The organism is Gordonia terrae (assembly GCF_001698225.1).
GTDB classification, from domain to species: Bacteria; Actinomycetota; Actinomycetes; order Mycobacteriales; family Mycobacteriaceae; genus Gordonia; species Gordonia terrae.
Map to the genome: position 1 here is coordinate 974,453 of NZ_CP016594.1, position 57,671 is coordinate 1,032,123.

At 64.0% G+C, this 57,671-nt stretch carries 49 protein-coding genes (2 of these 49 running past the window's edge); 37 read left to right on the forward strand and 12 right to left on the reverse strand.

The window, feature by feature from the left end:
- From BCM27_RS04510 to BCM27_RS04545, 8 genes are all read left to right on the forward strand, one after another.
- A protein-coding gene (locus BCM27_RS04510; protein ID WP_051987163.1) for a TetR/AcrR family transcriptional regulator crosses the window boundary here: on the forward strand, window positions 1-235 show its final stretch. The gene continues 428 nt to the left of window position 1, outside the view; only the last 235 of its 663 coding nucleotides appear in the window; its start codon lies beyond the left edge, outside the window; the stop codon is at window positions 233-235.
- Window positions 236-1,333: 1,098 nt separating this feature from the next.
- On the forward strand, window positions 1,334-2,785 hold the full coding sequence (locus BCM27_RS04515; protein ID WP_004023267.1) for an aldehyde dehydrogenase: 1,452 nt from the start codon (window positions 1,334-1,336) through the stop codon (window positions 2,783-2,785).
- Between the two features lie 19 nt (window positions 2,786-2,804).
- Window positions 2,805-3,902: an NAD(P)-dependent alcohol dehydrogenase gene (locus tag BCM27_RS04520; RefSeq protein WP_004023266.1), complete on the forward strand. Its 1,098-nt coding sequence runs from the start codon at window positions 2,805-2,807 to the stop codon at window positions 3,900-3,902.
- A gap of 137 nt (window positions 3,903-4,039) precedes the next feature.
- Entirely contained in the window at window positions 4,040-5,053 is a 1,014-nt protein-coding gene (locus BCM27_RS04525) for a zinc-binding dehydrogenase (protein ID WP_004023265.1), read from the forward strand.
- A gap of 124 nt (window positions 5,054-5,177) precedes the next feature.
- Complete coding sequence (locus BCM27_RS04530; protein ID WP_004023264.1) at window positions 5,178-7,019, forward strand: flavin-containing monooxygenase; 1,842 nt, start codon at window positions 5,178-5,180, stop codon at window positions 7,017-7,019.
- A 7-nt stretch (window positions 7,020-7,026) separates the two neighbouring features.
- On the forward strand, window positions 7,027-7,977 hold the full coding sequence (locus BCM27_RS04535) for an alpha/beta hydrolase (protein WP_004023263.1): 951 nt from the start codon (window positions 7,027-7,029) through the stop codon (window positions 7,975-7,977).
- A 54-nt stretch (window positions 7,978-8,031) separates the two neighbouring features.
- Window positions 8,032-9,075: a zinc-binding dehydrogenase gene (locus BCM27_RS04540; protein ID WP_239450657.1), complete on the forward strand. Its 1,044-nt coding sequence runs from the start codon at window positions 8,032-8,034 to the stop codon at window positions 9,073-9,075.
- 65 nt (window positions 9,076-9,140) lie between these two features.
- Window positions 9,141-9,803, forward strand: a complete 663-nt coding sequence (locus tag BCM27_RS04545) for a TetR/AcrR family transcriptional regulator (protein WP_033204374.1) — start codon at window positions 9,141-9,143, stop codon at window positions 9,801-9,803.
- Window positions 9,804-10,150: 347 nt separating this feature from the next.
- Here BCM27_RS04545 and BCM27_RS04550 read toward each other — a convergent pair whose 3' ends face one another.
- The gene (locus BCM27_RS04550; protein ID WP_004023260.1) at window positions 10,151-11,128 is read right to left on the reverse strand and encodes a helix-turn-helix transcriptional regulator; all 978 of its coding nucleotides are present in this window, start codon (window positions 11,126-11,128) and stop codon (window positions 10,151-10,153) included.
- A gap of 150 nt (window positions 11,129-11,278) precedes the next feature.
- Here BCM27_RS04550 and BCM27_RS04555 point away from each other — a divergent pair, with 150 nt between their 5' ends.
- The 8 genes from BCM27_RS04555 (at window position 11,279) to BCM27_RS04590 (ending at window position 20,057) form a co-directional block, all read left to right on the forward strand.
- Complete coding sequence (locus BCM27_RS04555) at window positions 11,279-11,671, forward strand: YybH family protein (protein WP_004023259.1); 393 nt, start codon at window positions 11,279-11,281, stop codon at window positions 11,669-11,671.
- Window positions 11,672-11,674: 3 nt separating this feature from the next.
- Window positions 11,675-13,102 carry an amidase gene (locus BCM27_RS04560; RefSeq protein ID WP_004023258.1) on the forward strand — a complete coding sequence of 476 codons (1,428 nt, stop codon included), beginning with the start codon at window positions 11,675-11,677 and terminating at the stop codon, window positions 13,100-13,102.
- A 235-nt stretch (window positions 13,103-13,337) separates the two neighbouring features.
- Window positions 13,338-15,017, forward strand: coding sequence for a CocE/NonD family hydrolase (locus BCM27_RS04565; RefSeq protein ID WP_239450689.1), 1,680 nt, complete (start codon window positions 13,338-13,340; stop codon window positions 15,015-15,017).
- Window positions 15,018-15,069: 52 nt separating this feature from the next.
- The gene (locus tag BCM27_RS04570) at window positions 15,070-16,590 is read left to right on the forward strand and encodes a class I adenylate-forming enzyme family protein (RefSeq protein ID WP_004023256.1); all 1,521 of its coding nucleotides are present in this window, start codon (window positions 15,070-15,072) and stop codon (window positions 16,588-16,590) included.
- Window positions 16,591-16,594: 4 nt separating this feature from the next.
- Window positions 16,595-17,710, forward strand: a complete 1,116-nt coding sequence (locus BCM27_RS04575; RefSeq protein WP_004023255.1) for a GAF domain-containing sensor histidine kinase — start codon at window positions 16,595-16,597, stop codon at window positions 17,708-17,710.
- Window positions 17,704-18,312, forward strand: a complete 609-nt coding sequence (locus BCM27_RS04580) for a response regulator transcription factor (RefSeq protein ID WP_004023254.1) — start codon at window positions 17,704-17,706, stop codon at window positions 18,310-18,312. Before BCM27_RS04575 ends, BCM27_RS04580 begins: the two co-directional genes overlap by 7 nt.
- A 190-nt stretch (window positions 18,313-18,502) precedes the next feature.
- Window positions 18,503-19,558: an aldo/keto reductase gene (locus BCM27_RS04585; protein WP_033204432.1), complete on the forward strand. Its 1,056-nt coding sequence runs from the start codon at window positions 18,503-18,505 to the stop codon at window positions 19,556-19,558.
- A 76-nt stretch (window positions 19,559-19,634) separates the two neighbouring features.
- The gene (locus BCM27_RS04590; protein ID WP_239450658.1) at window positions 19,635-20,057 is read left to right on the forward strand and encodes a MaoC/PaaZ C-terminal domain-containing protein; all 423 of its coding nucleotides are present in this window, start codon (window positions 19,635-19,637) and stop codon (window positions 20,055-20,057) included.
- Window positions 20,058-20,074: 17 nt separating this feature from the next.
- Here BCM27_RS04590 and BCM27_RS04595 read toward each other — a convergent pair whose 3' ends face one another.
- Window positions 20,075-20,566, reverse strand: a complete 492-nt coding sequence (locus BCM27_RS04595; protein WP_204161406.1) for a winged helix-turn-helix transcriptional regulator — start codon at window positions 20,564-20,566, stop codon at window positions 20,075-20,077.
- Window positions 20,567-20,668: 102 nt separating this feature from the next.
- Between BCM27_RS04595 and BCM27_RS04600 the strand changes: the two genes are divergently transcribed.
- Complete coding sequence (locus tag BCM27_RS04600) at window positions 20,669-21,868, forward strand: acetyl-CoA C-acetyltransferase (RefSeq protein WP_004023250.1); 1,200 nt, start codon at window positions 20,669-20,671, stop codon at window positions 21,866-21,868.
- A 61-nt stretch (window positions 21,869-21,929) separates the two neighbouring features.
- On the opposite strand, the gene BCM27_RS04605 is transcribed toward BCM27_RS04600, so the two are convergent.
- From BCM27_RS04605 to BCM27_RS04630, 6 genes are all read right to left on the reverse strand, one after another.
- The gene (locus BCM27_RS04605) at window positions 21,930-23,168 is read right to left on the reverse strand and encodes an MFS transporter (protein WP_004023249.1); all 1,239 of its coding nucleotides are present in this window, start codon (window positions 23,166-23,168) and stop codon (window positions 21,930-21,932) included.
- A gap of 48 nt (window positions 23,169-23,216) precedes the next feature.
- On the reverse strand, window positions 23,217-23,735 hold the full coding sequence (locus BCM27_RS04610) for a VOC family protein (RefSeq protein ID WP_004023248.1): 519 nt from the start codon (window positions 23,733-23,735) through the stop codon (window positions 23,217-23,219).
- Window positions 23,736-23,858: 123 nt separating this feature from the next.
- Entirely contained in the window at window positions 23,859-24,563 is a 705-nt protein-coding gene (locus tag BCM27_RS04615; RefSeq protein WP_204161407.1) for a TetR/AcrR family transcriptional regulator, read from the reverse strand.
- 80 nt (window positions 24,564-24,643) lie between these two features.
- Window positions 24,644-26,173: an NAD-dependent succinate-semialdehyde dehydrogenase gene (locus tag BCM27_RS04620; protein WP_004023246.1), complete on the reverse strand. Its 1,530-nt coding sequence runs from the start codon at window positions 26,171-26,173 to the stop codon at window positions 24,644-24,646.
- Window positions 26,174-26,293: 120 nt separating this feature from the next.
- On the reverse strand, window positions 26,294-27,955 hold the full coding sequence (locus tag BCM27_RS04625; protein WP_004023245.1) for a cytochrome P450: 1,662 nt from the start codon (window positions 27,953-27,955) through the stop codon (window positions 26,294-26,296).
- Window positions 27,956-28,012: 57 nt separating this feature from the next.
- Window positions 28,013-29,281 (reverse strand): FAD-dependent oxidoreductase, encoded by a 1,269-nt coding sequence (locus BCM27_RS04630; protein WP_004023244.1) that lies wholly within the window; start codon window positions 29,279-29,281, stop codon window positions 28,013-28,015.
- A gap of 261 nt (window positions 29,282-29,542) precedes the next feature.
- Here BCM27_RS04630 and BCM27_RS04635 point away from each other — a divergent pair, with 261 nt between their 5' ends.
- From BCM27_RS04635 to pyk, 12 genes are all read left to right on the forward strand, one after another.
- The gene (locus BCM27_RS04635) at window positions 29,543-31,051 is read left to right on the forward strand and encodes an APC family permease (protein ID WP_004023243.1); all 1,509 of its coding nucleotides are present in this window, start codon (window positions 29,543-29,545) and stop codon (window positions 31,049-31,051) included.
- Window positions 31,052-31,083: 32 nt separating this feature from the next.
- Complete coding sequence (locus BCM27_RS04640) at window positions 31,084-31,983, forward strand: Gfo/Idh/MocA family protein (protein WP_051987159.1); 900 nt, start codon at window positions 31,084-31,086, stop codon at window positions 31,981-31,983.
- Window positions 31,984-32,088: 105 nt separating this feature from the next.
- The gene (locus tag BCM27_RS04645; RefSeq protein ID WP_004023241.1) at window positions 32,089-33,057 is read left to right on the forward strand and encodes a cyclase family protein; all 969 of its coding nucleotides are present in this window, start codon (window positions 32,089-32,091) and stop codon (window positions 33,055-33,057) included.
- Window positions 33,054-33,962, forward strand: a complete 909-nt coding sequence (locus BCM27_RS04650; RefSeq protein ID WP_004023240.1) for a putative aldolase — start codon at window positions 33,054-33,056, stop codon at window positions 33,960-33,962. Before BCM27_RS04645 ends, BCM27_RS04650 begins: the two co-directional genes overlap by 4 nt.
- The gene (iolC, locus tag BCM27_RS04655; protein ID WP_004023239.1) at window positions 33,959-34,939 is read left to right on the forward strand and encodes a 5-dehydro-2-deoxygluconokinase; all 981 of its coding nucleotides are present in this window, start codon (window positions 33,959-33,961) and stop codon (window positions 34,937-34,939) included. The genes BCM27_RS04650 and iolC overlap by 4 nt, the downstream gene beginning before the upstream one ends.
- 66 nt (window positions 34,940-35,005) lie before the next feature.
- Window positions 35,006-36,145 carry a Gfo/Idh/MocA family protein gene (locus BCM27_RS04660; protein WP_004023238.1) on the forward strand — a complete coding sequence of 380 codons (1,140 nt, stop codon included), beginning with the start codon at window positions 35,006-35,008 and terminating at the stop codon, window positions 36,143-36,145.
- The gene (locus BCM27_RS04665; RefSeq protein ID WP_004023237.1) at window positions 36,142-37,161 is read left to right on the forward strand and encodes a sugar phosphate isomerase/epimerase family protein; all 1,020 of its coding nucleotides are present in this window, start codon (window positions 36,142-36,144) and stop codon (window positions 37,159-37,161) included. The genes BCM27_RS04660 and BCM27_RS04665 overlap by 4 nt, the downstream gene beginning before the upstream one ends.
- A 29-nt stretch (window positions 37,162-37,190) precedes the next feature.
- On the forward strand, window positions 37,191-38,492 hold the full coding sequence (locus BCM27_RS04670) for an MFS transporter (RefSeq protein ID WP_004023236.1): 1,302 nt from the start codon (window positions 37,191-37,193) through the stop codon (window positions 38,490-38,492).
- Between the two features lie 302 nt (window positions 38,493-38,794).
- On the forward strand, window positions 38,795-39,934 hold the full coding sequence (locus BCM27_RS04675; RefSeq protein ID WP_051987157.1) for an NAD(P) transhydrogenase subunit alpha: 1,140 nt from the start codon (window positions 38,795-38,797) through the stop codon (window positions 39,932-39,934).
- 141 nt (window positions 39,935-40,075) lie between these two features.
- Entirely contained in the window at window positions 40,076-40,399 is a 324-nt protein-coding gene (locus tag BCM27_RS04680; RefSeq protein WP_004023234.1) for an NAD(P) transhydrogenase subunit alpha part 2, read from the forward strand.
- On the forward strand, window positions 40,396-41,841 hold the full coding sequence (locus BCM27_RS04685; protein WP_004023233.1) for an NAD(P)(+) transhydrogenase (Re/Si-specific) subunit beta: 1,446 nt from the start codon (window positions 40,396-40,398) through the stop codon (window positions 41,839-41,841). Before BCM27_RS04680 ends, BCM27_RS04685 begins: the two co-directional genes overlap by 4 nt.
- Before the next feature lie 136 nt (window positions 41,842-41,977).
- Window positions 41,978-43,435 carry a pyruvate kinase gene (gene pyk / locus BCM27_RS04690; RefSeq protein WP_239450691.1) on the forward strand — a complete coding sequence of 486 codons (1,458 nt, stop codon included), beginning with the start codon at window positions 41,978-41,980 and terminating at the stop codon, window positions 43,433-43,435.
- A gap of 34 nt (window positions 43,436-43,469) precedes the next feature.
- On the opposite strand, the gene BCM27_RS04695 is transcribed toward pyk, so the two are convergent.
- A complete protein-coding gene (locus BCM27_RS04695) occupies window positions 43,470-43,883 on the reverse strand; it encodes a pyridoxamine 5'-phosphate oxidase family protein (protein ID WP_004023231.1) in 414 nt (137 codons plus the stop codon).
- A gap of 299 nt (window positions 43,884-44,182) precedes the next feature.
- Here BCM27_RS04695 and BCM27_RS04700 point away from each other — a divergent pair, with 299 nt between their 5' ends.
- Window positions 44,183-45,292: an NDMA-dependent alcohol dehydrogenase gene (locus tag BCM27_RS04700; protein WP_004023230.1), complete on the forward strand. Its 1,110-nt coding sequence runs from the start codon at window positions 44,183-44,185 to the stop codon at window positions 45,290-45,292.
- 37 nt (window positions 45,293-45,329) lie between these two features.
- Window positions 45,330-46,160, forward strand: coding sequence for a mycofactocin-coupled SDR family oxidoreductase (locus BCM27_RS04705; RefSeq protein ID WP_004023229.1), 831 nt, complete (start codon window positions 45,330-45,332; stop codon window positions 46,158-46,160).
- 84 nt (window positions 46,161-46,244) lie between these two features.
- Here the strand turns inward: BCM27_RS04705 and BCM27_RS04710 are convergent, their stop codons facing one another.
- Complete coding sequence (locus BCM27_RS04710) at window positions 46,245-47,738, reverse strand: MFS transporter (protein WP_004023228.1); 1,494 nt, start codon at window positions 47,736-47,738, stop codon at window positions 46,245-46,247.
- 498 nt (window positions 47,739-48,236) lie between these two features.
- Window positions 48,237-49,292, reverse strand: coding sequence for a hypothetical protein (locus BCM27_RS04715; RefSeq protein ID WP_004023227.1), 1,056 nt, complete (start codon window positions 49,290-49,292; stop codon window positions 48,237-48,239).
- A gap of 367 nt (window positions 49,293-49,659) precedes the next feature.
- On the opposite strand from BCM27_RS04715, the gene BCM27_RS04720 reads away from it, so the two are divergent.
- The 4 genes from BCM27_RS04720 (at window position 49,660) to BCM27_RS04735 (ending at window position 54,241) form a co-directional block, all read left to right on the forward strand.
- Window positions 49,660-50,145: a hypothetical protein gene (locus tag BCM27_RS04720; protein ID WP_004023226.1), complete on the forward strand. Its 486-nt coding sequence runs from the start codon at window positions 49,660-49,662 to the stop codon at window positions 50,143-50,145.
- A gap of 52 nt (window positions 50,146-50,197) precedes the next feature.
- A complete protein-coding gene (locus BCM27_RS04725; RefSeq protein ID WP_004023225.1) occupies window positions 50,198-52,198 on the forward strand; it encodes a primary-amine oxidase in 2,001 nt (666 codons plus the stop codon).
- Between the two features lie 142 nt (window positions 52,199-52,340).
- Window positions 52,341-52,757: a hypothetical protein gene (locus tag BCM27_RS04730; protein ID WP_141638837.1), complete on the forward strand. Its 417-nt coding sequence runs from the start codon at window positions 52,341-52,343 to the stop codon at window positions 52,755-52,757.
- A gap of 38 nt (window positions 52,758-52,795) precedes the next feature.
- Complete coding sequence (locus BCM27_RS04735) at window positions 52,796-54,241, forward strand: MFS transporter (protein ID WP_004023223.1); 1,446 nt, start codon at window positions 52,796-52,798, stop codon at window positions 54,239-54,241.
- Between the two features lie 54 nt (window positions 54,242-54,295).
- Here the strand turns inward: BCM27_RS04735 and BCM27_RS04740 are convergent, their stop codons facing one another.
- On the reverse strand, window positions 54,296-55,108 hold the full coding sequence (locus BCM27_RS04740) for an SDR family NAD(P)-dependent oxidoreductase (RefSeq protein WP_004023222.1): 813 nt from the start codon (window positions 55,106-55,108) through the stop codon (window positions 54,296-54,298).
- Between the two features lie 310 nt (window positions 55,109-55,418).
- Here BCM27_RS04740 and BCM27_RS04745 point away from each other — a divergent pair, with 310 nt between their 5' ends.
- Window positions 55,419-56,663 (forward strand): ABC transporter substrate-binding protein, encoded by a 1,245-nt coding sequence (locus BCM27_RS04745; protein WP_004023220.1) that lies wholly within the window; start codon window positions 55,419-55,421, stop codon window positions 56,661-56,663.
- Window positions 56,664-56,698: 35 nt separating this feature from the next.
- Window positions 56,699-57,671, forward strand: partial view of a branched-chain amino acid ABC transporter permease/ATP-binding protein gene (locus BCM27_RS04750; RefSeq protein WP_004023219.1) — the 5' end (the start) only. The gene runs 1,829 nt beyond the window's last position; only the first 973 of its 2,802 coding nucleotides appear in the window; it begins with the start codon at window positions 56,699-56,701; its stop codon lies off the right edge, out of view.

The following is a 57,671-nucleotide window of genomic DNA, read 5'->3' on the forward strand; positions in this document are numbered from 1 at the left end:
GAACCGCCGCCTCACCGACGCACTCACCGAACAACTGCGCGACGACATACGTGCCGGGCTAGCGCATCCGGCGACAGACGATGTTGCCCGCCTCATCACCGACCTGAACTACATGATGCAACACGCCTTCTACCTCAACTGCGTCAGCGGCGCCGACCACGCCGAAACGCTACGAATGTTCAACAGCGTCACAGCAATATGGCTTGCCGCAGCCTGGGGCCGAGGCACTTCATAACAGACGTTGGTACGGGGGCGACCGCCGTTTCCGGCGTACGACAGGCACCCAGTGCGCCGTGTCAGATGCCGAGGAGGACGCCACTCTACGCTGATCAAGCGACGGCGAATCCCTCCGCCGATACCGCACCACGTGTTGAGGCCTCGGTCCCCAGGCCGGCACCCGACTGAGAATCGCCCAACCGGCAGCCGCGCGATCATCGTGCCGCGGGCCGTCTCCGCAGACAACTCGCGCTGCACCCCTGCCACTGCGCAGAGCGCCATTCAGGTGGATGTGTCCGACCACGTCGGCCTCGGCCACCAGACCGTCGAGATATGCCGGCAAGTCGAGCTGACGAGCATGCACGTGTGATCAACATGCTGCTGCACAGCGGACTATACGACTAAAACCGTGACGGGGCGTCGACCGCTCACCTGGGTCGCTGCCCGCGTGTGTCAGCACGGCCTGGCTCGTTCAAAGCCCACGAAGTCGCCGATCCAGCCAATCTCTGCGCCGGCGATGACACGCGTCCGCGCCGACAGGGCCAGAGCTTTTCCCGCGGGCGGTGGACGCTACGAACATTCGCGCGCACCACCCAGCGACGTTGTGTCACACGTAGTCGACCCGCGCCTAGCCCGACCCGCCTCGGACGACCGCAGATGTGGCGACAGCCCGAAGTCCACGAGGCAACCCTTGTGACCTGAGCAACATTGTGACATTGTGTTAATTCTAATCGACGATGTGTCAACTTTCGATGGGAGGCAACCGTGACGATGGCGCTGTGCCGGGCACTGGGTTGCGAACGGCATCGCAAGCGTCCGTACACGCCTCAGGTTGAGTCGAAAGTCGTTCGACTACTGCGTAATTCGGAGTCATCGCACGTGAGATCGCGCTGTCGTCGGCACGCCGGCGCAACGGGTGTTGCTCAACGGGCGACCGCGCACGCGGCGAGGGCCCCGGTGGTGGAAGCCGCGGCGTTCATCCGCGACAACCCTCTCTGCAGTGCCTGTTTCGAATTGATGCGGTCATACCTGACCAAACGAGAACCTCCACCACATCGGCCTCTGACCCCTCGAACTCTCCCCACCACTCGAATCCGCAACAGACAGGACACCTTTCATGACAATCGCACTGGATCTGCCCCCACAGGACTTCTGGATTGACGGTCGCTGGACCCGACCGGCGAGCTCGAACCGATTTGCGGTTATCAACGCGAGCACCGGTGAACAGATCACCTCCGTGCCCGAATCGGTGACCGAGGACATCGACATGGCCGTTGCGGCAGCGCGCCGCGCATTCGACGAATCGGACTGGTCGTCGTGGAGCGCGGAACAGCGGGCGTCGGCGATCAACTCCCTCGCCGAGCAGATCGAGGGCCGACGTGCAGAAACCGCTCGCGCAGTCAGCATCCAGAACGGCATGCCCATCTCGATCGCCTCGGCGACCGAAGCGGTCATCCCGGCCACACTGCTGCGCTACTACGCCGAGCTGGCTACCGCGCAGCCCATCGAAGAGCGCCGCACCGCATTCGGTGGCGCCGGCACGACGGTGGTGCGGCGCGAACCCATCGGCGTCGTCGCTGCGGTGGTCCCGTGGAACTTTCCGCAGACCTTGACCTTCTTCAAAGTGGCGCCGCTGCTGGCGGCGGGCTGCACAGTGGTCATCAAGCCGTCCCCGGAGACCGTGCTCGACTCCTATGTGCTGGCCGCTGCCATCGAGGCCTCCGACATTCCCGACGGCGTCATCAACATCGTCCATGGAGGACGTGAGGTCGGAGCCCACCTGGTGGCCCACCCCGGTGTCGACAAGGTCGCCTTCACCGGTTCCACCCCCGCCGGACGCGCCATCGGCGAGGTCTGTGGCCGTCTGATCCGGCCCGTCACCCTCGAACTGGGAGGCAAGTCCGCATCTATCATTCTCGACGACGCGGACCTGTCTTCCCTGCTGGAGCAGTTCTTCGCCGCGACCTTGATGAACAACGGGCAGACCTGCTACCTCGGCACCCGCGTGCTGGTCCCACGCACTCGTCACCGCGAAACCGTCGACATCCTCACCGATTTCGCCCGATCGCTCAAGGTGGGTGACGCACTCGAGGCGACCACGCAGATCGGTCCGCTGGCCACGGCGAACCAGCAGAAACGAGTCGAGAACTACATCGCCAAAGGGTTGGCGGACGGTGGTCGGATCACTACCGGCGGTAGTCGCCCCGATGCCGGGAACGGTTGGTTCGTGGCCCCGACCGTGTTCGACGACGTCGACAACTCCCACACCATCGCCCGTGAGGAGATATTCGGGCCTGTCCTGGCCGTGCTGTCCTACAACGATGTCGACGAGGCCATCGCGATCGCCAACGACTCCGACTTCGGTCTGGGCGGCACGGTGTGGACCTCCGATCAAGAACGAGGCATCGACGTCGCACGGCGCGTCCAGACCGGGAGTGTCGGCGTCAACAACTACGCGCTGGATTTCTCCTCGCCGTTCGGCGGAGTGAAGGCCAGCGGACTCGGACGCGAGCTGGGCCCCGAGGGCCTGCACGCCTACCAGCAGACCAAGTCGATCTTCCTCCCCTGACCCGATCGAAAGCGATTCCATGAAAATCACAGCTGCCGTGCTGCGCGGAGAGCAAACCCCGTTCACCATCGAAAGCCTCGAACTCGCCGACCCCAGCCCGGAACAGGTGGTGGTGCGCATCGTCGGTGCCGGTCACTGCCACACCGATGTGCTCCCGCGCGCAGGTGCCGGTTTCGGCACCCCACCGATCGTCCTGGGACACGAAGGCGCAGGCATCGTCGAATCCGCCGGCGCGGCCGTCACGACCGTCCAGGTCGGCGACCACGTGGTCCTGAGCTTCGACTACTGCGGAACCTGCACCAACTGTCGCGACGCACATCCCGCGTATTGCGACACCTTTCTGCCCCGCAACCTCGGCGGCAATGCTCTCGACGGTTCGACCCCGCTGTCCGACGACGAAGGCAAACCTGTGGCCGGGCGGTGGTTCGGACAGTCTTCGTTCGCCACCCACGTACTGGTCGACGCCACCAATGCCGTTGTCGTCGACAAGGACCTGCCCATCGAGCTCCTCGGACCGCTGGGCTGCGGGGTGCAGACCGGGGCCGGAGCGATCCTCGAAGCGCTCGACGTCCGCGCCGGCGAGGGTGTGGTGATCACCGGTACGGGTGCGGTCGGACTGTCTGCGGTCATGGGCGCAAAGGTCGCGGGCGCCGCGCCGATCATCGCGGTCGATCTCAACGAGGATCGCCTCACGCTCGCACGCGACCTCGGCGCCACGCACACGATCACCGGTGGCACCGGCGACCTCACCCAGCAGATCCGAGACATCGCCCCCGCAGGAGTCCGCTACGGCCTCGACACGACGGGACTACCGGCGATCATCTCCGCAGTTCTCGAGTCGCTCTCGCTGCGGTCCGTGCTCGGTCTGGTCGGCGTCCAGCAGGGTGACCTCGCGATCGCACCGCTGGCACTGACGTCCGGCCGGACCATCACCGGAATCCTCGAGGGCGACGTCAACCCGCAAACCTTCATTCCGCGCCTCATCGAGCTGTGGAAAGCCGGCAACTTCCCCTTCGACCGCCTGGTCACGACATTCGACCTGGCCGACATCAACACTGCCGAACAGCAAGCACTCGCTGGTGACATCATCAAGCCGATCCTGCTTCCGACAAGCTGAAATCGCTGCAACGCAACGGATCACTGCAAAGGAACGTGTTGTGACAACCGCTTTCGTCGAACTCGTGCGCATCTGTTCGTTCGACACGATGACAACAGCCGGCCAGAAAGACATGGCCCGACGCCGAGGGGGCATCGATGACTAGCACGATGAAGGCAGGACGGGTCGACTTCGGTACCCATGAGTTCGCGATACGCGAAGTGCCGGTACCACTTCCAGGCCCAGGTGAAGTGCGTGTCAAGGTAGCTGCAGCCGGGGTTTGTCTTTCCGATGTCCACCTCATCAGCGGTATGGTCGCTCCCCTCCGGGACGCGGAAGCCATCCGGACGCTGGGACACGAAGTCGCCGGGACCGTCGATGCCCTCGGCCCGCAGACCAGAGGATGGGCCGAAGGCGACCGTGTGACATTGCAGGCAGTGATCGCACGACCGTGGGGGGTCGACACCATGGGCGTCGATTACGACGGTGGCTGGGCGGAATACGTTGTCGTGCCCCAACAGGTGCTCGTCGGAATTCCGGATTCGCTTCCGTTCGACCAGGCCTGCATCATCCCAGACGCTGTGTCCACACCCTGGGCCGCTGTCTCGCATACGGCGAAAGTGCAGGCAGGCGAGTCAGCCGCGGTTTGGGGCGTGGGGGGCCTGGGTGTGCACGCGATACAACTTCTGAAAATGATCGGCGCCGCCCCCATCATCGCCATCGATCCCCTCCCCGCCGCCAGGGACAAGGCTCTGACTCGGGGCGCCGATGCTGCGCTCGATCCCACTGAATCCGGCTTCCCGGAACAGATGACTCGAGCCACGCGCGGACGCGGTGTCGATGTGGCGTTCGACTTCGCCGGTTTTCCCGGGATCGATGAACAAGCGCTGGCCTTACTCAATCCCGGTGGCAGACTGGTCATCACGGGTATCAGCGGTCAGCCGATCCGGATCGACAACAGCGTCGCCCTGATCGCCCATCATCAGCAGGTTCTCGGGCACTACGGGTACCTGCCGCCTCATGTCGAGCAGCTCGTCCGACTGATCGAGTGGCAGCGCCTCGACCTGTCGGCGTCGATCTCGGCTCACATTCCCCTCGACAGTGCTGCAGAGGCAGTCCGACAACTCGAGTGCAAGGAAGGCGACCCGATTCGTCTGGTCCTCATCCCATAGAGGCGACCGGACACCGCAGACAAGCCGTTCGGCCACGACCACCTGAGGCGTGGCTAGTTCAAGGCTGCCCGAATCCAACGCAAACACGGTTTCAGGCGGCTTCAGTGAGCGAAAGGAATCTCACATGAGTGCAAAACTACCCATCTCTGGCACACCCGTTGCCGTTGAGTTCGATCCGAGCCAGGTCCGAGAGCGCTACGCACGCGAACGGGAGGCGCGCCTCAAAGGCGAGACCCTGGAGCAGTTCCAGGGCCTGTCGGACGTCCTCGAACTCGACAGCAGCGACCCCTGGTCGGAGCCCGTGCAGCGTGAACCGGTCACCGAGGACCTCGAGGTCGTCGTTCTCGGCGGCGGCTTCGGCGGCCTGCTCGCCGGCGCCTATCTCACCAAGAACAACGTCACCGACTTCCGGATCGTCGAGCAGGCAGGCGATTTCGGCGGAACCTGGTACTGGAACCGTTATCCCGGGGTGCAGTGCGATGTCGAGTCGTTCGTGTATCTCCCGCTGCTGGAGGAGACCGGATACATCCCGACCAAGCGCTATGCCGACGGCGCGGAGATCTTCGAACACGCCCAGCGCATCGGCAGGCACTACGACCTGTACCGGACCGCCCTGTTCCAGACCAGCGTCACCTCGGTGACTTGGCTGGACGACGAGGAACAGTGGGAGGTTTCCACCGATCGCGGCGATGTGCTGCGCGCACGTTTCGTCCTGCGCGCCAACGGCCCGCTGAACAAACCACAGGTCCCGCGGGTGCCCGGGATCAACGAGTTCACCGGCAAGATCTTCCACACGAGCCGGTGGGACTACGACTACACCGGCGGTAGCGCCGCCGGCGATCTGGAAAAACTCCGCGACAAGCGAGTCGCGATCATCGGCACCGGTGCCACCGGGGTTCAGGCTGTGCCGTTCCTGGCGGAGGACGCCAAGGAGCTGTTCGTCGTGCAACGCACCCCCAGCGTCGTCGGGCCTCGAGACAACCGACCTACCGACCCCACGTGGGCGGCCGGGCTGGAGGAGGGTTGGCAGCGGGAACGGCATCACAATTTCTTGAGCTTCCTCAACGGACACCACCAGGACGAGGACCTCGTCGATGACATCTGGACGCACCTTTTCCCGTCGCTGAATGGACAACACCTGATCGACGTGCCGGCCGCCGAACTCCCGGTCGAAGATCAGATGGCGCTGGCCGAACTCGCCGACATGAAGTTGATGTACGACATTCACCAGCACATCGACTCCCAGGTGAAGGACCCGGACACCGCCCGAAAACTCAAGCCCTGGTTCGGGTTCGTGTGCAAGCGTCCGGCGTTCAACGATGATTATCTGCCGGCATTCAACAAACCTTCGGTTCACCTCGTCTCCGCACCGACCGGCGTCGACGGCATCACTGCCACCGGGCTGGTCGTGGACGGGCGGCACCACGAGGTCGACGCGATCATCTTCGCCACCGGGTTCGAGACCGGCTCCACCTCGACCGAGCGGTATGGCTACGACATCGTCGGCCGGGACGGACTGTCGATGCGTGAGCACTTCGCCGATGGCGCCAAGACGCTGCACGGCTTCTTCTCTCACGGATTCCCCAACTTCATCGAGCTGGGCCTGAGCCAGAACGCATACGTCGTCAACTTCACTTACATGCTCGACCGCAAAGCCCGCCATGCGGCCCGAACGATCGCACATGCCAGGCGACACGGCATCACCACCATCGAACCCGATCCCGACTCTCAGCGGGAATGGGTCGAAGCCACCAAACGCACCGAAGAGCTACGACTGGCCTACTTCGCCACCTGCACGCCCGGTTATTACAACGGGCAGGGCGACGTCAGCCGCGGGTTCTTCAACGACATCCACAACATCAGCGAGATCGACTTCTGGAACATGATCGACCAGTGGTGGGAGGCAGGCTCTTTCGAGGGCCTGGCACTCAAGTCCCGCGCTGCCGCGACCAGCACAACCCTCTGAGGACTACATGACAACCAACGAACAAGCCATCGCGCTCGACCCCGACGCACAGGCCGTCGCCGACCAGCTCGCTGCAGTCCTGCCCAACGGCCTCTCGGGGCTAGGGGTCGCAGGTGTCCGAGAGTTCGGCCGCCAGAGCGACGCGCAGATACCGACCGGCCCAGAGGTTCATTCCGTCGTCGACAAGTTCGTGTCCGGGCCTCACGGTGACATCCCCGTGCGTCTGTACCGCCCGCAGTCGGACAACCCGCTCCCGGTGTTGCTCTACATACACGGCGGGGGATGGACATTCGGCACCCTCGAGGGCGGCGTCGACCATCTGTGCCGCAGCATCGCCCACGACACGGGGACAGCGGTGGTGTCGGTCGATTACCGCCTCGCACCCGATCACAAGTTCCCGGTTCCGGTCGACGAGTCGGCGGCCGTCCTGAGTTGGTTGCGCCGGCAGGCCGCAGCGCTGGGGGTCGACGCGACCCGGATCGCGATCGGCGGAGACAGCGCCGGAGGAAACATCTCGGCCGCCATCACGCACCTGGACCGGGGATCTGACACGCCGCTCGCGGCTCAGGTACTGCTCTACCCGGCCACCGAGTATGCGGTCGAACGTGCATCGTGGGTGGACAATGCCGAAGCCCCGGTGCTGACCCCCCGCGACACACTGTGGTTCTGGGATCAGTACCTGCGGTCCGCGAAGGACCGAATCGACCCGCGCGCAACCCCGGCCAACGCCGAGTCCTTCAGAGACCTGCCCCCTGCCCTCGTCGTCGTCGCCGGCCACGACCCGCTGCGCGACGACGGTCTGCACTACGCCGAACTCCTCGACGAGTCGGGGACCCCGGTGCATGTGGTCCGCCTCGACGGTGCGTTCCACGGCTTCATGACCATGCCCGGCCTCCGAGCGCAGGCCCGCGGCGTCGAGGAGATCTGCGGTTTTCTCCAGGGCGTCTTCGCGCTCTGACTGACGGGGCACACCACACGCCGCACTCATGACTCCTGGCTCAGTGTGCCCGAATTGTGCCCGAAGGCAACGGGTACGGGGATCTTGTACGCGCAGGTAAGCCTGCCACTGAAAGGAACCACGACAATGAAGGCTCATCAGTTCGAGTCTGCAGCTTCTGGCTTGCGGCTGCTGGACCTGCCCGACCCCACTGCGGGGGAGGGGCAGGTGCTGATCCGGGTGGAAGCAGCCGGGATGTGTCAGTCCGACGTCCACATCATCAACGGACACGGCGACGCCTGGCTCCGCCAACGCCCCATCGTCCTGGGCCACGAGGTCGCCGGAACAGTGATGCAACTGGGGCCTGGGGTCAGCGAAGTCGCAGTCGGAGACCGCGTCGCTGTCGCCCTCATATCCCACCCGGCATCCGAAGCCGATTTCGCCGACGGGATCGGGTTGGGCTTCGACGGCGGTTACGCCGAGTTCGCGGCGGTGCCGGTGCGTAACCTCGTCCCTGTTCCTGACGGCGTTCCCTTCACCCACGCCGCGGTGGCCACCGATTCGATTGCCACGGCGTACCACGCTGTCGCGACCGAAGCGGCCATCTCGGAAGGCTCGGTGGTCGCGGTGATCGGGCTCGGCGGGCTGGGACTCAATGCAGTTCGCATCGCGAGTCTGCTCGGGGCCACGGTCCACGGCATCGACATCGACCCCGGAACTTTCGCAGCCGCCGCCGAGCAGGGAGCATACCGATGCCACGCCGGCATCGACGACATCGAGGGCGAGATCGACATCGTGCTCGACTTTGCCGGTGTCGGAACCTCCACAGCTGACGCAATAAGCGCTGTGAGGCAGGGTGGAAGAATCGTCCTCGTGGGGCTCGGCGTGCAGGAGGCGACCTTGCCGACGGGGTTGCTCATCACCAAGAACATCCAACTTCGGGGTTCGTTGGGCGCCAGCGTCGAGGAGTTGCAGGCCGTGTTGGGACTATTGGCCGACGGGACTTTGGAACCCGTTGTCGAGGAGGTCGACTTCAGAGATCTGGAGTCGGCGCTGCGTCGGCTAGAGCGAGGCGACGTTCGTGGTCGCCTCGTGACGCGCCCCAACGCGTACCGGTAGTCCGTCCCTGGGGGTCCGGCTCCGTCGGGTAAGCGGGCCCGGGAGGTCCCGGTAGACTCGACACCATGTCGACTACGCCGTCAACGCAGAAAGAGGCCGGACTGCTGGGCGACCGTCGGTCGATGAGCAAGGGCGAGCGTCAGCGACGAGCCATCCTCGAGAGCATCCAAGCTCTGCTGGCGACTCGGCCGATCGGTGAGCTGACCGTCGGTGAGATCACCGCACAGGCCAGGGTCGGACGCTCTAATTTCTATTTCTACTTCGAATCGAAGTACACCGCACTGACCGTTCTGGTGTCTGATGTCTGGGCAGAACTGATGGTCCGTGCCGAGTCGTTTGTGCGATTCGCCAACGAGGCTCCGAACGAATTCCTCGATCGGACCGCCGGCACCGCCGTCGAGATCTGGCGAACGCACGAGGCTGTTCTCGTCGCCTCGGTCCAAGCGATTCCACTCGACGCCCAGCTGGCCGAGATGTGGCGCGATTGGAGTGAGCGGCTCGCGAACGTTCTCACCGAGCAAGTCCTTAGAGACCAACAAGACGGACTCGCCCGGCCGGCTTCCGATGACGTCTCGGCGCTGGTCGCCACTCTGCTGGAGATGACATTGCATGTCTTCTACAGAGACCGCATAGACGGCAACACCTCAGAACAGACCGAGCGGATGCTGCGCCAAGTCCGCTCGATCTGGCTGGCCGCGGCGTGGGGACAGGCCCGGAACGTTTACTGACTCACAGAGATCAGCGATGCACACTGTCTGTGTCCGCTGGCGATGGCGGGTGAGCGTCGGTGTGCTCCACCTTTTGTACCGAAGCGTGGTCGATCGAGCGGTAAGTAACGTGTGCGAGAAACGATTTCGTCGAGCAGAAGCCTTTCACGCGGTGGTGAGCAGACGGTTGCTCGGGTCGCGGTTTGTGCCGGGATGCGGCGACACCGACACGCCACATGCAGAAGTCGGCGCGGTGACGGTCGCCGTATTGACGCGAACCCAGCCGGCGGTAGGACTCGCCAGTAGCGGCTAGTCGCGGGTTCGTGCGACTTCGGTACGTGCTGCTCGCGGTGTCAGGCTGGCGACAGCTAGCGCACGATTCTCATCCCCTCGGACACCGCGAGGACCGCGGCATGGGTTCTCGATCGACATCCGATCTTGGGGAAGATGTGCTCGAGGTGCTTCGCGATGGTGCGGTTCGAGCAGCCTATCGACCGCGCGATCTCACTGTTGCTCAAACCGCGAGTGAGACCGTCCAGGACGTACAGTTCGGCCGAGGTGAGAGCGTGCGGAAGGGGCTCGACCCACTCGCGAACGAGAAGTCCCTCGCGGACTTTCCGGACGACCACTGTGTGCCACTGACCGCTCTCGTCACGCCATCTGCCATGTCCGTGGTCCAGTTGGCTGAGGTCACTCCGGAGTATCGCAGCGGCAAGACCGGGGTTCCGCGACAGCGCGTCGCCGGGGACAGCTCCGGGCAGTTCGGTAACCGATCCGTCGGGTCGCACGAGCGCTGTACCGCCGTGGACAGGTGTCATCGACGCCGCCAATGCGTTGATGGTGCGCTGGCGATCCACCACGGCGCCGAGAACGCCCTGGAACCGGTGGAGGCGTGCTACGTCGACCGCGGTGAAGGCGGTCGAGCTGTCGGTGTTGACGTGGACGCATCCTGTGTACCGCCCGTCGCGAGTATGCAGGCGCATCGTCGTTCCGTCTTTGTAACCCGTCGGTCCGAACACTTCCTGGATTGAATATGACCCGCGATAGTCGAACGGAAAGTCGCGCCAACGGCGCGGCGTCGGATCGACCGTGGCCATGAAGGAGAACGCCTCGTCGTGCATGACGAACCATCCGTCGAGGTGCTCGAGAACGTTCGGCGGGTAGCCAGAACTGACCACCGTGGAATGTCGGCGTTCGACCGAGTCATAGGAAGCGACGCTGCACCCGACGAAGGGGAACCACTCGACGAGCATCTCGAGGATCTGACGGAGGTCGTCCTCGGCGCGCCCGGGAACGCTTTCCGCAGCGACCCTGGACACCTCGCACAATGTGGTGTCGAAATCCATCGGCGGCTCCTGTCCTCCGTTGCGAGAGTACGCCGGAGTCGGTCCTCTCCGTAGCGCCAGAACGAAAGATACGCATCATGACGTATGTCGCCGCGAATGGTCCTCCTCGTACGGTTGCACCAGTCTGAACAGCACGAACGAGAGGTGGCTATGCCTGACCATCCTGGACTCATCGCCGATGTGAATCACGCACTGGGCGAAGCCTTCGCGCGAGGTGACGCCGCTGGGGTCGCGGCCGCCTACGTGCATGACGCACATCTACTCCCTCCGGACAGCCCAGCCGTACGCGGACGCGAAGCGATCACCCGGTTCTGGCAGGCGGTGATCGATTCCGGTGCCATCGGTCTCGCTCTCGAGACCACGGCGATCGACGTTGTCGGGGAGATCGCACGAGAGATCGGCCGCGGCGACCTGACCGTGCGCAAAGCTGACGGTTCGACCTCGACGAGCCGGCTGAAGTACGTCGTCTTCTGGACTCTCACTCCGGACGGTTGGCGTTACGAGACAGACATCTGGAATGCAGACGGCGAAGGGCAGGCGTGAGAAATGACTACAGTAGACAACTACCGCAACATGTCAGCAACCGACATCGCGGCGGGGGTGCGACGGGGAGACCTGAGCGTTGTCGATATCGCTAAGGCTGCACTGGCGCGCGTGGATGCCGCTAACCCGAGCCTGAACGCCCTCGTCCACCTCGACCGCGAGCAGGTTCTCGCCGACGCCAGAGAACTGGACGACGAGGCCCGTGCGCGCAACTTCCGAGGTCTCCTGCATGGGGTGCCGTACACGATCAAGGATCTGACGGAGATGAAAGGGCTGCCGTTCACGATGGGATTCAAGCCCTTCGCCGATCGGACGGGTCGACATGACGCTGCGGTTGTGACGCGGATGCGGAACTCGGGCGGGTTGTTCCTCGGGAAGACCAACACTCCGGAGATGGGTTACTACGGCGGCTGCGACAACAACCTCTTCGGGCCGACGCACAATCCGTTCGCGCACGGGCACACCGCAGGCGGGTCGAGCGGCGGCGCGTCAGCGTCGGTGGCCGCAGGTATGGCGCCGCTGGCCGAGGGCAGCGACGGCGCAGGATCAGTGCGCATACCGTCGTCGCTCTGCGGGACCGTCGGGCTCAAGCCCACCACCGGTGTCATTCCGCAAACCCTCTTCGCGGGACGGTACAACACGTGGTTGTTTCACGGTCCCATCACCCGAACGATCGACGACAACGCCCTCATGCTCGATGTTCTCGCCGGGCCGGATGCGTCCGACCCCCTGTCGCTGCCGCCGGCGCCGGGGCCCTTTCTGCAGCCGACCGACCACGACGTTCGGGGACTGAAGGTCGCGTGGTCACGCGATCTCGGAACCGGGCAGCACGTCGACCCGGAGGTCCTCCGCCGGTGCGAGGAGGTACTCGCGGCACTCTCCGACGCGGGCGCAGACGTAGTCGAGTCCACTCCGGACTGGCGCCCTCCGTCGCAAGCGATGTGGCACTCGACATGGGTACCGGGTTTCTCCACAGCGTATGACCTGCTCGACTGGCGCACCATGCGCGGGGAGGTCGACGACAATCTGATCGAGATCATGGCGGAAGCAGAACGGACCACCGCGGTGGACGTCGGAAGGGCCGAGGCGGAGCGAGGTCTCATGTGGGACAACTGGACTCGGTTCCTGGAACGTTTCGACGTGCTCGTTTCGCCCACGTTGACCAGTCCGGCCTTCCCGCTCGATCAGTTCGCTCCGGACTGGCTGGCAGGGCGCACCGTTCGAGAGCAGATTCTCGACTGGCTCCTCACGTATCCGTTCAACATGCTCGGTGCGCCCGCACTCACCGTCCCAGCCGGGATGACGTCCGAGGGAAAGCCCGTCGGGTTCCAGATCGCCGGGCGGCATCGTGCCGAAACCACACTCCTGAGGGTTGGACGATCGATCGAGAAGGCCCGTCCGTGGGCCGCCACCTACCAGGCGATCGACTGAATCCGAGACGCACCGGCACAGCCGCGGTACCGCAGAGCTTCGAACCCGTGACGTGACGGAGACAGACCTCTGTCCGGGGTCTCGGGGCGGCCGGCACCGAGCCGCGGTCGGCGACGCTCACCCATTCGGGTGTGGTGCAGATCTCGTATCCGTGTCAGCCTTCGCTTGCGAGTCAACGGAGAAAGGGCACGAAGTGATGGATCAGGTAGTAGTCGATCTCGATGTCCCGGCATCGATGCGGGATGGCGTCGTACTTCGTGCCGACGTGTACCGACCGGCTTCGGGAGGTCCATGGCCGGTGCTGTTGACCAGACTCCCGTACGACAAGCGGATGCCCGGTCTGCTCGCGCTCATCGATCCGCTGAGCAAAGTACAGGCGGGTTTCATAGTGGTCGTGCAAGATGTCCGGGGCCGGTACGCCTCCGACGGCGAATGGGAGCCGTGGACGCACGAGATGAGCGATGGTTACGATTCGGTTCGCTGGGCGGCCGCGTTGCCCGCGTCCAGCGGCGCGGTCGGGATGTTCGGCGCGAGCTACTTCGGTAACACGCAGTGGATGGCCGCGGCGGCGCGTCCGCCCGAGCTCAAGGCGATAGCTCCGATGATCACCTGGTCGGATCCGCGTGATGGGTTGTTCTCTCGCGGGGGCGCAATGGAACTGGGGATATCGCTACCCTGGTCGCTCGCACAGGGAATCGACACCCTCACTCGGCGACATCGTGAGAATCCGGCAAAGTTGGTGCAAGCGCTCGGCGAGCTGGTCGCCGATCTGGATGATGCCTCTGGGCGCACATACTGGGAGCTGCCAGTGCAGCGCCACCCCGCCTTCGTTCGTCACGACATTCCCGAACTCGGATACGAGCGTTCCTTGCGCGAACCTCGGTGGGTCGCCTCCTGCGAAGTCGTGGGCCGTCACCGCGACGTGGAGATCCCCACGCTTCATACTGGGGGTTGGTACGACATCTTCTGCCAAGGAACCCTCGACAACTTCGTTGCGATGGTTGATGCGGGCCGGCAGGCGTCGCTTGTCATGGGCCCCTGGACCCACACGAACTTCGGCGGGAAGATCGGCGAGGTGAACTTCGGTCTGGCCGCCAGCGCAGATCTCACGGGTTTTCGCGGCCGTCGAAGCGACATCGAAAACTCTTGGCTGAAGCAGCATCTGGCGGATGTTGCAGGCGCGGAGGAGGTGGCGCGACCAGGTTTGCCGCCGGTGCTGCTGTTCGTCATGGGCGCCAATGTCTGGCGTGAGGAGTCGGAATGGCCGCTGGCCAGGGCAGTGGACACGGAGTTGTACCTGCGCGAGGATTCCGGCCTCTCTTTCGTTGCACCGAGCGTGGAGCGGTCGGTCGATGAGTATGTCTACGACCCCTCCGATCCGGTCCCGACAGTCGGTGGAGCCCTGCTCATGTCTGATGAGTATCCCGCCGGACCTTTGTCTCAGGCTGCTGTGGAGGCACGGTCAGACGTCCTGGTCTTCACCAGCCAACCGCTTGTCGAGGACCTGGAGGTCACCGGGAGGATCCGTGCCCACCTCCACGTGGCGACGGACGCGGCAACGACCGACTGGGTTGTCCGGGTCTGCGACGTTGCGCCGGACGGTACATCGCACAACATCGTCGACGGGATTGTGAGGATAGGAGATGCGTCGAGTGAATTCACCGAACAAGTCGTCGACCTCTGGTCGACCAGTTATCAATTCGCTGCCGGTCATCGTATTCGAGTTCACGTGACCTCCAGCAACTTCCCGCGCTGGGACCGCAATCTGAACGTGGTGGGCAGTGACGACGATGACGCTCGATCGACGACCGCTAGGCAACAAGTTGCCCACGATCGCGATCGACCGTCGAGGGTGACCCTGCCCGTCATCCCCTCCGGAAAGCGCTCGGACACCCCGGCCGCCGAAGTTGACTGACGTGAAGCACTCAGAACCGCAGACTGGCTCCGACCGCGCAGCAGCGACGTCGATGAATGGACCCGGTGACATCCTGCCGCGCGCAGCAGCGATGTTCGGCCGTAAGGCGGCCCTGGTCACCTCGACGAGGACGCTCTCTTATGTCGACCTGGACGTGCTGAGCGACCGAGTCGCCGGTGGGTTGATCGAGCACGGGGTGTCCGAGGGAGATCCGGTGACGGTCTACTCGCAGAACCGGTGGGAGTGGATCGTTTCCTACCACGGCATACTGAAAGCTGGCGCAGTGGTGAATCCCGTGAATGCGATGCTCACGCTGGATGAGTTGTCATACGTGATGCGCGATTGCGAGGCGAAGGCAATCGTGACGGGCGATGAGCAGGCCGGTGATGTGGTGGCAGTGTGCCGTGAACTACCAGCGCCGGTACTCGTGGTGTCGTTCGGAGCCGCGCCCGGCGCGGTGGACTTCGAGACGTTGATCGGCAACGACATCAACCCTCCAGCAAGTCCGGTTCGGGGGTCCGACGCCTGCACGATCGGGTACACGTCGGGGACGACGGGGCGTCAGAAAGGGGCAGTGCAGTCCCATGAGGCGGTCTTGCTGAACTGTGCGCACACCGCCGCTATGCACGGACGAACGTCCAGCGACGTCGTCGTGACAGGGCTGCCGGCACCACACGTCTATGGCAACGTGGCTGTCAATTCGACATTCCTGGCCGGCGGCACCGTCGTACTCATGGACCGATTCGACCCAGCGAACGCCCTGGAGCTGATCGAACGTCACCACGCAACGCTCTTCGAAGGTGTGCCGACGATGTACACACTGATGCTGCAACACCCGACCGTTGGCGAGGTCGACTTGAGCAGTCTGCGAGCATGCACGGTTGGCGGTCAGACGATCGCACCGTCGACGATTGCCCGTTGGGAAGACCTGTCGGGAGCTCCGCTGATCGAGCTGTGGGGGATGACCGAGCTCTCCGGACTGGGAGCGACCCATTGCTTGCACGCGCCGAAGGTCGCCGGCTCCGTGGGAGTGTCTCTGCCTGGCGTGGACCTCCGTGTGGTCGATCTCGACGAGCCCAGCCGCGAGGTCGAACGAGGAGAGCCCGGCGAGCTGATGGTACGCGGTCCGGTGACGATGCTCGGCTACCACAACGACGCCGAGGCCACCGCCGAGGCCTTCACTTCTGATGGCTGGTTACACACCGGAGATGTCGCGGTCATGGAACCGTCCGGGCACGTCGTCATCGTCGATCGGAGGAAGGACGTGATCATCACGGCGGGTTACAACGTGTATCCGGCTGAGCTGGAACGCGTTCTCTCCGCTCACCCCGGTGTCGCGATGGTGGCGGTTGGGCCGGTCCCGGACCCGGTGAAGGGTGAACTGGCCTGCGCTTATGTCGTGCGGAGAGAGGGCGAGCTGGTTTCCGAACAAGAACTGATCGCGTTCACCGAGGACCAGCTGGCAGCGTACAAGAGACCACGGATCGTGCGCTTCGTGGACTCGCTCCCGACGACGTCGACCGGCAAGCTCGTGCGACGAAACCTCGGGGCCCCGGTCCGTCGGTCACCATAGAGTGATGGTCTCCGACGAAAGACGTGGGAATCCCCCTGACGGCCTCGTAGACCCGCTCGACCGGAGCGGGGTGATTCGAGCCGGCTTGGCAGCACTCAGCGCGACCGACGCTGTCTCCTGGTGGGCCGAAGCTCCAGCAGGAGACGATGACGGTGCGTCGGATCTGCAGTTGACCCACGTTCACGGGGATACCACCCCCGGATTGTCGAACCTGCATGTGCCGTTTGGCGTGGGGTTGACCGGACTGGTGCAGCGGATCGAACGCCCGGCCTGGGTCGACGACTATTTCGCGGCTGACGAGATCAGCCATGTGTTCGACACGCAGATCGCAGCGGAGGGCATCCGCCGACTGCTCGCGGTCCCGGTTATCACAGGTAGACGACTCCGTGGAGTCCTGGCGCTGGGCGAACGCGCTGCCGGCGCTTTCGGAGATCGTGCCGTCGGGCGTGCCACCGACATCGCTTCGGATCTCTCGCACCGTATCGCCCTCGCTGATCGTGCACGGCTGGCACGCGAGGTGGCTGTGCTGGAGGAGCGCCGACGGGTTGCGGCGGAACTTCACGACAGTGTCGGCGCGCTGCTGTTCGCCATCGGGTCGAGCGCTGCGCGACTCGAGGAACTGCTCGATGGGCAGGCTGAGGCTGCCGATGCGTTGGCCAGGCTGCAGGAGCAGACCAGTGCTGCATCCCAGGCGCTCCGGAGTTCGTTACGGGCGCTGAACGGCTCGCCAACCGCGGTGGCCTTATGTGTCACGGTGCAGTCCGATTGCACGGCTTTCACCGAGCGCACCGGTCTGCCTGCGAGTCTCGTTCTCCTGGACGATGGTCCGCCGGTGTTGCCGCCGTCGAGGACCGCGATAGTCGTAGCCGCAGTTCGCGAAGGTTTGCTCAACGTAGAGAAGCACGCGGGAGCCACCGTCGTGGCAGTGACGCTCGCCGAACGAAGTGGCGGCGGAATCATTGCGGCAGTCACGGACGACGGCGTCGGGCTGACGAACAGCGCGAGCGAGGGTCTGGGTCTGTCGAAGATGCGTGAGGCGGTAGCCCGAATCGGTGGCTGGGTGGGCTTGTCCTCCGAACCCGGGGACGGAACAACTCTACGAATCGAGGTTCCGTGCTGATCGACTCTCCGATTTCGGTCCTGGTGGTCGACGATCATCCGGTAGTGCGTGACGGCGTGACCACACAACTTCGCCGGCAAGGGGACATCACGGTGGTCGGTTACGCCGCAACGTCGGCGGATGCCTGTGTGCAGACGGCTCGCACCCGGCCGGATGTCATTCTGCTCGATCTCAGACTTCCCGACGCGCTCGCGGCCGACACCATTCCGCTGCTCCGAGACGCCTGTGCAACCAGCAAGATCCTGCTGTTCACGGCCTTTCCCGACCATGCTGCGGTGGCTCCATCGTTAGCCGCCGGCGCTCATGGACTACTGATCAAGGACGCATCTGGAACTGCCGTTCGGGACGCGGTCCGTCGAGTCGTCCTTACCGGTTCGTACCGCAGCGCCACTGCGAGCCGGTCGGCAACAGCTGCTTTGACGCCGCGAGAATACGACGTGCTCCGCCAGGTCGCGAGCGGGCATACCAACGTCGAGATCGCCCGATTGCTCGAGATCTCGCCCAACACCGTGAAGACGTACCTCCACAATGTCATGCATAAGCTGAACGCCCGCAACAGAGCCCAGGTCATCACGAACGCACGCATCCGCGGCCTGCTATGAGCTCCCGAGGCGGGTGCCGGATCGCGACGGCCGTGGCCCGCGAGGAGTTCCGGCGCGTATGGAGCTCTGTCGCACGGCTGTGGACCGAGTGTTTGATCAACGCTCGATGAGTGGCGCCCCACGGCACCGCGGGTGGCAGAAGTGCGGTAGGTTGTGTTTTCAAACGCTGTCGTCGAGTTTGGAGATCATCATGCGTTACACGACATTCGGTCGTCGGACAGGGCTGCGGGTTTCGCAGTACGCCCTCGGTACCGGCAACTTCGGAACCGGCTGGGGGGCTGGCGCCTCTCGCGCCGAGGCGAAGGCGATCTTCGACCGGTTCGTCGAGGCGGGTGGGAATTTCATCGACACGGCCGACGTCTACCAGTTCGGTCAGGCCGAGCAATTGGTGGGCGAGTTCATCCAGGCCGATCGTGACGACTTGGTACTCGCCACGAAGTTCGCCGTCGGGCCTGGTCCCCGCAAGTCGTTGTCGGGCACCGGAAACGGTCGCAAGAATTTGCGTGTGTCCGTCGAAGGGAGTCTGAAGCGCCTGAACACCGACTACATCGACGTTCTATGGGTCCACTATCCCGACGCACTGACGCCGATGGAGGAGTTGTTGCGTGGTCTCGACGACCTTGTGACTCAAGGAAAGATCCTGCACGCTGCATTGTCGAACTTTCCCGCCTGGCGCGTTTCGCGAGCGGTCGCTCTGGCCGATGCGGCCGGGTGGGCACCTCTGGCCGGGGTGCAGATCGAGTACAGCCTGGTGGAGCGTTCCGCAGAACGCGAGTTGCTACCGATGGCCGAAGCCCTCGGCTTGGGTGTCAACCTCTGGTCCCCACTGGGAGGGGGGTTGCTCACCGGGAAGTACCGGCACGGCGATCAAGGACGCCTGACTGATCTGAAAACCCTGATCCACACCGAGTCGACCGCGCAGAAGACCGCTGTGGTCGACACTGTGCTGGCGATTGCGGACGAGGTCGGCAGTCCACCTGCACAGATCGCCACCGCGTGGGTCAACGAGCGTTCGAAGGCGCTGGCGACATCATCGGTACCGATCGTGGGTCCGCGCGATCTCGCTCAGCTCGAGGACTACCTCGCGGCGCTCGACGTCGAGCTCACGGCTGACCACATCGCGCGGCTGAATGAGGTCAGTTCGATCGACCCCGGCGTCCCCCACGCAGGCAATGCGAGCTCGCTCAACGGCTTGCAAGGTGGTGTGAAGAAGAAGATCGACGGACCTGACGTCCCGGTGGCCTGAAGGAGAGGAGAGATCCATGGTGACACCTCATCCCACCCGACCCGATGGGCTGTGGCTCGATGATCTACATGAGGGTATGAGCTTCGCCAGCGACACCTACGAGATGACGGCAGAATCCATCATCGCGTTCGCGACCGAGTTCGACCCTCAGCCCTTTCACGTCGACGCGGAGTCCGCTGAAGGTACTTTCTTCGACGGTCTGGTGGCCAGTGGTTGGCACACTGCGGCAGTGACGATGAGGCTGCTCATCAACGGGCTGCCGATTGCGACCGGGATCGTCGGTGGGGGCGGCGAGCTGAGCTGGCCCAGTGCCGCGACGGACGGCGATGTCCTGCGCGTGGAGGGCGCGGTCACAAGAATCACCCGGTCGCGGTCACGGCCTGAGCAAGCGTGGGTAGTCGTCGAGCACCGCACTGTCAATCAGCGCGACGAGGTCCGGCAGACGAACTCCAGTCGGCTGCTGGTGTGGCAGCGACCTCGAGCTGGCGGGAACGCTTGAGGCCGTGGGGGACTCGGTCACTTAGCGATCGACGGAGAGTCCGCAATAGACACCTCGCCGCGCTCGACGACTTCACCGCATGCGCTGCAGGCAAGGACGGGCTGGTACGCCGAGCCGCAGGAGTGCTCGAACCGAAGTGGCGGTCCGGCCTCGTCTGCCAGGTGCCGATCGCCGAACTCGCGCATCGTGGCTATGACGGGAGCGAGCGCTTCGCCGAGGTCGGTCAGATGGTATTCGAAGCGCGGCGGCCGGTTCTCGTACTGGACGCGGTGAACCAGACCCTGGGTCTCCAGCCGCCGAAGCCGAGCCGTGAGGATGTCGCGTGGTGCTCCGGTGCGGCGCGCGATCTCATCGAAACGATGAGACCCGAGAAGCATCTCGCGCACGGCCAGCAACGTCCACTTGGCGCCGATCAGATCCAGAGTCCGTGCGACCGAACACTCGCGCACCTCGGAAGTCATATCACCGATATTACGCGGTCGGTTGGAACACGCGACCCGCGTGGCCATCTCGGCATCTGCAGCGCGGCCGGAGTGCCGCCACCTCTGTTTCGACCGGCCGATCAAAGCGGCCGTTCCCGGACCCAACCCAACTAGAAGGTGAGAGTTTTCATGGCTATTGACCCCGCCGACCGATCAGTCATCGTCGCCGGAGCCCGTACCCCCGTCGGTCGTTTCATGGGCTCACTCAGCTCGCTCACAGCGGCCGAGCTCGGGGGGATCGCGATAGCGGCGGCACTACGGCGAGCCGGAATCAGCGGCCGTCACGTCGAGCAGGTCATCATGGGACAGGTACTCACCGCCGGTGCGGGCCAGCTACCCGCCCGTCAAGCTGCGGTTGCCGGCGGCGTCCCGATGAGCACCCCCTCGGTCACAGTGAACAAGGTCTGCCTCTCCGGAATTCATGCGGTCGCCGTTGCCGACCGCCTCATCCGCGCCGGCGATTGCGACATCGTCGTCGCGGGCGGGCAAGAGTCGATGAGCAACGCGCCTCACCTACTGCCCACATCGCGCAGCGGGTTCAAACTGGGTAACGCGGCCCTCACCGATCATCTCGCCTACGACGGGCTCCGAGATGTCTTCACCGAACAAGCCATGGGAACGCTCACCGACAATGCGGCCGACCCCGACGTCATCACCCGCGCTGACCAGGACCATTTCGCCGCCACCTCCCACCAGCGGGCCGCCGCCGCATGGAAGAACGGTGCGTTCGACGATGAAGTACAGCCAGTCCGTATCGCCACGCGCACAGGCGATCTCAGCGAAGTCACCACTGACGAGGGCATCCGTGCGGACACGACTACCGAGACGCTGGCCCGTTTGACACCCGCGTTCTCGCCCGACGGCACCGTCACCGCCGGCAACGCATCACCCCTCAACGACGGGGCAGCAGCCCTGGTCATCATGAGCAAACGCAAAGCCACCGAACTCGGCCTCACCTGGCTCGCCGAGATCGGCGCCTACGGCACCGTCGCCGGACCCGACTCCACCCTGCAGCTCCAACCAGCCAACGCCATTCTCGCGGCCTGCGGCAAGGACGGCATCACCCCCGCTGACCTCGACCTGATCGAGATCAACGAGGCCTTTGCCTCCGTCGGCATAGCCTCCACCCGTCAACTGAACCTCGACCCCGCCACCGTCAACATCCATGGCGGAGCGATCTCCATCGGACATCCACTCGCCATGTCCGGCGCGCGCATCACCCTGCACCTCGCAATCCAACTTGCCCGCAGCGGCGGAACCGGAGCGGCAGCACTCTGCGGTGGCGGCGGACAAGGCGACGCTCTCATCCTGCACTCGCAGACGCAATGATGCCTCGGGCCGGCGATGCCGCGTACGAGCGCCTGCCGCCCAGCAGTCAGCTGTGGGGTGATCATCGCATTCGGGGCATCGAAGGCTCATTGCCCCGACCTGCGTTGCGTGGCGGCGCAAGGACGCCGGCCGCGCAGAAACAGACCACCATCGCAGCGATGGGAAGAACGAACGCGTTGTTCAGGCCGACGATGTCGGCGAGCCCGCCGACAACGGCGGGTCCGGCAAGGACTGCAAGGTAACCGGCACCCACCACCCGGGAGAGTTGCTTGCCGGAGGCCCCGGGGGTGTTTCCTGTGGCAGTGAAGACCTGGGGAACACACCCGGACAATCCGAGACCCAAGATCGTCCAGCCGACGCACGTGGCAGCCAGCACCGGTGACAGCACCACGATCAGAAGTCCGACGACTGCCAATGCCGATCCGAGACGCAGGACGCGGACCGGGCCGGTGCGGGCGGCTACCCGGTCGACGGTGAATCGGCCGACCGTCATCGCTGAAACGAAGCAAGCCAACGCCAGTGCGGCAGAGCTCGGTGAGCCGGCGAGGTGCTCTTGGGCGTGGAGGCTGCTCCAATCCATTGCCGACCCCTCGGTGAGCAGAAGGAGAAAGGCGAGCGTTCCCAGCACGATCAGGCGCGTCCGATGGCGCGGCGCCGGCGACTCCTCCGAGATCTCCGTGTCGTGCGGGCCGGGTGGTTGCGGGATGGCGGCGAATCCACGGACTAGCGTGGGTGCGGAGATCGCTGCCACCGCCAATGCGACGGCGGAAACGATCAAAGCTGTTGCAGTGGTACCGATCCCGACGGTGAACGCTGCGGCGCCACTCAGTGCGCCGAGCACGTTTCCGATCGAGAACATTCCGTGGAAGGAGGCCATGATCGGTCGTTCATAATCCCGCTCGACCTCGACTGCGGCCGCGTTCATACCCACTTCGCCGATTCCTACTGCGATTCCGAGTATCAAGGCGGTGCCGGCAACCATGGGCCACGTCGTCACCATGAGCGGAGGTAGCAACGCCAACGCCATGGCGGCGGCCCCGGCCAGCGCGACACAGCCGCTTCCCCATCTGTCGACCGCATATCCACTGGCCTGCATTCCCACCAGGGCGCCCACCCCGAGAATGAGCAGGATGAGGCCCATGCTCGATGTCGAAGCGTTGATGGAGTCTTTCACCGACGGCAGGTGGGTGGCCCATGTGCCGAGCACCAGGCCGAACGCAACGAAGACACCGAAGACGGCAAGGCGCTTGTGTTGCAATGACTTACCGGTCGTGGCCAGGGACGTGTACATGTTGGTCATCGGTTCCTAGTGGTGGTTTCGTTGCTGCCTGCAGAGGTCGTCGCAGCGTCAGGCGAATCGGGGCAGCGCCATTCGATGGTGGGTCTTCCGCTCGTACGGCATCCCGGGCTGCCACTGAATCAGTTCGAGCACCAAACCCCAATCGGTACGGAAATACGCCCACTTCAGACCGTCCATATCGTCCTGCTCACGAATGATCTCGGAGATCGCTTCGGTGTCGGCGCGGGCAGTCAGCTCGGCGCCGGCAGTCTCGATGTCATCGACGTGCAGGCAGAGGTGCCAACCGCCGGGGTCGGCAGGACGTGGTGCCGCGTCGGGAAGTCGCATCTGACGGTTGGTGTATTCGAGCAGTTCGAGGTTGAACGAATCGCCCAGCACGAGATTCGCCTGCCGGAGGGTTCCCCTCTCGGGGCCGTCCTCCCCGGGCCAGACGTAGCCGAAGTCGTCGTATGGGCCGGCCTCGATCACCACATCGAATCCGAGTGCGTCGACGAAGAACGCTACGGCTTTCTCGAGATCGGGGACGGCCAGTCCGACGTGGTCGAAGGCGCGTTTGACAGTGATCACAGTGTGCTCCTGGAGTAGACGGGTCCGCGTGGGGGGGACTAACGAACATAAGTTAGGTGATTCGAGGTATGAAAGTGCGTGCGAGTCGAGAGGTGGTTTCAGATCTCTACCCGGCCTCGACGATCAAGCGATGGGAAGCGACAGGATGTTGCGACACATCAGCACGGCTTGGTCGGCGCCGCGGCTGACCTCGTCGTCGCCGGCGTCGGTGTCGAACCAGCGGGTGGCTCCCTCCAAGAGGGTGTTGACGATCTTGACGCGGCGCTCACTGTTGTCGATGCCCATGTCCAGTGCCGCGGCAACGTACAGGGATTCGTACAAGTCCACCCAGTGCGCCACCTTCTCGCTCAACTCCGCTGGGAGAATGTGCGCAGTGCGGTCGGTGGCGACGATCAGATCCCAGAAATTGCTCTCGGGTAGTCGTACCTGGCGGGTGAAATGCAGCCGGACCATTGCATCCCAGAATGAAGCGGCGTCTGGAGTATGTACGACGGCTTCGACCAGGGCGCCGCAGAACTGGTGATAGTGCCACCGCAGAGACTCGGTGACGATCTCATCGCGACCGCCGGGGAAGTGGGTGTAGATGCTGGGAGCTTTGATATCGAGCTCCTTGGCAACGGTCCGCATACTGACCGAGGACAGACCGTGGGTCACGCAGAGCTTGAGGAAAGCCTCGACGACCCGACGTTTGGCGGGCGACATGCCATCACGGGGTGCAGCATCGAACTGTTGGGCAAACTCCGCGAGCGCTCGATGCCGGAACGAGTCGGCGGCACCAGACGCCGACGCCGCCGGGTCGATCGTCGGTGTCCCCTTGTCGGTCACCATCGTGATGCTAGTCGGTGTCCGGTATGCGGAGTGCCCGGGGGTCTCGGCGGTCGCTGTTGTCGACATGTCAGTCAGCGCCGTCAGGCGGTAGGGGCCGCGATGGGGTTGATGCCGACGTACTTGGTCTCGACGTACTCGGCAATGCCCTCTGGTCCGCCCTCGCGCCCGAAACCAGAGTGTTTCATACCGCCGAACGGTGCCGCAGCGTTGGAGATGACTCCTTGGTTGATCCCGATCATGCCGAATTGCAGCGATTCTGCGACCCTGATGGTGCGAGCCGTGCTCGAGGTGAACGCGTAGGCCGCGAGGCCGTACTCGGTGTCGTTCGCGCGGGCGATTGCGTCATCGTCGTCGGTGAAGGTCGAGATGGGCGCCACCGGTCCGAAGATTTCTTCCCGAAGCACAGCACTGCCCGGTTGCACGTTGGTGAGAACGGTTGGTTCATAGAAATATCCGGGCCCGTCGACCCGCTCACCGCCGGTGGCGATATCGGCTCCCCACTGCACGGCGTCGGTGACGAGTTCGGCCACCTTACCGCGCTGCTTGTCGTCGATGAGCGGCCCGACCGTGACTCCGTCGTCGATACCGGCGCCCAGTCGCTCCGCGCTCATCCGTCGAGACAGAAGGTTTGCGAAGTCGTCTGCGACCGACCGATGTACGAGGAAGCGGTTGGCGGCCGTGCATGCCTCACCCATGTTGCGCATCTTCGCAAGCACCGCGCCGTCGACCGCGGCCTCGAGGTCTGCGTCGTCGAATACCAGGAAGGGTGCGTTGCCGCCGAGCTCCATCGAGACCCGCAGCACTTGGTCGGCGGACTGTCGGATGAGGTCTTTGCCCACGGGCGTCGATCCGGTGAATGTCAGCTTTCGCAGTCTCGGGTCGGTGATCAGGGGCGCCATGACCGCGCCACTCATCCTGGTGGGAATGACGTTGAGGACGCCGGCAGGAACGCCGACCTCGGCCAGCAAGTCCGCGAGTGCGAGCATCGTCAGAGGGGTCTGTGACGCAGGTTTGACCACCATTGTGCAACCGGCCGCAATGGCCGGCCCGATCTTGCGGGTTCCCATTGCGAGGGGGAAGTTCCAGGGCGTGATCATCAGCGTGGGTCCGACCGGTTGGCGCATGGTCATCAGTCGGGACATTCCGTCGGGCGAGGTCGCCCACCGGCCGTCGATGCGTACGGATTCCTCCGAGTACCAGCGGAAGAACTCCGCGCCGTACGCCACTTCGCCGCGGGACTGCGACAGGGGTTTGCCCATCTCGAGGGTGATCAGGGTGGCGAAGTGCTCTGCTCGTTCGGTCAAGAGATCGAAAGCCCTGCGGAGCAGTTCTCCTCGGTAGCGCGGCGACGTCTGAGCCCAGTCATCCGCCGCGACGACGGCCGCATCGAGGGCGGCCGTGCCGTCCGCGGGCGTTGCCGACGCGATGTCGGTCAGCGTCCGACCGGTGGCTGGGTTTTCCACTGCGATGGTGGTGGTATCGGAAGAGTCACGCCACTGTCCCGCGATGTACAAGCCGGTGGGTACTGAGCCGAGCGCTTCGAATGAGTCGGGAGCAGTGGTCCCGGGATATGAAGCGGGCGCGGTGGTGTCGGTATCGGAGTGGGGCATGGCCATCCCTTCAAGGTGGTGCCGGCGTGAAAGAAGTGGTGCGGTATGCGGACGGTCACGGTGCAGCCGCGTCTTTCGGTGGTGGGTGGTTCATACACCCCACCACCGAAAGGCACGGGATCAGCTCAAGGAGATGGGCATCTTGTCGTATGCGACGAGACGGTCGGTCATGACTCGGGTGGGGGGTTCGACCAGGGCGACCTCGGTGAAGCGCTCTGCGGTCATGGTGAAGATGACCTCGATCTCGGCCCGGGCGATGAGTTGCCCTGCACAGCTGTGAGTTCCGAGGCCGAAGGTGAGGTTTCGGCTGAGGTCCAGGGGCCGTGTGTAGTCGAATTCGTGCGGGGCGTCGAAGACGGCGGGGTCCCTGTTGACGGCGCCGATGGGGAACTTGATGGTCGCGCCTTGGGGGATGATCGTGCCGGCGATTTCGACGTCCTCGGTGGGGAAGCGGGTGAGGAGCAGTTCCACAGGATTGAGACGGGCGATTTCGTTGACGATGCGTTCGCGGGTTTCGGGCTTGTCCCGGTAGTCGAGAAGAACGTCTGGGCGCTCGGCGAAGATCTCGAACCCCGCGCCGACGAGGTAGGCGGGGTTGGGTGCACCGGACATGTAGAAGAGCACCATGTTCTCCAGCACCTGACGTTCGGTGATCTCCCCGCGCTTGCTCGCCGCGATGAGTTCGTCGGCCAGTCCATTGCCGGGGTTGAGTTCTTTCTCGCGGAGCAGCTTCTCGGTGGTGGTGAACATGTAGTTGAGGGCCTCGGTCGACTTCTCGAGGGTACCGGCGGGCGGGTCGGTGGCCTGGATGAGCATGGCGTTCCACAATGCCCAGAAGAGCGGTTCGACCTCGCCGTCGGGAAATCCGAGCACTTGGGCCATCGTCGTGTGAGTGGGAACGACGCCGAGGTCGTAGTGGGCGTCGATGACGCTGCCGGGTTCGTACTCGGCGAGGATGGACGTCATCGATTCCCGCGTCGCCTCGACCCATCGACGGATCAACTTCGGGGTGAACCACCGCGAGAAGAGTCGACGAGCCTGAGTGTGATTCGGCGGATCCATCGTGAGCACGGTGTTGTTGAAAGCGGCACCGAACACGGTCTGTCCCTCGTTGTTCGGTTCGAGGATGCTCATGTTGGGAGCCTTGACGAACTTCATCGCTTCGTCGTATCCCAGGACGACGAAGGTGTTGTCGTCGGTTTGGTGAACCGGACCCAGCTGACGGGCACGGTCGTACCACGGGTGCGGGTTGAGCTGGAAATCCCGGTCATTCCACGGAAACAGGTCACTCCCGGCAGTCGGGGCCGGCATGGGCGCACGTTCGGCGGCCGGGATGAGGATGGGAAGTGCGTCGTTGTGCGCCCATTGCGTGGCGACATCGACGGGGTCGAGGCCGGTGGTGGCGTCGTGTCGCCCCACGTTGCCGATCTGGGTGGCCCCGAGTTCGACGAGCAGGTTCGCCATCGTCTTGATGGCGTTGTTGTAGTTCTCGTAACTGCTGTCCCCGAGCCCGAACGCCGCGAACCGCAGCCCGCTCAGGTCGGGACGCTCTGCAACCAGGGCGTCGTAAAACGGTTCGGTGGTCGCCGGGAGGCCCCCCTCGCCGTAGGTGGAGGTGATCAGCACCGCGACCTTCGCGTCGGCGACATCGCTGACATCGACGTCGGTCAGTTCACGCAGTTGCGTATCGACGTCGGCGTCTTTGAGGATGGCGACGATTTCGTCGCCGACCATCTCGGCGTTTCCGGATTCGGTGCCGTACCAGACATGGATCAGGGTCATGCGGGTGTCCTTTCGTTGATGGGTCGTCGCTGCCGACATTCCCTTGAGGTGGAAGGCCTACTTCTTGGAATCGCGTACTACGTCGGACATTTCGGTCCATGTCGTGAACTTGCGGCGAACGCGGCCGGGGCGGGCGCGTCCGACTTCGGCTCGGTCGATGAGGGTCCAGTCGTCGAATGTCGTCGAGGTGGGCGGTAGATGTGGTCGCACACCGTCGAGTCCGGTGTGGCCGGCGTCTCGACCCAGGTGATCGACGATTTGACGGGCGGCCTCTTTTGCGAGAGAACGATTCTCGGCCAGGTTGCCCAAAGAGCCGCTTCCGCAGCCACCCACCCGAACGATGTGGCCGCGACCTGTCCAGTCGTCGAGTGCTGTGCCGTCTACGAACCCCATCGCGGTGATCACGGTGTCGGCATGATGTACGAAAGTGCCGCTCGCAGTTTCTGTTTCGTCGAGACTTCCGTTGAACCGGGTGCGCACGACGCAGTGACGACCCCCGGTGTCCACACTGATCGGAGTCTCACGGAAGCGCACGTCCACGCGCACGCCGCGACCGTCCCCCGTGTTGGTGTCGGCGGAACGTTCCTCGAGCTGACCGTCGAGATAGACCGTGACGCCCGGAAGTGCGCAGAGCTCGGCGAACATGGATGCGTCCCAGCGAACCCGGTCTCGTGGCCCACGGGAAAGCAGAGTCAACTGGCGGATGTTCGCCGTTTCGAGCGATTCGCGAGCGTCATCGTCGATGTCCGAATTGTGGAAACCGTCCTCTGCTTTGCAGAGCAACCGAGCGACGTCCATGGCCACGTTTCCGGTGCCGACGATGAGCACCTCCTCCCCGAGTGGGCGAGGCTCGGTTGACCTCAAAGTGCTGTCGGGATCACCGTTGAGGAACCGGAGGAGCTGGCCGGCGCCGTACACGGGGGCAGCCGGATCGACAGGTACCTCCAACGGGCGATCCGCGGCGAGACCCGTTGCCAGGACGACTACATCGAAGTTGTCCTCGAGTAGGTCAAGGGGGAGATCCCGGCCGATGGTGGTGTTGCCGACGAAGTCGACACGGTCCGACGCGAACAACCGGTCGAATTGTCGGCTGACGTTCTTCATGCCCTGGTGATCCGGTGCAACTCCGTAGCGCAGCAAACCGAAGGGGGTCGGACGGGTGTCGAAGATCGCGATGTGAACGTCGGGCGCGGAGCGGAGGAGCGCCATCGCCGTGTAGCACCCGGATGGGCCGCACCCGATGATGGCCACGTGACCGGCAATTCGCTGCGGCGCCACCGGTGCGGCGCAGTGAGTCCCGGCCGGCGAATCTGGGTCGAAGGACATTGGAGCTCCTGGAGGCGGGGAAGTTGAGGCGCCGGTCGCATCTGCGTCGCCGGCTGGTGTGACGCACACTACCCTACCTAACTACCGTTCGTGAGTCGAGATGTGATTCACTGAGTTTTGTAAACAGCGTGTGACCGATCTCGCCAAAACTCTTCCCAAGCTTACGAACGTTAGGTAGCGTCTCACGCATCGCAGAGTGATCTGGACAACACCAACCATCCTGCGAGGCTCGCTCCCACTTCATCTACGAGGGATCTCACCGTGACCGAAGCTTCCAATCTCCCCGGGGCGTCTGCCGCCGGGCCGACCGCGTCAGAGACGCGCCTGTCGGGCAATCTCGGCGCGACATCGCTGGTCCTCAGCGTGCTCGCGTTCTCCGCGCCCATCGTCACCGTTTCCGGCTACATCGCCTTCGCGATCGGTTTCGTCGGTGAAGCGGCGCCACTGGCCTGGGTCGTCGCGACCGTCAGCTTGGCCATCTTCGCGGTCGGATACACGACCATGACGCGGCACATCCGCCGGCCAGGCGCCTTTTACGCCTACATCAGCCTCGGCCTCGGCAAGACGCCTGGAGTCGGTGGTGCCTACCTCGCGACAGTGTCGTACATGCTGATCACAGTCGGCATCTTCACCTTCTCCGGAACGATGATGTCGGCTGCGATCGAGGCGCTGGGCGGGCCGTCGATTCCGTGGTGGGCATGCACGATCGTGGGGTGGATACTCATCGCGACTCTGGGTCATTTCCAGATTGAGTTGTCCGCCAAAGTCTTGGGCACAGTCATGGTCCTGGAAGTCATTCTCGTCGCGGTCTTCAACGTATTCGTCATCGCAAAGGGTGGGGACAGCGGGCTCTCGGCGGCTCCGCTGGATCCGACGAAGTTCTTCAATGCCGGAACCGGATTGGCATTGCTCTTCGCTTTTGGCAATTTCATCGGTTTCGAGGCGACCGCGCTGTATCGCGACGAAGTTCGTGACCCGGCCAGGACGGTTCCCCGCGCCACCTATTTGGCGGTGGTACTGATCGGCGGCTTCTATGCTGTTTCCGCTTATTCGATGATCATCGCCTACGGACCGACTGCGACGGACGTAGCGAACTCAGAGCCCACAACCATGTTCGACAACGCCATGGCCACGTACGTCAGCCCGAGCCTGGCGAACATCACCTTGGTGCTGGTCGCGACGTCTGGACTGGCTTCCACCCTGTCGACACACAACATCGTTGCCCGATACGTCCAGAACCTCAGCGCCGATCACGCTCTGCCGGCCTTGCTTGCGCGGGTGCACCCCACTCATAAGTCTCCCTACCGGGCCTCTGCGGCCTCTGCGGCCATCGTCGGCGTCCTGTTGATTCTTGCGGGAGTGACCATCCCGGACGAAACCATCATCATCGGCACAGGTAGCGGGCTGGGCACGGCAGGCGTGTTGACCCTGATGGCAGTGGTCAGCTTCGCGGTGTTTCGCTATTTCTCCCGGACCGGTCGACCCGCGGGTGAATCCGTGTGGCGCGTGACCACGGCCCCGCTCATCGCTCTCACCATCCTCGGTGCGGTGGTGTTCTTCGCGATCATTCGTTTCGACCTCTTGGTGGGTGGCGAACCCGGTGAGAAGTTGTGGCTGCTGATCTTTCCGATTGCATTCTTCGCTGCCGGCAGTGCCGTGGCTCAGTACATGAAACGAAACCGACCGGACCGATACGCGCTACTGGGCCGCGCCGAAGGAGACGACGCCGACACCGATCCGACCAACGACAACGCCACACCGGTTCGCTGAGCCGAGTGGATTCGCCGACGCAGGTATCTCACATGCGCACACACGGAATGAGGAGAGAATTGACAGTAGTAAGAATCGGACTGGTTGGAGCCGGCCCGTGGGCGCGGATCTTTCATGCGCCGATGATCACCGGCGGGCCGGAGACCGAGCTGACAGCAGTGTGGGCGCGTCGCACCGAGGCCGCCCAGGAGATCGCGGACGAGTTCGGATCGTCGGTGGCAACGTCGTTCGATGACCTTCTCGACCGGGTCGACGCGTTGGTGTTCGCGGTTCCCCCCTTCATCCAGGCCGAACTCGCCGCACAGGCGGCGCGGGCTGGCAAACCGATGCTGCTCGAGAAGCCGCTCGGTGTGGATCTGGCTCAGGCGGAGAAGCTGACGCAGGCGATCGACGAAGCGGGTGTGGCGACTCAGGTGATGTTCACCAACCGCTTCAGCCCACGGATCAGGGGCTTCCTCGAACGGGCCCGCGCTCAGACGCCGATCGGGGCCGTCGGTTACTACGTCAACCAGGCGGCACTTCCGGGCGGGACGTTCGCCACGCCTTGGCGGGTGGAAAAGGGTGGCCTCCTCGATCTCGGGCCGCACGTCCTCGACACCCTCGACGCCGCTGTCGGCCCCATCGTCGAGGTACGCGGTGAAGGGGACCCCCAGCGCTGGTACGTCCTCACCGCCACCCACGAGAATGGCGTGATCAGTCAGGCAGCATTGTCGCTGACCAGCCCCGTCGTCGCCGATGTCGCAGGCGTGAAGGTCTACACGGAGCAAGGCGAACTCGAGTGCGAGTTCGTCGGCAAAGACGGAGATCCAGAGGCGCCGAACGTGATTCGGCGTGAGTTCGCTGAGGTCGTCAGGTCCGGCGTCTCGCATGAGGTCGACGTTCACCGTGCCCTCTACATCCAGCGACTGCTCGAACAGGCCGCGCCGAACTGAGTCGGGGGCGAAGCCCGCGGCGGTCCAGATCACGACGCCGTCGCGGGCCCCGGACGCGGGTCCGGTTCGACCTCCCGACGCCGACACGCACCGAAGGAGAACACCATGTCGGACGACAACGTCGCGACCACCATCGAAGAACTTCTAGGCCCGGACAGCCCGAAGAACTGGGGCAAGTGGGGCCCGGACGACGAGGTCGGCAGCCTCAACTATCTCGACGCTGCCCAGGTACTCCGTGCCGTCAGCACTGTCGAAACCGGCGAGGTGTTCACCCTCCAGGTCCCGATCGGGGACCCCGACCGTCCCGACCCTGTCTGGCCGGGCCGCGAGCCGGCAGTCCGTACACCGGTGATGGACGAGGGTTACTTCGTGCGCGGCGAGGAGCCGGAACCGTCCGACGGACATCACTGGGCCGATGACCGGATCGAGATGTTCACCCAAGGCTCGTCACAGTACGACGCGCTCGCACACTACTGGTACGGCGATCAGGTGTGGAACGGTTACTCCGCCGACAGCACGGTCGGGCGGCTCGAACGAGCGTCGGTGCTTCCCATCGCGGAGAAAGGGGTTGTCGGACGAGGGGTCCTCATCGACATGGCCCGAGCGCGGGGTAAAGACGTGCTCGGCAACGGCGAACAGATCACCCTCGCAGATCTTTTGAGCGCGGCCGCCGACCAGGGCACCACCATCGAGCCGCGCGACATCCTGATCATTCGTACCGGATGGATCGGGTCGTACTACCGCAGCCCGGTCGACGAGTTCTACCGCGATTGGAACGAGCCCGGCCTGGTCTACAGTCGTGAACTCGTCGAGTGGTTTCAGCGGATGGAAATCCCCAACCTCGTCACCGACACCATCGCGAACGAGCTCAGCTTCTATCCAGGCGGCCTGCAATTGCCGCTGCATTGCGCGCTGATGCGCAATCTCGGAGTCGCGTTCACCGAACTCTGCCAACTCGACCCGCTGGCGGACGCCTGCGCCGCCGACCGGCGTTGGAGCTTCCTCTACACCGCAGCCCCCCTGAAAATCTCCGGCGCCAGCGGCGCCCCAGTCAACCCGGTGGTCATCAGATGAACATCCAGTCGAGCCCTGGCGTCGCCGTGGAGGGCGACCCCGCACCGACCTCACCCATTGATGTATTCCGTGATGCCCATGGTTTGTTCACCATGGTCGCCGTCGATCAACGCGGGTCTCTTCGCCACATGCTCGCGTCCGGCCGGAGCGGCGAAGCTGTCTCAGACGAGGACCTGACCGAGTTCAAGGCCGATCTCGTCGAGGCGATCGGTGATACGGCCAGCGGCATACTGTTGGACCAAGACTACGGACTCGCGGCCGCGCAGAAATCGCAATGCCCCGTCATCCTCGCCGCTGACATACTCTCGTCAAGTCAGCCGGGCGGTCCAGTCGACATAGCGGAGCTGGACGACTCGGTCACTGCCGACACGGCGCGCACATTCCGCGCCCAGGCGCTGAAATTCTTGCTGCCCTGGCACCCCGCCCGCCGCTCCGAGGCCATCGACCTGGCGCACTCCTTCATGGCGCGATGCCGGGAGATCGGGCTCCCCGGGGTGCTCGAGGGCGTCGTGCGGCCGCGAGAGGGTACTGCTGCGGCCAGTTCCGAAGGGTTTGCCGAGGCGCTGGTCGAAGCGGCCGCAGATCTGTCGCAGACCCAACCCGATCTCTATAAGACCGAGGTCGTCTACTCCGGCCACCATCATCGCGAACTCGCCACCGCCACTGCGCGATCCATCACAGAGCAGTTGTACTGCCCCTGGGTGGTGCTGTCATCCGGCGTCAGCGGGGCGGACTTCCCGGCTGCGGCGGCGGCCGCGGTTGCCGGCGGCGCCAGTGGGTTCCTGGCCGGCCGCGCCGTGTGGAGCGAAGCCACCCGATCCCCGCAACCCCGTACCTACCTGCGAGCACACGCTGCGCAGAACCTTCAGACCATCACCGATCGAGTCCGGACGAGTCACACATGATCAACACCAATCCCTCAATCCCCGACGTCTTGGTCATCGGCAGGGTCTGTATCGACATCTACCCAGAACAGTTCGGCGTCGGACTGGCAGACATCTCGAGCTTCAGCAAATCGATCGGAGGCAGCGCCACCAACGTGGCAGTGGCTGCCGCACAATTGGGCAACTCGGTGCGCCTGGTCACCCGTATCGGCGACGACCCGTTCGGGGAGTATGCCCGCGCCGAGCTCAAACGCCTGGGCGTGGACAACACCGGCATCACCCCGGTGTCCGGACTGAAGTCGGTACTGACGTTCTGCGAGGTGTTCCCGCCCGACGATTTCCCGCTGTACATCTACCGCGAACCCACCGCCCCTGACATGTACCTCGACGAGGCCGATCTCCCGCTCGACGAGGTCGAACGAGCCCCGATCTTCTGGGCAACGGCGACGGGACTCTCTCGGGAACCGAGCCGGTCTGCCCACCACACGGCATGGAATCGGCGGAACCGCCGGTCGAACACGATCCTCGATCTGGACTACCGACCCATGTTCTGGGACGACGAGCACCATGCGCACACCGCGGTGTCCGAGGCCCTCGACCATGTCACCGTCACCGTCGGCAATCTCGAGGAATGCCGGGTGGCAGTAGGGGAGAGCGACCCCGATCGCGCAGCCGAGGCTCTGCTCGACCGCGGTGTGGAGCTGGCGATAGTCAAAATGGGGCCGAATGGCGTGATGGCACGTACTCGATCCGAACGTATTGTCTCGCAACCGATTCCTGTAGACGTCGTCAATGGTCTGGGAGCTGGCGACGCCTTCGGAGGGGCGTTGTGTCATGGCCTCCTGCGCGGCATGCCCCTACAGATGACGCTCGATATGGCCAACGCAGCGGGTGCTCTGGTCGCCACCCGACCGCAGTGCTCCCTGGCGATGCCCACCCTGTCCGATCTCATGGATTTCGCCGACCAAGCAGCAACCACGCGTAGCGGCCGCGGGTAATCGGGCGCAGCACACCAACGATCGCACCGGCCTCGACAGCCGGTGCGCTGAAGGAGAAACACTGTCATGACCGACATCAACGTCGCGATCATCGGCGGGGGCGGCTTCATGGGTTATGCCCACAGCCTCGGGTGGGCGCTTGCGCCCATCACCGCCGACACCGGCGCCACCGTCCGCAAAGCGGTCCTGGTCGAAGCCGACCAGGACCGTGCCAAGACCGCAGCGAGCCGTCTCGGCTGGGATGAGTGGTCCGCCGACTGGCGGGAAGTGATCGCCCGCGACGACATCGACGTGGTCGACATCGTCACCCCGCCGGCATCCCACGCCGAGATCGCCATAGCCGCACTGGCTGCCGGCAAGCACGTGTTCGTCGAGAAGCCCATCAGCAACAGTCTTGCCGACGCCGAACTCATGCAGTCAGCGGCGGCCGCGAGCACAACGGTCAGCCAGGTCGGGTTCAACTACCGTCATGCAGCAGCGATGTCCTTCGTCAAACGAATGCTCGATGACGGCACACTCGGTCACCCGCTCCAGTTCCGCGCTCACTACACACAGGACGTCGGGGCTCTCGGGCGCGTACTGAGCGGCTGGCGCGCAAAGAAAGGGGCCGGCGGGTCGGGTGTGACGGGCGATATCGGTTCCCACATCATCGATCTCGCGTCATACCTCGTGGGAGACATCGAGTCGGTCACCGCGATTGTCGGTGCCAAGGATCCGGCGGAGAACTCCGCCTGGCTACCTGATCGCGAGAGGCGCGAGGGAGAGTATCTCGACGATGCCGCACTGTGGATGACCAAGTTCCGCAACGGCGCCATTGGATCATTCGCAGCCACCGTGTACGCATCCGGCCGTAAGAACCGGATGTTCTTCGAGCTCGAATGCACCCGCGGCACCGTCGAATTCGACTGGAATCACTCCGATCAGGTCAAGCTGAGTCTGATCGACGACGATCCCGACAAGCAGGGCTTCCGCACGGTCAACCTCAACGAGAACCATGAGGACTACTGGTACCCCCTCGGCGGCATGGGGTCCGGGTATGTCGACGACGCCGCCCTACAACTCCAGAAATTTGTCCGAGCAATCGTCGAAAACCGGCCAGGATCACCTGGTTTCGCGGAAGCCACACGAACTCAACGCATCATCGAGGCCGTCATGCGTTCCGCCGACAGCCACGAGTGGGTCACGGTGGACGAGGTCACCTCATGAGCCTGACCATGCGATGGAGCACCGACCTCGTCACCTATTTCGCGTCGTCGTACTGGGGCATGGCGCCCGACCTGCCGCACGATGCATTCGAGCGTGAGGTCGACGCCGATCCGAAGCCGTTCTTCGATCGAATGCTCGACGCCGCCGCTGAAGTCGGGTTGAGCGGAATCGAGCTCGCGCCCGTACCCGGGGGATGGGTCAACGCATTGCGTTCGTACGGTTCGGCTGCGGCGTTCAAGAGCGAACTCGATCGTCGGGGGCTCCAGATGTCGTCGAGCTATGTTCTGCCGGTCTTGCTCAAAGCGGTCCTCGACGCACCAGACGCGCCGGCACGTCGCGAAGCCGAGCGTGCGCTGCACGACGATACGGCGGCACATGCGGCATTTCTCCGGGAGGTGGGTTGCTCGACCCTAGTGACCAGCACGATTCCCCGGGCGGAATTCTCCGACGTTGTCGGAGTCCCAGCTCCGGCAGCGGACTTCGACGCCCCCGCTGACAGCGCCCTGCTCGCCGAGATCGCCGATCTGCTGAACGGTATCGGAGCGGTGGCCGCAGCAGAAGGCGTGCATGTCGCCGTTCACACCGACGCGTACTCCCTGGCCTCGCGCACAGCGGATATCGACAGCCTCATGTCCGCGACTGATCCCGACACGGTGAAGTTGTGTATTGACGCCGGTCATATTGCTCTCGACGGCGGGGATCCACTGGCCGTCGTCGAGAAACACTCCACGCGCGCCCCCGTCCTGCACTGGAAAGACTGCGCGATGCACCTTCCGCCGCACACGCTGAGCGGACCGCCCATGGCCAGGCACGACGAGATGATCAAGTACTTCCGCGTCCTGGGTTCCGGCGACGGAGTCGTCGACTGGCGTGCATGGACGAAGCTCCTCGATCGCAATGACTGGGAGGGCTGGGCGGTGGCCGAGATAGACATGTCGCCGGACCCGCAACGCGAGATCCTGCAGGGCATCGACTTTTTCAACCGCGAACTCGCCGGTGACCGCCACCGCCTCTGACCCGCGCCATTCCGACGCTAGGACGAATCATGACCAAGATCAGACAACCTGCCACACAGAGGCCTCGTCGACTCGTGATGTCCCGTATCGCAACATTCTTCGGCTTCTTTCAGCTGGGCGCAGTCATCCTGATGTGGTCGACCAGCACAACGTCGCTGCGGCATAACCTTGGGTGGCAAGGTGACGACGGCGACGCCAGCTTCGGCTCGCTGGCGTTCGCTCTCGGCTTGGGTTTCGCCATCGGGTGTGCCGTGTCGGGACCGATCATCGACCGTTGGGGATGCCGCGCTGTCGCCGTACCCGCCTTGACCGTGTACCCACTGCTCTACGTGCCGCTTGCTGTTCTCGACGGGATGGCAGTCCTGCTCGCGACGGGACTGATGGCGGGGATCCTCCGCGGCTTCGTCGACATCGTCATCAACGTCAATGGCGTTGAACTGGAGCGCCACTACCGGCGACCCATCATCTCCTCCTTTCACGCCGCCTATCCCGCCGGTGGTTTCGTATTCGGGATCATCGGCAGCGCCTTCGCGCGGACGTTCACCGAGAGTGCGTTGGTCCCGTTCTTGGTGATGGGCGTGGCGATGTCCGTGCTGGGGTTCGTTTTCGGCCGGATGTATCTCCGGCGAGACGAGGTGCTGCCGGATGAACAGTCGGACGGCTGGAGCGCCGACACCGACGTCGCGCCGAGTTCGGAGGCGAGTCCCGTTGCGAGAACCGCAGGATTCATCGGGTTGTCGGTGATGATCGGGTTCGGTCTGTTGGCGTTCGTGTCCTACCTTGCCGAGAACGCGGCCTACGACTGGGGGCAGGAGTTCGTGCGACGGACGCTCGATACCACGGCCGGTGCCGCGGGGATGGCCGTCACCGTGTTCTCCGGTGCGCAATTCGTGGGCCGCGTGTTGGGTGACAAGGTCACTGAGCGTTTCGGGCAGAAGGCCGTCATGGCGGGTAGCGGAATCATCGGTGCCGCAGGTGCGGGATGCATGATGACCGCCGCAGCCCCGGCGCAGGCGCTGGTGGGTTTTGCGCTGGTCGGCCTCGGTGTGTCCTGCATCGTTCCCATCATGTTGTCGGCTGCCGGCCGCATGGACCCACGTAACGCCGGCCGCAACATCGGGCTGGTCAACGCTGTTGGCGTAACGGGAATGTTCGTGGGGCCCGCCGCCATCACGGCTGTCGTCGACGAGTGGGGCATCTCATGGATGCCGATACTCCCGCTCGGGTTGCTCCTGCTCATAGCGGTGGCCGGGCCCCTACTGATCCGGCGGGCTCCCCGATTCGAGAAGTCGGTTCCCACAACGGTTTCAGCCACGGCGGTGTCGTCGTGACACGTCTCAGCACATCCCGGCGGGCGCGTCCAGAAAGGTCGGTTACGTGGCTTACGAAGACGTGGTGATCAACACGCTGATGCGCGCATTGGACAAGGCCGAACAACAAGAGCCTAGGTCAGCCGTCCCGGAGGAGCACCCCACGACCGATATCGAAACAGTCGACATCGGCTTGTCGGAGTCAGCGTCGAACTGTGCTCGGGCAACCGATCGTTCCTCCGCGTCGTGGACGACACACCGGCGACGCCGGTGGTGGTCGTGGAAGCGCTCGTCAACCAATTCATGAAACGACCTCTGCTGCTATGAGATCCGAACAGGAAGTGTGCTCCACATTGTTAGACGAAGAAGCGCGGGGTGCGCTCGTCGGTGTCGTGCGAGAGACGGCGGAGGGCGAACGACGGGTGGCGCTGGTCCCCAAGGTCGTGTCGTCGTTGGTGAGCAAGGGGATACAAGTGGTCGTAGAGGCCGGGGCGGGCCTCGGTGCGCTCATCCCGGATGAGCTCTACGTCGGGGCGGGCGCCGAGATCGGCAACCCCTGGTCGGCTGACGTGGTCGTCAAGGTGGCGCCGCCCTCGGAGATCGAGGTGGGCAAACTTGCGTCGGGAACCACCCTCATCGGCTTCCTGACGCCCCGCAACGCAGACACGTCCATTCCCGCGCTCGCCGCGGGCGGGGTCCACGCGTTCGCGGTGGAGGCGATCCCGCGCATCTCACGCGCACAGGTGATGGACGCCCTGTCCTCGCAGGCCAATGTGGCCGGTTACAAAGCGGTTCTGCTCGCGGCGTCGCAGTCGCCGCGGTTCTTCCCGATGCTGACCACAGCGGCGGGCACCGTGAAACCAGCCACCGTCCTGGTGCTCGGGGTCGGTGTCGCCGGGTTGCAGGCTCTCGCGACGGCCAAGCGTCTCGGCGCCCGTCCGACCGGGTACGACGTGCGTCCCGAGGTGGCCGATCAGGTGCGATCCGTGGGAGCGCAATGGCTCGAGCTCGGGATCGAGGCGGCGGGAGAGGGTGGGTACGCCCGTGAACTCTCCCACGGCGAGCGCGCCCAGCAGCAAGTGGCGCTCGAGAAGGCCATTTCGACGTTCGACGTAGTCATCACCACCGCATTGGTGCCCGGCCGACCCGCCCCGCGACTGGTCACGGCGGCGGCCGTGGCAGCCATGAAGCCGGGGAGCGTGATTGTCGACCTGGCGGGGGAGACGGGCGGAAACTGCGAACTCACCGAGCCCGGCCAGACCGTCGTGAAGAACAGTGTCACCATCTGCTCACCGCTGAACCTGCCGGCCACGATGCCCGAGCACGCCAGCGAGCTGTACTCGAAGAACGTGTCCGCGCTGCTGGAACTGATGCTCGACGAGTCCGGCTCGTTGGCGCCGGACTTCGCCGACGAGGTTCTCGAGAAGTCCTGCGTCACCGGCCTACAACGCATGCGTTCGTGATCGTCCGTGTGCTGCTCAGAATCGCCGAGCAGTCGCTGTCAGCAGCTTTTGACCCCAGGTCGCCTCGCCGGCTGACGCGGGTCTGCGCTAGGCAAACCTCTTCAACCGATAGCGGTCCGATTCGATGGAGAACATCCCCTGATGTACATGTCACTGCTCTCGAACATCGCGATCCTGGTTCTGGCCGGGTTCGTCGGGTTCGCCGTCATCTCCAAGGTGCCCAATACGCTGCACACGCCCCTGATGTCGGGTACCAACGCCATCCACGGCATCGTCGTTCTGGGTGCGCTCATCGTCCTCGGTCGGTTGCCCGAGGACGCGTCATGGGGCGTGCGGGGCATCGCGTTCGTCGCGCTGATCTTCGGCACCCTCAATGTGGTGGGCGGCTTCCTGGTCACCGACCGCATGCTGGGGATGTTCAAATCCAAGGCCGCTCCGGTCGTGCGTGAGGGGGCCGACAAGTGAACAACCTGGTGGCGGCTCTCTACATCGCATCCTTCGCCCTTTTCATCTACGGACTGATGGGCCTGACCGGACCCAAGACTGCTGTGCGCGGCAACTGGATCGCGGCAATCGGCATGGGCGTGGCCGTCGTCGCCACGCTGATCGAGGTGCGTGAGACCGCCGCGACCAATTGGGTCTTGATCGCCGCGGGTCTGGCAATCGGTGTGATCCTCGGTGTTCCGCCGGCCAGGCGCACCAAGATGACGGCGATGCCGCAATTGGTCGCACTGTTCAACGGGGTCGGGGGAGGCACGGTCGCTCTCATCGCATGGGCGGAGTTCCTCGAGACCGACGGCTTCTCGGCCTTCCAGCACGGCGAGGAACCGACGGTCCACATCGTCGTCGGCTCCCTGTTCGCCGCGATCGTCGGTTCGGTGTCATTCTGGGGGTCGCTGGTGGCGTTCGCCAAGTTGCAGGAATTGCTGAACAAAGAGGTCGAGAAGGCGTTTGTCGCCAGGGCGCGCACGTTCCAGGTACTGAACATGCTCCTCGTGTTGTCTGCGATCGCCGCGTCGGTGTGGATCGGCCTTCATGCGACACCTGGTGAGGGTACGGCCACCTGGTGGATCGTGGCCGTATTGATCGCTGCCGGACTGCTGGGTCTGTTCGTCGTGTTACCGATCGGCGGCGCGGACATGCCGGTGGTCATCTCGCTGCTCAACGCCCTGACCGGGCTTTCGGCGGCCGCCGCAGGCCTGGCGCTGAACAACACCGCGATGATTGTCGCGGGCATGATCGTCGGCGCGTCAGGCACCATCCTGACCAACCTGATGGCGACGGCGATGAACCGGTCGATACCAGCGATCGTGTTCGGTTCGTTCGGCGGAGCCGACGCGTCCGCGGCGGGCGCTGCGGCCGACGGGGGCGGCGGCACCGTGAAGTCCACATCCGCCGCGGACGCCGCAATCCAGATGGCGTATGCGTCGCAGGTGATCGTGGTCCCGGGTTACGGCTTGGCTGTCGCCCAGGCTCAGCACGCAGTGAAGGACATGGCGGCGATTCTCGAGTCGAAGGGCGTCGAGGTGAAGTACGCGATCCACCCGGTCGCCGGCCGTATGCCCGGTCACATGAACGTGTTGCTCGCCGAAGCGGACGTGGACTACGACTCGATGAAGGAGATGGACGACATCAACGGCGAGTTCTCTCGAACCGATGTCACCCTCGTCATCGGCGCAAACGACGTCACCAACCCGGCCGCTCGCAACGATCCCAGTTCGCCCATCCACGGGATGCCGATTCTCGACGTAGACGAGTCGCGGTCGGTGATCGTACTCAAGCGGTCGATGAGTTCGGGCTATGCGGGTATCGACAACCCGCTCTTCACCGCCGATCGCACCTCGATGCTGTTCGGAGACGCGAAGAAGTCCGTCCATTCGGTCATCGAGGAACTGAAGGCGCTCTGACCAACCTGATCTGGGAACAGTCATGAGCCGGGTACCCGGCGAGCCGCCGACGACCCCGCCCCGCCGACCACGTCACGCGGGATGCGGCCTCGACATAGCTTCAGGAGGAACCACAGTGAGTACTGCTACACATGATCTGGCCGACACGTCACTCCAGAGTGCCACCCCTCGAATCGCACTCGATCGAAGGACGAAAATCGTGTGCACACTGGGTCCGTCGACGGACACCGATGGCACCCTGGACGAACTCATCACCAGCGGTATGAACGTCGCACGACTCAACTTCAGTCACGGTGACCACTCCGAACACGCGGCCCGATACTCGATGGTGCGCGCTGCTGCCGAACGCCACGGGGCGTCCGTGGCGATCCTCGCCGACCTGCAAGGACCGAAGATCCGACTAGGCCGATTCGAGGAGGGCCCGACTGTCTGGTCGGTCGACGAGATCGTTCGCATCACCGTGGAGGACGTTCCCGGGACCCACCGTCGAGTATCGACGACGTACAGCGAGCTCGTCGCCGACGCTCGGCCCGGCGACACCATTCTCGTCGACGATGGGAAGTTGGAGTTGCGCGTCGACTCGATCGAGGGATCATCCGATGTCGTGTGTCGGGTCGTCCACGGCGGACCGATCAGCAACAACAAAGGGCTGTCGCTCCCAGGGATGAACGTGTCGGTGCCCGCCATGTCCGACAAGGACATCGAAGATCTCGAATTCGCACTCGACCTCGGAGTCGACCTCGTCGCGTTGTCGTTCGTCCGGAAGGCATCTGACATCGAGCAGGTGTCCGCTGTCATGGACCGAATGGGCCGCAGAACCCCCGTCATCGCCAAGATCGAAAAGCCCGAAGCGGTTGCCGACATCGAGGCCATCGTGAACGCATTCGACGCCGTGATGGTCGCGCGCGGCGATCTGGGTGTCGAAATCCCCCTGGAGAACGTCCCTTTGGCACAGAAGCGGGTCATCGAACTCGCACGCGAGTACGCCAAACCGGTCATCGTCGCGACACAGATGCTCGATTCTATGATCGAGAATTCGCGCCCCACTCGAGCCGAGGCATCGGATGTCGCCAACGCGGTTCTCGACGGAGCCGACGCGGTGATGCTCTCTGGAGAGACCTCGGTCGGCCGGCATGCAGTGGAAACCGTTCGCACGATGTCGCGAATTGTCGTCGCAGCGGAATCCGACTCCTCCAGAGCCTCCCCGTTTGGACACATGCCGAAGACGCGTTCGGGTGTCGTGTCCTACGCCGCCCGGGACATAGCCGAAAGGCTCGAGGCGCAAGCTCTGGTCGCCTACACCCAGTCCGGTGACACTGTCCGACGAGTGGCTCGCCTTCATCCGTCGTTGCCGATCGTCGGCTTCACCCCGAACGTTGCTGTGCGAAACAGCCTCGCGCTGAGCTGGGGGACTGATCCTCACCTTGTCGGCCGGGTCGAGACGACCGACGCCATGATCGCGCAGATCGATCAGGAATTGACCAAGAGTGGCCTGTGCGTGCATGGCGACACGGTTGTCATCATCGCGGGAGTGCCCGCGGGCACCGGAGGTCTCACCAATTCGATTCGGGTGCATCGAATCGGGGATCTCTGACGAGGTCGATGGGTTCGCGAGCGCAGACGTCTGGTCACTCGTCGTAGGTAAAGGATCGCAGCTTGTCTCGGTGAATGGTGATGACGAGGTTGCCGTCGACGGGGGTCGAGTCCAGAAACTGGTCGCCCCGCGCCTCCCCGAAGTATCGCCGGGCAATACGACGGGCCGTCCCCTCATCTGCTGGCGCACTGGTGGTGTGACCTTCGATCATCACGTACGCGTATGGCTCTGCTTCCTGCTGGACGATGAAAGTCGCTCTGCCGGCCGCGCCGATCAGCCTCGCCTTCCACGAGTCAGCGGGCGTCCAGATGATGACATTGCCCGCCTCGTCGAGGTCATACCAGATCGGCACCGCCAGTGGAGGGTTCGAGGTTCGTTCCACGGCCAATACGCCGACATGGAGGTCGCGTAGAAAAGCGTCGGCGGCAGCGGGCGACATCTCCGGCATGATTCAGTCCTCAACAGGTCGGGTTCAGGCGGATGGCTTGGCGCGGTCCGGCGCCGACTCCGCGTCTGCGATTCCGGCGCACGACGACTACAACGTCTTCGTGCGGTGCGCGGGCGGTGGTCTCCCGGCTGACGGGAGACGCGCTGTGTCAACGACGTGAATTGCGGTTGAGTGCCAGTGCAGCGACTGTGTTTCAGCCTGATGGTCGGTTGCCACGGTGAGCGTCTCTGGCTACTTCGCGTGCCTGATGAGCCTCGATGCCGTGCGGGTGCGGACAAAGTCGACGAAAGGCGCAGACCATGAAGACCAAGGCAGCAGTGTTGTGGGGGCCGGATCAGCCCTGGAGCGTCGAAGAGATCGAACTCGACGAACCGCGACACGGCGAGGTCCTGGTCAGGATGGTGGCGGCTGGGCTGTGCCACTCAGACGAGCACATGAGGGACGGGACCAATCCGATGGCGTACCCGCTGATCGGTGGCCACGAGGGCGCCGGGGTGATCGAACGAGTGGGCCCAGGGGTTACCTCCGTCGCGGTCGGAGACCCGGTGGTCCTGAGCTTCATCCCGTCCTGCGGACGGTGTCGCGCTTGCGCCCGTGGAATGTCCAGCGTCTGTGATCTGGGTGCGAAGATCGGTCCCGGATTGCAGGTCGCCGATGACACATCTCGCCACCATGCCCAAGGACGTGACGCCTCGCTGATGTGCATTCTCGGCGCATTCGCGGAGTACACCGTCGTGAACGAGGCGTCGTGTGTGAAAGTGACGCCCGACGTCCCCTTGGAGAGGGCAGCACTGGTGGGATGCGGAGTCACCACTGGCTGGGGCTCCTCGGTCTACGTGGGCAGAACACAACCGGGCGACACGGCGGTGATTCTCGGAATGGGTGGGATCGGTTGTGGTGCAGTGCAAGGCGCGGCCATGGCAGGTGCACGCCACGTCGTCGTCGTCGACCCGTCTGCATTCAAGAGGGATGAGGCATTTCGGTTCGGGGCCACGCATGCGGCCTCCGACATCGCGGAGGCCGCAACTCTCCTCCAGGATCTGACGTGGGGTGCGATGGCAGACGTCGTCGTCATATCGATCGACAAGATGCACGGAAGCGCCCTAGCGCCCGCGATGTCGTTGCTGGGCAAAGGCGGCACGTGCGTTCAAGTGTCCGTCGGCGACCCGACGGAGTCGGCCGTCGATCTGAGGCTGATCGACCTGACGTCGATGCGCAAAACCATCACCGGTTCGTGGTACGGCAATGCCAACCCGCGGTCCGATATCCCGATGTTGTTGCGGCTCTACATGGACGGAAAACTGAAGCTGGACGAAATGGTCACCAGAGAGTACGAGCTGACGGACATCAACAAGGGCTTCGCCGACATGCTGGCAAGTGAGATCGTCAGGGGGGTCATCCGATTCTGAGTTCGAGCCGGGGGCTCCCCGTAGTGGAGGGCATGTCATGTGCGACTTGACCGGGCGGACTGCGTGGGTCACCGGTGCGGCCCGCGGGCAGGGTCGTGCTCACGCCAGAGCGCTCGCGGCGGCCGGCGCCCACGTGATCGTCAGCGACATCGCCCGACAGATAGACAGCGTCAGCTATGAACTGGCCGCCGAGTCGGAGTTGGCCGCGACGGTCGGCGAGATCGTCGCGGCCGGTGGACGCGCCACGGCGGCACAACTCGACGTGCGGGATTCACAAGCGGTCAACGTACTCGTCGCGGACATCATGGACCACCACGGCAGGCTCGATGTGCTCGTTGCCAACGCCGGGATCTGCGGCTTCAGCCCGGTGGATCGCATCAGTGACGAACAGTGGGCCGACATGGTCGACACGAATCTGACCGGCACGTTCAACTGCGTACGGGCCGCGGTGGGCGCGATGAAGACGAACGGTTTCGGTCGGATCATCGGCGTGTCCTCCGGCGCGGGGCGCGGCGGGATGAACGATCTTTCGCACTACGCGGCCACCAAATGGGGCGTCATCGGGCTCATCAAGTCGGTGGCGCTGGAGGTTGGATCCCGTGGGATCACCGCCAACGTGGTGTGCCCGACCTCGGTGGCGACGCCGATGGTGATGAACGAAAGCACATTACGTCGGTTTCGTCCCGATCTGGACAAACCGACGCCCGAGGATGCGCGAGCGGTGTTCGCCGGACTCGGACCTCTGGGAGTTCCGTGGCTCGAGCCCGAAGACGTCACCAGGGCAGTCATGTATCTGGTCGGGGATCCGGGATTGACCACCGGAACAGTTCTGGAGGTCAATCTCGGGACGACCGCCACGCGTACCTGATAGGTCGACAGAAGTCGGCGAGCGCTGAGCCCGGGGTTCCCTCGTCAGGAACCCCGGGCTCTTCGACGAGCAGGCGCCGGTCGATCAGTGTGTTGTTGCTCGCGCAGGTTCTGCGACCGCGCTCACGGTCGTCGCCATCCGACGGGGTAGCGCGATCGCGAGCAGAAGTGCCAGACCTCCGCCGGCCGCCGCAATGGCGAAGGCCGCGGTGAACCCGGTGTAGGAGTAGAAGACCGAGCCCTCCACCGAGGTGGCAATGTACCAATTGTTCATCACGGTGAACGCCACCAGTGCGAGGATCGAGGAGAACAAGCCCTTCGCAACGGAGACAATGCTGGCCGCCTCCGTCTGATACTCCACCTCGACGATCGTGACGACGAGGTTGGGGATCGCCGCGTACGCCATGCCCTGGCCGAAACCGACGACAGCACCGAACAGCAGAAGCATGTTCTTGTCCGAATGGTCGATGGCGAAGAGCAGGAAGCCGAAAGTGTTGACGGCCATACCGGCGATCATTGCCACCCGTGGGGTGCGGCCCCGTCCCATGAGGTAGCCGGCCAGGAGTCCGCTGAGCACGATGGCGATGACGACGGGCAACTGGAAGAAGGCGAATTCCTCCGCGGAAAGCCCCCATCCGTAGCCGAGGTCGAACACGACGGGAGCCATGATCATCGTGGGTAGGAGGGTTCCGAACAACCCTGACACCCCGTAGGCCAGTCCCGATGACGTGACCGTCAGCATGACCGACCTGCGGCACAAGACCTTGAGGTCGATGAGCGGGTTCGCGATGCGTCGGGCGGATGCGATCCACAGGAGCAACAGGACGATACCGGCCGCCAGGAACATCAACGTCGAACCCGCGGCCCAGCCCCAGCTGGGGCCGAAGCTGATGGCGATCAGGACGCCCGCGACGCCGGCGCCGAGAAGAGCGGCGCCCAGCAGGTCGATCCGGGATTCAACCCGCACAGACGATTCTTCGACTAGCGCGCGGATCACCACCATCAGGACCAGCGTGGTGATGAAGAAGAACCAGAACACACTCCGGAACCCATAACGGTCGAGCAGGAACCCGGTCAGAAATGGTGCCGGCACCGCGATGAGGCCCATGCCGCTCGTCACGATGCTGATCGCCATCGGAACGGTCCTGGGCGGGAACACGTCCCGGATTAGCAGGTAGCTCAGGAACAGGCAGGGCACAAGGAACCCGAAGATCGCCCGACCCAGGATCAGGATTCCGAAAGTCGGGGCCAGAGCGCTGATGAGAGCCCCCACCGAGGCAACAGCGACGCATGTGATCAGCATCGTCCGTTTGCCGAAGATGAGTGCCAGTTTAGCGACGAGCGGCGAAACGACGGCGCCCGTGAGTGCGAAAGCGGTTACGGTCCAGGCCACCTGATTGGTGCCGAAGTGAGCCGCGATGTCAGGTAGTGCCGTTGCGACCATCATGTAACTGATCGAGAAGACCTCGAGCAGGAGGATGATCGCAATGAGGCCCAGAACGAGTCGAGGCGACCACCCGACGCTCTGGGATCCCTCGTGTGGCTCTTCGGTGGGTGAGACAGCTGAATCGGTTGACATGAGCGGACCCTTGTACGGGCGCAGTTACGCGCGGTTGTGATGTTCCGTACCACTCCACTCGATGTCTTTCCCGTTGCGAAGCGTTTGTCCCGCCAGCCGGACCTCGGGGATCTGGTGGGCTGTTCGCCATCTCGGATTTCGCGATACTCCCGATGAGCGGTCCGGTGACGCACCTGTCTCTGCTTGCGAAATACATTGTGGGGGTGAACTACACGACGATCAACACCGGTCTCGCTTGTGTCGAATGCGGCCGACCTGTCACCTACCGTGAGTGCCTCGGTCCACGTGGCGATGACTTATGCACCGGGAGGCTGCAGGGGGGTCCCAGTTGTTGGACCGAGAGTTGTCCGCGCCGCGATTCCGCGCGCCGGCCGGCGTCGCGATCACGATTCTGATCTGGCTTGCCTGCAATTTGGTTCACATACGTCAAAACGACTGCTGCGGCCGATTGATAATCGGCCGCAGCAGTCGCTGTGAGAGGTCTGGTACTCGAGCAGGTCAGGCTGCACCCGGAACATCGAGCGGTGCCTCGGCGGGGTAGCTCGTCGGGGCCATCGCATAGGTCTGGGCAAGGACTGCCTTGAACGCTTCGTCGTTCATCGGATCCGACGGCTTCTCGTACTTCACGCCGCGCGCATCGAGATCGGCGATGAACATCTCGAAGACACGGTCCGCGGTCAGATTGTCCGTATGGTCGAGATAACGCTTCACATCCGCGAGATCATCGAAAACGTATGCACTGTAATGGAACAGGAATCGCATCTCGTCGTCGTGATAGCGTGCGATTTCCTCACCGTCATTGCGAATGACCCACTCGTGGTCGCCGTCGCCGGAGATGAGCGAGTTCAAGGCGAGCTTGGGGATGGACCTCTTGTCCCGAGGGCCGCTCGCCTCGCCACGATGGAACACCCGCTCCGCGTTCATGAGTACCCCGCTGTTGTGGAACGGTGCGGCGAGACGGCTCGGCGGCTTGTCGGGTCCGTCCTGCCAGTAGGTGAAACCGCCGTCTACGTCCGAGTTGTAGAAGTATGCGATCACCTGGCCGGTCTTGAACTCCCACCTCTCGAACAGGCCGGACTTGGCCATGATTCCGATCAGCCACAGCGGGGTGTTCTGCATGGTCATCCCGCGGAAACTGGTGCCGTCGAGGTGTCCGGCATCGAAGCTGTGAGCTGGAGCGCGGACGTTGAACGTGTAGTTCGTCGGGAAAGCGTACTGACCGCCGTGGATCGTCTTGATCATGTCGAGCAGGCGACGACTGTAGTAGAGGTCTTGCGTCCGCTCTTCGAATGAGACGCCCTGATCCCCGAGGTAGCCGCGAAAGGTGGGTGTGAGCAGATCCGAGAGCTGCAGCTTCTTGTTCTGGTCGCGACTCTTCGCGCCGGCAACGGCCAAGTACTCCTCGGCCGTGTTGAAGTGCTGCGCCGCGATCAGACGCAGCGGCTCGCGATGCCGAATGACATCGAACAGCAGCTCGATCTCATCCGGCGTGTAGATGTTCTCGATGAACTTCGTGGGAACGGCTCGAGCCATCGGGTGTAGTGCCTGGGTCATTGCTCACTCCTTCGGGGCCGGACACGGCAGTCGCGCTCCACTGAGGTCGACCCCGGCACGATGTCCGAAGGCCGACTGCGCCGAGCGCGCAGTCCGGGTTGTACTCGGTGGGGCGGCGGGGTGTCACACCGACCTGGTTGGGATTGGTACGTGGAATTACCCCACCGGGCTGCGGCTCGCGCAACGACTGTTCCCGCTGGCCGGGAGATGGAGATCGGCCGACCGGAGGGGTCCGTGCGGTCGGTGGCGGCCGACGCGTAGACCCTTATTTCCGCCCAATGGGAGAAGGCCTACGACAAACCCGCGACGCCGGTGACACTCGAGATCGAGTCAGAGTGCATGAGATCGATGAGTGAGGTGTGAGGGCATGGTATCGCGATCCCCGGAAGGCGTGTTCGGCGCGACTGATGTGATCCAGCTCGTGAGTAGCTGGTGGTTCCACTACGACGAATGGGATCCGACCGCGCTGCGGTCTCTGGTGGTCGACGATTTCGCGTTCAAGTGCCGGAGCGACACCGGAACGACCTCGTACGAGGACTTCATCCGCATCGACGCGACGGGCGTCGACGAGGTGATGGCCTGGCAGGAGAAGCACCGCCTCGCCAGTCCATATCCGCTGCGGCACAACTCGTCCAACATCGTGGTCTCGAACGGCGATGACAACACACTGGACTTCAAGTCCTACATCCTCGTCAACAAGATCATCGACGGCCGTCCGCATGCACTTTCCAGCGGGATAGTCAACGGTGCGGCTCGGGTCGGCGTCGATTCGCTCCTCTTGTCCAGCATGGAGATCGTGCTTGACACAAGGGAATCCGCGATCTACTCCGAGGTCTTCGACGCCGCTACCTGATCGACGTCACGTCCCGAATCACGATCGCCTACAGCGAAGGGAAGTTCCAAAGATGACCATCAACGAGCCTGGACTCGCCGAGAAGCGCCCGGTGGCCAGTGTCCACCCGCTGGCGTCCCTGAGCAGCGCGGAGTTCGATGTCGTGCGCGGTATCGTGAATGGCCTGCCCTACTACACCGAGAGCACTCGCTTCTCCTACGTAGGTCTCGAGGAACCACCGAAGCATGAATTCCGCGCGTGGATGGCGGGGGACGTGCCGGCACCCGATCGGCGAGCACGGGTGTGGTTGCAGGATGTCGACTCCGGCAAGTGCACCGACTTGGTGATCTCCCTGTCCGAGGGGGCCGTGGTCGGCTCGGTCGACGTCGACGGGTCCAGAGGCCGTCTGCCCGTCTTGGATTCCGAAGCCGCGAAGATCCTGAAGGTGCTGGCCGAGAACAAGCAATGGATCGATGCGCTCGCGGCTCGCGGCGTCACCCCGGCTGATGTCAAGGTCATCGCCCTGCCCGCGGGAAACTTCGGATACGCCGAAGAAGAGGGTCGGTTGATCTCGCGGTGTCTCGCTTTCCGAATGGACCACAAGAAGGATCACCCGTGGGCTCATCCGGTGGACGGAGTGTCGGCATATGTGGATCTGACCGGCGGTGCGGTGCTCAAGGTGATCGACACGCACGTGTTCGACATCCCGGCCGAGAGCGGCAACTATGACGACCCCGAGGTGCAGGGCCCTCCGCTCGAGGGGCTCAAGCCGATCGAGATCACCCAGCCCGAAGGTCCCAGCTTCTCCGTCGACGGGGAGCATGTCACGTGGGCGAACTGGAAGTTCCGCGTGGGGTTCGATGTCCGAGAGGGTCTGGTGCTCCACCAGGTCACGTTCAACGACCAGGGTGTCGATCGATCTGTCATGTATCGCGGTTCGATCAGCGAGATGGTGGTGCCCTACGGCGATCCTGGTCCGAACCGGTTCTGGCAGAACTACTTCGATGCAGGTGAGATCATCTATGGCAGGTTCACGAGTTCGTTGGAACTCGGATGCGACTGCGTCGGCGAGATCAAGTACTTCGATGGCCTCTTCGCGGACGAGGCAGGTGTGCCGCGCCGCATCGCGAACGCGATCTGCATGCACGAGGAGGACTACGGATCTCTGTGGAAGCACACCGACCCGTTCACCGGCGCGAACGAGGTCCGCCGGTCTCGACGACTCGTGATCTCCTTCTTCACCAATGTGGGCAACTACGACTACGGATTCTTCTGGTACCTCTATCTCGACGGCACAATCGAGTGCGAAGCAAAGCTGACCGGTATCCTCTTCACGTCGGCGTATCCGGGTGACGGCGACGACGGTCCGTATCCGTTCGCTTCCGAAGTCGCGCCCGGGCTCGGGGCCCCCTATCACCAGCACCTTTTCAACGCTCGACTCGACCTCGACATCGACGGATCCGCCAACGTCGTCAACGAGATCGACGCCGTGAGATTGCCGATCTCCGAGAGCAATCCGAACGGGAACGCGTTCACCAAGTCGATCACACCAATTGTCTCGGAGCGCGACTCAGGCCGGGTCGCGGACGGCGGCCGAGGTCGGGTGTGGCAGATCGCCTCGACCGATTCGCGGAATCGATTGGGCCACCCGGCGTCTTATGTTCTGCATCCGGTGGACGGTCCGACGCTCATGGCGGACGACTCGTCCTGGGTGGCAAAGCGAGCGGCCTTCGCCACCAAGCATCTGTTCGTGACGAAGTATGATCCTGCCGAACGTTATGCCTCAGGTGACTTCGTGACGAACAGTCCGGCAGGTGAGGGCATTCCGGACTTCATCTCGGGTGATGAGTCGCTGGTGGGGCAGGATCTGGTTCTGTGGCACACCTTCGGGTTGACGCACTTCCCTCGTGCCGAGGACTGGCCGATCATGCCGATGGACTACGCGAAGTTCAGTCTGCGCCCTTACAATTTCTTCGACCGGAACCCCACGCTGAACGTACCTGCGCCGTCGATGGGCGGCCACTGTACGACGCACACCAACGGCGCCAACGGCACCAACGGCCACGCGTCCTAGCAATGAAGTTCGCCGGGAGTCGACAGCAGGGCATCGGCCGAGTGGGTCCGCGAACCTGATGTGGTTGCACCGTGTTCTTGGACTAGGAGCATTGTGCGTTGCGTTGTTGAACGGGGCAGCGCATCTCATGGTGATGGGACACATGGGTTTCGCGCATTCGATCGTCTGGCTCGCCATGGCCGCGGGCTGTGTTGTCTGCGGTGTCCACCTCGTTCGCGACCCGACAACGAGGCTGTGGGCCCTCACCGCACTCATGTCGGTCGCGATGCTCGCACTTCATATGGCTGCCGCGGTCGGCGGGGTCGCCCATCAGCACGGCGTCACGATGGCCGCCGATCGCGTCGCGATCCCTGCCTCGATGCACGTGTCGCTGCTCGTGACCCTCGCCGAGCTGGTACTCGCCCTTGGTGCGCTCTGGTGGTCGACATCGCATCTCGGCACCGTGGCCCCAGCAGTTGCCGGCTGTGTCGCCGAGTCGAGCCGGTGCGTGGAACAACTGTCCACGGGTGGTCGTGGACGCGCTGAGAACAGGAGCAAGCTCTCGTGGAGCACGCAGTAGAGCCATGCGGAACGTCCCCGGCTGACGAGGACGCGGCGATGTCTGAGTCGCGTGGTGGCGGTGGTGACGCGTCGAAGACCATGTTCGGTGTCGTCGTCCTCTGCGTGGCGGGGATCGCGATGTCTCTCACCCAGACATTGATCGTTCCATTGATCCCGATGCTGCCGGTGATGCTCGGCACCACCGCCAGCAACGCGTCGTGGGCAGTGACGGTGACCATGGCCGTCGGCGCGGTGGCCACCCCGATCGCCGGCCGTGTTGCCGACATGGTCGGAAAGCGGCGCGTTCTGCTCTTCTGCGTCGGTGGAGTGGCCGTCGGGTCGCTCGTGTGTGCGGTCGCCCCGGGGCTCACCGTTTTCCTGGTCGGTCGTGCCCTTCAAGGTCTCGGGGTCGCCTTCGTGGCCGTGGGGATCAGCATCATGAGGGATTTCGTGCCGGCGCACAGGTTGGGAACTGCGGTCGGGATGATGAGTTCGTCCCTGGCCGTGGGCGGCGCTCTTGGCCTGCCGTTTTCAGCCTTCGTCGCGCAGACATTCGGTTGGCGTGAGTTGTTCTGGATCTCGGTGGCCGGGTCAGTGGCATGCTTCGTCGGTATCGTCGCCCTGATCAAGGTGATCGGCAATCGGACCGGGGGGCGGTTCGATCTGTTCGGGGCGATCGGACTGAGTGTCATCTTGCTGACGTTGCTCCTGCCCCTGAGCAAGGGACCCGAGTGGGGATGGACGAGTTCGCTGACGCTCTCGATGTTCGGACTGTCCGCTGCGACATTCGTGGTCTGGGTGAACTACGAACGCCGGAAACGCAATCCGTTGCTGGACCTCCGGATCGCGACACTGCGTGCGGTCATGCTCGGAAACGTCATCGGCCTGATGAACGCTTTCGCGTTCTACGGTATGGAACTGGTTCCCATCCAGATGCTCATGGCGCCGGCTTCGACGGAGAACGGACTCGGTGTGTCGATGCTGTCGGCCGGGTTGCTCATGGCGCCGACTGGCTTGGCCGCGTTCGTATCGTCGAATGTCGGTGCTCGACTCGGAAGGTCGCTCGGGGTACGCGTGACCCTCGTCATCGCGAGTCTGATCGCGATCGTCGGGTTGTGTGCTCTGCTTGTCGCGCTCCTCGTGGGGTGGGCTTTCCCGATAGTCTTTCTCGTGGTCATCACCTGTCTGATCGGTACCTCGACCGGAATGTCCTACGCGACGCTGCCGACGCTCATCATGGAGGCCACCCCGGTCGAGCAGACCGGTGAGGCCAATGGCCTGAACGCACTGATGCGGATAGTCGGCCTGGCCGCTGCCGCCGCGGTGACCGGAATGATCCTCGCCAACAACGTCACCGAGGTCGCCGGGGGTGATATGACGGCACCGTCGACGGCGGGGTTCACGTGGGCGGTTGTGGTCTCGTTGGGTGCCGTGGTCGTCTCGGTCGTCGCGGCGCTGTGCTTGCCGCGGTCCGCGCGGACCGCAGAGCCGCGGCACGCCTGAATCGTGGGGCCGGTCGACGAGCAGCGTGCGCTGGTCAGGCTCCCTGCGGGCGGTTCACAGCTGCGCTTTCACGCGGTCGACGCGATCCTGCCAGTAGTTCAGCCACTCCGGCGACGGAAAGATGTGGGTCTTGCGAGCAGCCATACCGCGGACCACGAGATCGGCCACGGTCTCCGTGGGAACCCCCGCGCCGATGTCGGCATTGACCTTGGCGCGGAGTGATTCCAGTTCGGGATCGGCCACCGATCTGGGAACGTGGCCGTTCGGGGCGTTCCGTTCGTCGTCGGCTATCGATGTGGCGGTGTATGCAGGGCACAGGACCGCTACCCCGATGTGTGGGTACTCGGTCGCGAACTCGTGGGCCAGTGTCTCGGACAGTGCGACGACGCCGGCCTTCGAGGCCGCGTAGGGATGCAGCGGGGCAGTGGTCAGGAACCCGGCCATCGAGGCTGTGTTCACGATATATGCCTCGTCCTGGTCCGCCAGGATGGGAAGAAAGATGTTGCACCCGTGGATGGCTCCCCACAGGTTGACCCCCACAGTCCAACGCCAGGTGTCCAGATTCGTGGTCGAGAACCGCTGCATGCCGCCGACCCCGGCGTTGTTACAGAGAACGTGGACGGCGCCGAAACGGGCGACCGCGGCGTCGGCGAGCGCACGTACTGAGTGCTCGTCGGCGACATCGGCGTGAACGGTCTCGACCTCCCCGAGGAGGGAGAGCTCGGCCGCCGCGCGTTTCAGGCTCGCGTCGTCGTTGTCGGCGATGACTACGTGCATGCCCTCGTGCAGGAATCGTGTGGCCAGACCCAGCCCGATTCCGTTGGCTCCGCCGGTGACGACGGCGATGCGCCCCTCGAGTTGTTTCATGAATGTTCCGCTCCTCGGTGATGTCAGTGTCAGAGAACGGTTCTACGCCGTAACTCGTCCGCTGTGCCCGGTCGTTCCCGGTCAGCGGGCGCCGGTCACCGGTGTGGATCGCCGTCCCGAGCGCGTCGTTTGGGACGAGATCCTGGATGAAAGCGGACATTTCCCAGTGGGCGGGAGGATGGCTAACCGGCGGCCTGTCATGGGCGCCGATAATCGCTGACGATCACAGTGATGGTCATCACTCTGGGGGGCGGGTGTGCCGAGTATCCCAATCGGCCGCGCTCTCACGGACACCCGAAGGGACAAGATCATGAAACTCAGCGGTTCGGTTCACTCGCGGCGCGCTGTCGCAGGTCTCGGTGGAATTCTTCTCGCCGCGGCGCTCGGAGTCACAGCGTGTAGCAGCAGTGACGGCGACGGCGTCTCAGCCGCGGAAGCCTCCACCACCGCGCTACCCGGCGACGCGGCCGCCGGGTCGCCGGTCAAGATCGGATTCATCGCCACCGAGGGCGGCGGCGCGGTGTCGATTCCCGAATGGCGCGAAGGCGCCGAGGCCGCTGTCGAATATGTCAACAACAACGGAGGCGGCTTCGCAGGCGGTCACGCCATCGATTTCGTGATCTGCAAACAGGCCGAGGAGCCGACCTCGGCGACGAACTGCGCCAATCAGATGGTCGAACAGAAGGTAGCTGCCGTTCTCACGCCCGGAACCTCGCAGGGGTCGGCCATCGTGCCGATCGTCGGCGGTGCCGGGATTCCCTACGTCACGCTGAACGGCGTCTCGCAGCTCGATGTCACCTCGCCCGACTCGTTTGCCCTCGCCTCCGGGCTCCCGGGAACGATGACCGCGACCGCCACCGCGGCGAAAGCGCAAGGCGTGAAGTCGATGACGATCTTCGCGAGTGACGGCGGCGGTATCGCCGGCATCATCGAGCAGATGGGTAAACCGGTGTTCGACGCCCAGGGAATCGAACTCAACGTCGTACCGATTGCACTCGGGGTCCCGGACCCCACGCCGCTGGTCGCGGCCGGCATGGCCGACAATCCGGACGGCATCAGCATCATCTCCGACGCCGCGCTGTGCACCTCGGTGATGAAAGCGGTCCAGACAACAGCCCCGGACACCAAGAAGGTTCTCAACACCGTCTGCTTGAGTCCCAACGTGCTGGACGTGGTCGGCATTTCAGCAGTCGAGGGTGACATGGGCATCACCGCGACAGATGCCTACTCCGACCGCCCCGACTCGATCCTCTACCGCTCGGTCATGGGCCAGTACGCACCCGATCTGTCGCTGACGGGGGAGGGGTCGTCGGGCTACCAGGTCGTCATGGCCCTCGTCAATGCAACCGCCGGGCTCAGCGGCGACGTCGATGCGGCTGCCATCAAAAAAGCGCTGCAGGCCACCTCAGACGTTGAGATGCCGGCCAGCGGTGGAATCGTGTTCGGCTGCAGCAAGAAGCCGGTTCCCATGATGCCGTCGATCTGCTCGACGCAGACGCTGTACGGTCCCATCGACGACAACGGGGTTCCGCGTGACCTCCAAGTGGCCGGTTAGTCACCGCATCGTCGCGGACTACTGAGGAAACACTGATGACCGATCATCTCGCCTATCTCGTCCTCGGCCTCGGCAACGGTGCGGTCTACGCCGCACTAGGACTGGCTCTGGTTCTCACATTCAAGAGCTCCGGGGTCGTGAACTTCGCAACTGGTGCCATCGCTTTGTATTCGGCGTACACGTACGCGCTCCTGCGGACGGGTGAGCTGATGATCCCTGTTCCGGGGCTCCCCAAGACGGTCGACCTCGGTCGACCTTTTGGGGTGCTTCCCGCGATAGGCATCTGTGTGGTGATATCCGCGCTCCTCGGAATGCTCTTCTGTGCGTTAATATTCCGCCCGATGCGGCATGCGCCCGTGGTCGCCAAGGCGGTGGCGTCCATCGGCTTGATGATCGTGCTACAGGCGCTGATCGCTCAACGGGCAGGCACCGATATCGTCCCTGTCGAGCCGATATTCGAGCTCGACACGATCAGCATCGGCTCAAGTACTGCACCCACCGATCGCATCTGGTTTGCGCTCGTGGTGGTGGCGGTCGCGATTGCCGCTTCCCTGATGTTCCGATTCACCCGATTCGGCGTCGCGACCGAGGCCGCCGCCGAATCGGAGAAGGGGGCATATCTGACCGGTTTGTCACCGGACAAGATCGCTTTCAGTAACTGGGCGCTGTCCTCAGCGGTAGCCGGATTCAGTGGCGTTCTCATCGCGCCGCTCGTCGCGCTGAACCCGATCGCGTACTCATTGTTCATCGTCCCGGCTCTGGCGGCCACACTCGTCGGGAACTTCTCGTCGATCTGGCTGACCGTCGTCGCCGGTCTTGCCATCGGTGCATTGCAATCGGAGATGGTCAATTTGCAGGCGACCTTCGACTGGTTCCCCAAAACCGGTATGTCCGAGGCTATCTCGTTGGCCCTCATCGTGGGATTCCTGGTGGTGAAGGGTCGACCGCTACCGGACAGGGGGGCACTGATCCGTCAGGATTTGGGTCGGGCCCCCAGACCGGATCGAA

Coding starts and splice junctions, on each gene's coding strand:
- BCM27_RS04595 (WP_204161406.1), bottom strand. CDS start 20,566: ATGGCCACGCGGGTCGCGTGTTCCAACCGACCGCGTAATATCGGTGAT.
- BCM27_RS04700 (WP_004023230.1), top strand. CDS start 44,183: ATGAAGACCAAGGCAGCAGTGTTGTGGGGGCCGGATCAGCCCTGGAGC.
- BCM27_RS04650 (WP_004023240.1), top strand. CDS start 33,054: ATGAACATCCAGTCGAGCCCTGGCGTCGCCGTGGAGGGCGACCCCGCA.
- BCM27_RS04555 (WP_004023259.1), top strand. CDS start 11,279: ATGCCTGACCATCCTGGACTCATCGCCGATGTGAATCACGCACTGGGC.
- BCM27_RS04550 (WP_004023260.1), bottom strand. CDS start 11,128: ATGGATTTCGACACCACATTGTGCGAGGTGTCCAGGGTCGCTGCGGAA.
- BCM27_RS04695 (WP_004023231.1), bottom strand. CDS start 43,883: ATGCCGGAGATGTCGCCCGCTGCCGCCGACGCTTTTCTACGCGACCTC.
- BCM27_RS04515 (WP_004023267.1), top strand. CDS start 1,334: ATGACAATCGCACTGGATCTGCCCCCACAGGACTTCTGGATTGACGGT.
- BCM27_RS04630 (WP_004023244.1), bottom strand. CDS start 29,281: ATGTCCTTCGACCCAGATTCGCCGGCCGGGACTCACTGCGCCGCACCG.
- BCM27_RS04545 (WP_033204374.1), top strand. CDS start 9,141: ATGTCGACTACGCCGTCAACGCAGAAAGAGGCCGGACTGCTGGGCGAC.
- BCM27_RS04735 (WP_004023223.1), top strand. CDS start 52,796: ATGTCTGAGTCGCGTGGTGGCGGTGGTGACGCGTCGAAGACCATGTTC.
- BCM27_RS04565 (WP_239450689.1), top strand. CDS start 13,338: ATGCGGGATGGCGTCGTACTTCGTGCCGACGTGTACCGACCGGCTTCG.
- BCM27_RS04710 (WP_004023228.1), bottom strand. CDS start 47,738: ATGTCAACCGATTCAGCTGTCTCACCCACCGAAGAGCCACACGAGGGA.
- BCM27_RS04520 (WP_004023266.1), top strand. CDS start 2,805: ATGAAAATCACAGCTGCCGTGCTGCGCGGAGAGCAAACCCCGTTCACC.
- BCM27_RS04605 (WP_004023249.1), bottom strand. CDS start 23,168: ATGACCAACATGTACACGTCCCTGGCCACGACCGGTAAGTCATTGCAA.
- BCM27_RS04590 (WP_239450658.1), top strand. CDS start 19,635: ATGAGCTTCGCCAGCGACACCTACGAGATGACGGCAGAATCCATCATC.
- BCM27_RS04660 (WP_004023238.1), top strand. CDS start 35,006: ATGACCGACATCAACGTCGCGATCATCGGCGGGGGCGGCTTCATGGGT.
- BCM27_RS04585 (WP_033204432.1), top strand. CDS start 18,503: ATGCGTTACACGACATTCGGTCGTCGGACAGGGCTGCGGGTTTCGCAG.
- BCM27_RS04705 (WP_004023229.1), top strand. CDS start 45,330: ATGTGCGACTTGACCGGGCGGACTGCGTGGGTCACCGGTGCGGCCCGC.
- BCM27_RS04560 (WP_004023258.1), top strand. CDS start 11,675: ATGACTACAGTAGACAACTACCGCAACATGTCAGCAACCGACATCGCG.
- BCM27_RS04665 (WP_004023237.1), top strand. CDS start 36,142: ATGAGCCTGACCATGCGATGGAGCACCGACCTCGTCACCTATTTCGCG.
- BCM27_RS04730 (WP_141638837.1), top strand. CDS start 52,341: ATGGGTTTCGCGCATTCGATCGTCTGGCTCGCCATGGCCGCGGGCTGT.
- BCM27_RS04530 (WP_004023264.1), top strand. CDS start 5,178: ATGAGTGCAAAACTACCCATCTCTGGCACACCCGTTGCCGTTGAGTTC.
- BCM27_RS04625 (WP_004023245.1), bottom strand. CDS start 27,955: ATGACCCTGATCCATGTCTGGTACGGCACCGAATCCGGAAACGCCGAG.
- BCM27_RS04740 (WP_004023222.1), bottom strand. CDS start 55,108: ATGAAACAACTCGAGGGGCGCATCGCCGTCGTCACCGGCGGAGCCAAC.
- BCM27_RS04525 (WP_004023265.1), top strand. CDS start 4,040: ATGACTAGCACGATGAAGGCAGGACGGGTCGACTTCGGTACCCATGAG.
- BCM27_RS04615 (WP_204161407.1), bottom strand. CDS start 24,563: ATGGTGACCGACAAGGGGACACCGACGATCGACCCGGCGGCGTCGGCG.
- BCM27_RS04575 (WP_004023255.1), top strand. CDS start 16,595: ATGGTCTCCGACGAAAGACGTGGGAATCCCCCTGACGGCCTCGTAGAC.
- BCM27_RS04680 (WP_004023234.1), top strand. CDS start 40,076: ATGTACATGTCACTGCTCTCGAACATCGCGATCCTGGTTCTGGCCGGG.
- BCM27_RS04670 (WP_004023236.1), top strand. CDS start 37,191: ATGACCAAGATCAGACAACCTGCCACACAGAGGCCTCGTCGACTCGTG.
- BCM27_RS04675 (WP_051987157.1), top strand. CDS start 38,795: ATGAGATCCGAACAGGAAGTGTGCTCCACATTGTTAGACGAAGAAGCG.
- BCM27_RS04620 (WP_004023246.1), bottom strand. CDS start 26,173: ATGCCCCACTCCGATACCGACACCACCGCGCCCGCTTCATATCCCGGG.
- BCM27_RS04720 (WP_004023226.1), top strand. CDS start 49,660: ATGGTATCGCGATCCCCGGAAGGCGTGTTCGGCGCGACTGATGTGATC.
- BCM27_RS04745 (WP_004023220.1), top strand. CDS start 55,419: ATGAAACTCAGCGGTTCGGTTCACTCGCGGCGCGCTGTCGCAGGTCTC.
- BCM27_RS04640 (WP_051987159.1), top strand. CDS start 31,084: ATGCGCACACACGGAATGAGGAGAGAATTGACAGTAGTAAGAATCGGA.
- BCM27_RS04570 (WP_004023256.1), top strand. CDS start 15,070: ATGAATGGACCCGGTGACATCCTGCCGCGCGCAGCAGCGATGTTCGGC.
- BCM27_RS04715 (WP_004023227.1), bottom strand. CDS start 49,292: ATGACCCAGGCACTACACCCGATGGCTCGAGCCGTTCCCACGAAGTTC.
- iolC (WP_004023239.1), top strand. CDS start 33,959: ATGATCAACACCAATCCCTCAATCCCCGACGTCTTGGTCATCGGCAGG.
- BCM27_RS04535 (WP_004023263.1), top strand. CDS start 7,027: ATGACAACCAACGAACAAGCCATCGCGCTCGACCCCGACGCACAGGCC.
- BCM27_RS04725 (WP_004023225.1), top strand. CDS start 50,198: ATGACCATCAACGAGCCTGGACTCGCCGAGAAGCGCCCGGTGGCCAGT.
- BCM27_RS04645 (WP_004023241.1), top strand. CDS start 32,089: ATGTCGGACGACAACGTCGCGACCACCATCGAAGAACTTCTAGGCCCG.
- BCM27_RS04600 (WP_004023250.1), top strand. CDS start 20,669: ATGGCTATTGACCCCGCCGACCGATCAGTCATCGTCGCCGGAGCCCGT.